The organism is Streptomyces hokutonensis (assembly GCF_000376565.1).
GTDB lineage: Bacteria > Actinomycetota > Actinomycetes > Streptomycetales > Streptomycetaceae > Streptomyces > Streptomyces hokutonensis.
On record NZ_BARG01000113.1, the window covers coordinates 1 to 40,962 of the forward strand.

At 71.8% G+C, this 40,962-nt stretch carries 17 protein-coding genes and 1 pseudogene; 12 read left to right on the forward strand and 6 right to left on the reverse strand.

The genetic code is table 11. The features are described from left to right. The 4 genes and pseudogenes from SSP08S_RS61415 to SSP08S_RS51065 form a co-directional block, all read right to left on the reverse strand. Window positions 1–124 (reverse strand): annotated as a pseudogene (locus SSP08S_RS61415) (sulfate adenylyltransferase subunit CysD); the annotation flags it as partial. A gap of 5 nt (window positions 125–129) precedes the next feature. Beyond that, a complete protein-coding gene (gene cysC, locus SSP08S_RS51055; RefSeq protein WP_019075392.1) occupies window positions 130–681 on the reverse strand; it encodes an adenylyl-sulfate kinase in 552 nt (183 codons plus the stop codon). 130 nt (window positions 682–811) lie between these two features. Next, window positions 812–1,636, reverse strand: a complete 825-nt coding sequence (locus tag SSP08S_RS51060) for a PaaX family transcriptional regulator (RefSeq protein ID WP_019075393.1) — start codon at window positions 1,634–1,636, stop codon at window positions 812–814. Between the two features lie 123 nt (window positions 1,637–1,759). Then, entirely contained in the window at window positions 1,760–1,954 is a 195-nt protein-coding gene (locus SSP08S_RS51065) for a DUF5999 family protein (RefSeq protein WP_019075394.1), read from the reverse strand. Window positions 1,955–2,207: 253 nt separating this feature from the next. Between SSP08S_RS51065 and SSP08S_RS51070 the strand changes: the two genes are divergently transcribed. Further along, complete coding sequence (locus tag SSP08S_RS51070) at window positions 2,208–2,639, forward strand: DUF6299 family protein (protein ID WP_019075395.1); 432 nt, start codon at window positions 2,208–2,210, stop codon at window positions 2,637–2,639. A 74-nt stretch (window positions 2,640–2,713) separates the two neighbouring features. Here SSP08S_RS51070 and SSP08S_RS51075 read toward each other — a convergent pair whose 3' ends face one another. Then, the gene (locus tag SSP08S_RS51075) at window positions 2,714–3,850 is read right to left on the reverse strand and encodes a hypothetical protein (protein ID WP_019075396.1); all 1,137 of its coding nucleotides are present in this window, start codon (window positions 3,848–3,850) and stop codon (window positions 2,714–2,716) included. Window positions 3,851–4,079: 229 nt separating this feature from the next. Between SSP08S_RS51075 and SSP08S_RS51080 the strand changes: the two genes are divergently transcribed. Both SSP08S_RS51080 and SSP08S_RS51085 read left to right on the forward strand, forming a co-directional pair. Further along, window positions 4,080–7,424: a right-handed parallel beta-helix repeat-containing protein gene (locus tag SSP08S_RS51080; RefSeq protein ID WP_019075397.1), complete on the forward strand. Its 3,345-nt coding sequence runs from the start codon at window positions 4,080–4,082 to the stop codon at window positions 7,422–7,424. Then, window positions 7,421–8,689 (forward strand): S8 family serine peptidase, encoded by a 1,269-nt coding sequence (locus tag SSP08S_RS51085; protein ID WP_019075398.1) that lies wholly within the window; start codon window positions 7,421–7,423, stop codon window positions 8,687–8,689. Before SSP08S_RS51080 ends, SSP08S_RS51085 begins: the two co-directional genes overlap by 4 nt. A gap of 309 nt (window positions 8,690–8,998) precedes the next feature. Here the strand turns inward: SSP08S_RS51085 and SSP08S_RS51090 are convergent, their stop codons facing one another. After that, window positions 8,999–12,940, reverse strand: coding sequence for a type VII secretion protein EccC (locus SSP08S_RS51090; RefSeq protein WP_019075399.1), 3,942 nt, complete (start codon window positions 12,938–12,940; stop codon window positions 8,999–9,001). Window positions 12,941–13,280: 340 nt separating this feature from the next. On the opposite strand from SSP08S_RS51090, the gene eccD reads away from it, so the two are divergent. The 9 genes from eccD to SSP08S_RS57730 form a co-directional block, all read left to right on the forward strand. After that, complete coding sequence (eccD, locus tag SSP08S_RS51095) at window positions 13,281–14,681, forward strand: type VII secretion integral membrane protein EccD (protein WP_019075400.1); 1,401 nt, start codon at window positions 13,281–13,283, stop codon at window positions 14,679–14,681. Window positions 14,682–14,740: 59 nt separating this feature from the next. Continuing rightward, entirely contained in the window at window positions 14,741–16,321 is a 1,581-nt protein-coding gene (gene eccB, locus SSP08S_RS51100; RefSeq protein WP_019075401.1) for a type VII secretion protein EccB, read from the forward strand. Between the two features lie 221 nt (window positions 16,322–16,542). Continuing rightward, the gene (locus SSP08S_RS51105; RefSeq protein ID WP_019075402.1) at window positions 16,543–16,881 is read left to right on the forward strand and encodes a hypothetical protein; all 339 of its coding nucleotides are present in this window, start codon (window positions 16,543–16,545) and stop codon (window positions 16,879–16,881) included. 47 nt (window positions 16,882–16,928) lie between these two features. Beyond that, complete coding sequence (locus SSP08S_RS51110) at window positions 16,929–17,252, forward strand: WXG100 family type VII secretion target (RefSeq protein WP_019075403.1); 324 nt, start codon at window positions 16,929–16,931, stop codon at window positions 17,250–17,252. Between the two features lie 121 nt (window positions 17,253–17,373). After that, a complete protein-coding gene (locus SSP08S_RS51115) occupies window positions 17,374–17,823 on the forward strand; it encodes a type VII secretion system-associated protein (RefSeq protein WP_019075404.1) in 450 nt (149 codons plus the stop codon). A gap of 99 nt (window positions 17,824–17,922) precedes the next feature. Continuing rightward, entirely contained in the window at window positions 17,923–21,042 is a 3,120-nt protein-coding gene (locus SSP08S_RS51120; protein ID WP_026179540.1) for an AAWKG family protein, read from the forward strand. Window positions 21,043–21,082: 40 nt separating this feature from the next. Then, on the forward strand, window positions 21,083–21,532 hold the full coding sequence (locus tag SSP08S_RS51125) for a YbaB/EbfC family nucleoid-associated protein (protein WP_019075405.1): 450 nt from the start codon (window positions 21,083–21,085) through the stop codon (window positions 21,530–21,532). A 7-nt stretch (window positions 21,533–21,539) separates the two neighbouring features. Beyond that, window positions 21,540–21,905 carry a hypothetical protein gene (locus SSP08S_RS51130; protein WP_019075406.1) on the forward strand — a complete coding sequence of 122 codons (366 nt, stop codon included), beginning with the start codon at window positions 21,540–21,542 and terminating at the stop codon, window positions 21,903–21,905. An 18-nt stretch (window positions 21,906–21,923) separates the two neighbouring features. Next, window positions 21,924–40,962 (forward strand): hypothetical protein (locus tag SSP08S_RS57730; protein WP_051106162.1); only part of this gene is annotated, 19,039 nt, incomplete at its 3' end.

Consider the following 40,962-nt stretch of genomic DNA (forward strand, 5'->3'; position numbering starts at 1 on the left):
GGTGCAGCATGACGATGGAGTCCTTGCCACCGGAGAACAGAATCACCGGCCGCTCGAACTCACCCGCCACCTCACGGAAGATGTGCACCGCCTCGGACTCGAGCGCGTCCAGGTGCGAGAGCGTGAAGGTCACAGCAGCCCCCGCTCGGCCAGCACCGCGTACACCGCGTCCGCGGACTCCTGTGGGCTCTGCGACTGCGTCGGCAGCGTGAGCGCCGGGTCCGTGGGCGGCTCGTACGGGTCGTCGACGCCGGTGAGGCCGGTCAGCGCGCCCGCGGCCTGGCGGGCGTAGAGGCCCTTGACGTCGCGCTCGCTGCACACCTCGACGGGGGTCGCGACATGGACCTCGATGTACGGTGTCCCGCTCGCCTCGTGGCGCTTGCGGACGGCCTCGCGGCTGTCGGCGTACGGGGCGATGACCGGGACGACGGAGAGCACGCCGTTGCGGGCGAGCACCTCGGAGACGAGGCCGATGCGCTGCACATTGGTGTTGCGGTCCTCGCGGGAGAAGCCGAGGCCGGCCGAGAGGAAGCGGCGTACCTCGTCACCGTCGAGGACCTCCACGCGACGCCCTTCGGCTCTCAGGCGGTCGCTCAGGTGCTGGGCGATCGTCGTCTTGCCCGCACTCGGCAGTCCGGTGAGCCAGACGGTGGCTCCCTGAGCCCTTGCCGTGGTGGTCATGCGCAACAGTCCTCTTTCTTACCCGACGAGCGACGTCGTCGAAGGTTAGGTAAGAACTCTGAGAGGACCCGCTAAGGAAGCTGAGGTTTAGCTGAGTGACCGGTGATGCGCAAGAGGCCACGGTGGTTCGTCATGAACTGTTCATGATGCCCGCGAACACCGCCCCCGCGTCCCGCAGCCGCGCGTGCAGCGCCCGGAACACCTCGGCCGAGCGGGTGCCCGGCCAGTCCCGGGGGAGCAGGGCGGCGGGGAGGCCGGGGTCGACGTAGGGGAGGTGGCGCCAGGAGTCCAGGGCGAGGAGGTAGTCGCGGTAGGCCTCCTCGGGCGGGGTGTCCGCGCGCCGCTCCCAGCCGGTCAGCACCGGCGCGTGGCGGTCGAGGAACGCCTCGTGCTGCTTGGCGATCGCGGTGAGGTCCCACCAGCGGGCCACGGCGTCGGCGGTCGCCGCGAAGCCGAGGTGCTCACCGCGGAAGAAGTCCACGTACGGGTCGAGTTGCAGCCGTCCGAGGATGTGCCGGGTCTCCTCGTAGAGACGGGCGGGCGCGATCCACACGCCCGGGGCGGCGGTGCCGAAGCCGAGGCCGGACAGCCGGGAGCGCAGGACGTGCCGCTTCTGGCGTTCGGACTCGGGGACGGAGAACACCGCGAGCACCCAGCCCTCGTCGTCCGAGGGGCCGGCCGCATAGACGCGCCGGTCGCCGTCGTCGAGCAACTGCCGTGCCTCGGGCGAGAGTTCGTAGCCGGCGGTGCCCTGGGCGGTGCGGGCGGGCACCAGGAGCCCGCGCCGTTTGAGCCGGGACACCGACGAGCGCACCGAAGGCGCGTCGACGCCGGCGGCGGCCAGGAGCCGGATCAGTTCCGCGACCGGAACCGGGCCGGGCACGAAGCGGCCGTACGCGCCGTAGAGCGTGACGATGAGAGACCGTGGAGCATGCTGGTCGGACACGTTGATCATCTTAGGTCGTCAGCATCACTGCTGGTCACCTGGGGTACGCAAGCTGAACCCGCACGGTTCGAAGATCACCGTGGGCAGCGCGTCCGGGAAGACGATCACGCGGGACCGGTCAGGTGGGAAGGGTCAGGCGGCGACGGCGAGTTGGTCGGCCGGTACCCGGTGCGGGGCGACGATCCGGCCGTCGGGGAGCAGCAGGCCGCTGTCGTCGAAGACGATCGCGCCGTCGCACAGCAGCGTCCAGCCCTGCTCGGGGTGGGCGGAGACGACGTGCGCGGTGTCGGTGTCGGTCACGGGGCACGAGGACTGGTGGGAACACATGGCGTACCTCCACGTCGGATGCGATCCGTTCCGGCGGCTCCTTCGCCGCCCGCATCGCATATACAGACCATCCCCCCGTCGCGAACTCATCGGAACAGCCCGCTGTGAAGCGTGACAACACGCGGACAACACTCGGACGGTTCCACGACGCTCGGTGCGGACTCGCCACCGAAGGAGTGACGATCACGGGAGTCGGGCCGCTCGACCGGTACGAGTGGAGGCCTCTGCTTCGGATACTTCAGGAGGTATTCCCATGTCCCTGCGTTCCGCCCTCGGTTCGGCGGCCGGTGCCGCGCTGCTGCTGGCCGCCGCCGCCCCCGCCGCGACCGCGTCCGCCGGCCCCTACGAGACGGTGACGGTCGACCCGACGGGCAGCATCGCCCCGGACGGCACCGTCACGCTCTCCGGCACCTACCGCTGTCTCGGCAACTCGGGCCCGGCCTTCGTCAGTTCCTCGGTCTCCCAGGGCGACTCCGCGGTCCGGCACGGGATCGGCGGCACCCGGGCGGTCTGCGACGGCATGGAGCACAGCTGGGAGAACTCGGGCAAGCCCTCGTCCGACCCGCTGAACCCCGGCCCGGCCCACGTCGAGGCCACGGTGATGGAACTGGCCCCCCAGGGCGGCCTGCCGCTGCCCCGCTTCCACGCGGTGCAGCAGCAGGACATCACCCTCACCGAGAGCTGAGCCCGCGAGGGCGGAGCTGCATGCCTCCGGCCCGCCACCCTCAACGGGGGCGGGCCGGACGGGAGTTCAGCCGGTCAGTGCTGGGTGTTGCTCGCCCAGATCGCCGTCGAACCGGAGTAGATCACCATGTTGCCGTCGCCCTGGAGCCTGAGGTAGGCGCCGTTGTGGCCGGCGGTCTGGCTGGCCCAGACGGGCTGGTTGGAGGAGGTGTAGACGACGAGGTTGCCGTCCGCCTGGAAGACCGCGTGGTAGTTCGAGCCGAAGGTCATGGTGGCCCAACGGGGCTTGTTGTTCTCGTCGTACAGCACGAAGTTGCCGTCGGTCTGCATGCGCAGCTGCGCCTTCTTGGCGTTGATCGACTGGCCCGCGCTCAGCACCCGGGTGGCGGTGACGAGGACGTCCGACGGATAGCTCGACTTCGTGGTGGTGCCCGACTTCGTACCGGACTTGGTCGTGGTGGACTTCTTCGTCGGCTTCGCCGCCGCGGTCGGCTTTTTCGTCTTCACGGTCGTCGGCTTGCTCACCGGCTGCGCGACGGTCGTCTTCCCCGGCGAGGTCTTGTGCGGGGTGGCGGTCTTCGGGGTCGCGTGCCGCGCGGGAGCGGACGGGCTGGACGAGGCGAACGCCCCGGCGCCCTGTGTCGCGCCGTCGCCGAGGATCGTGCCCGCCTGGTCGGCGACGACCCGGTCGTGGTTCTCCGGCGTCCTGTCCCGGCTCATCAGCAGCCCCGGTACGGCGATCAGCAGCGCGCCGAGCACCGCCGCACCGGCCAGCAGCGGGCGGCCCGGGCGGCCGACGGACGCTGCCGCCGTGTCGCCGGGGGTGGGGCCGTCCCCCTCGGGGACGCTCGCGGCCACCGCCATCGAGGGCGCCTCGGGCTCGGCGGCCTCCTTCCGCGCCGGTCCGGCGGAGGCGGCCTCCGGGCCGGCCGGCCCGTCGGGTTCCGCCGTCCCACGGCCGGCGGCGAGCGCCTCGGTCTCGGCGGCCGGGGTCGCGGGACCGCTCAGCTCCGCCGCGACGGATTCCGCGGAGACGGTCCCGGCCGAACCGGCGGCCCCTGCGCGGGACTTGGGTGTCGCACTCGCTGTGCTCGCCGCCGCGGATTCCTCGGTGGCCGAGGTCGACGCGGTGGCGGTCTCCCCGGCCGGGGTGGCCGCTGCCGAGGTCTCTGCCGCTGTCTTCCTCGCGGTCGGTCCGGTTCGGTCTGTCATCCGCCCTGTCCGCCCCAATCGCCCAGCAGTTCGTCGTACGTCTGTATGGACAATCCTTTCACGCGCATACACGCACGTGCGCCAACGGCGGTTCCTTTCCCGGGAGTTAACAATCGTCACGCACAAGCTGCGGTGCTGGTACGGCTGTTGCGGGACGGCACATAATTTGCCGTACGGCATGATGGGGTTGGCCGCAACCGACAGGTGCCGACACGAGGAGGTCAGCTGAGTGCGCCAGGTACTGACGGTCTGTCCGGAGGGCACCGGGGACGCCCGGACGATCGGAGAGGCCCTGGCCAGGGCGCGCGGAGGCGCGGTGCTGAGTGTGCGCCCGGGGACGTACGAGGAGAATCTCGTCGTCACCACCCGGGTGACCATCGTCGCCGAACAGGCGCGCGGCACCGTCCGGTTGGCACCGCGCAAGGGCATCGTGATCTCGCTGCGCGTGGACGCGGTGATGCTGACCGACCTGGTGGTCCAGGGCCATGACGAGGAACAGCCCGCCGTCGACGCCTCGCACGGGCAGGTCGCGATGCAGGGCTGCGATCTCTCCGGCGCCTCGTGGACGACCGTACTGGCCCGCAACTCCGGCTCGTTGGCGATGCGCGAGTGCCGGGTCTCCAACCGCACCGGCGCCGGGGTCGTCGTCACCTCGCCGACCGAGAGCTCGCTGGAGTCCTGCACCTTCGAACACCTCGGCACCAGCGGTGTGGTGATCGGCGAGCGCGGTCGGGCCACCCTGCGCGGCTGCACGATCCGGGACGCGCGCGGCAACGGCGTGCTCGCCAACGGCGACGCGCAGGGTTCCGTAGAGGACTGTGATCTCGCCTCAACCGACAAGCCGTCGCTGGCACTTGAGGAGCGCAGCGCGATCCGGGTGCTGCGGACCGTGGTCCGCGACACCTCCATCGGTGTGCATGTGACCAGCTCCGCCCGCTGCGAGCTGGAGGAGGTGCGGGTCACCGGCTCCAGCGGGCCCGGCATCATCGTCTCGCACGGCAGCGACCCGGTGCTGCGCCGCTGCCGCACCGCCCGCACCACGGGCAACGGCCTGCTGGTGACGGACCGTTCGCGCGGCACGTACGAGGACTGCTGGCTGACCGGCGCCCAGACGGCGGCGCTGCGGGTGGCCGGTGCCTCCTCGCCCACACTGACCTCGCTGACCGTCCGGGACGGCGAATCGGACGGCGTCCTCCTCGAAGAGGACGCGGCGGCCGAGCTGGAGCGCGTGGAGATCATCGACGTCAAGGGCGCCGGTGTGGTGATCCGCGGCAACGCCAACCCGCTGGTGCGGCGCGCCCGGATCACCGGTGCGGGCGGCTCCGGAGTCTCCGTGCGCGACGGCGGGCGCGGCCGAGTCGAGGACTGCACGGTCGAGGCGCCGGGCGGCGCGGGCGCGGAGGTCGCGGCGGGCGGCAACGTCTATCTCGCCGGATTCCGGGTCAACAACCCCGGCGGCGCCGGTCTGGAGATCGGCGGCGAGGGCACGGCCGCGCTCCGTGACGGCGAGCTGGTCTCGGCCGGCGGCTGCGGTGTACTCGTGGACACCGGCGGCGAGTTGACGGCGAACCGGGTGCGGACCGCCGCCTCCGCCGAGCACGGCTTCCTGGTCCGCGACGGCGGCCGGGCCTCCCTGAACGGCTGCGAGGCGGCCGGCAACGACCGCGACGGCATCCGCGTCGAGTCGGAGGCACCCGTCTCGGTCGTGGGCTGCACGGTCCGCGACAACAAGGGCGGCGGCCTAGTCCAGGCCAAGGCCGGCGGCCGGCTGGCCGTGGAGAACCTCACCAGCACCGGCAACGAGTCCCGCGACGCCTGGGGCTTCGGCGAGGCCGAGGGCACCGACCCGGCGGGCACCGTACCGGAGTCGGAGGGCCCCGGACGCCCCGACGGACCCATGGCCGCGCTGGAGGGCCTGATCGGCCTCGACAACGTCAAGGAACAGGTCCGCACCCTCGTCAACCTCACCCAGCTCGCCCGGCGCCGCGCCCAACTCGGCATGTCCGCACCGCCGATGAGCCGCCACCTGGTCTTCGCCGGCCCGCCCGGCACCGGCAAGACCACCGTGGCCCGCCTCTACGGCACGATCCTCGCCGAGCTGGGCGCCCTGCGCTCCGGGCACCTCGTCGAGGTCTCCCGCGCCGATCTGGTCGCCCAGGTCATCGGCGGTACGGCCATCAAGACCACCGAGGCCTTCGAACGGGCCCTGGGCGGCGTCCTGTTCGTCGACGAGGCGTACACCCTCACCTCCGACTCCCGTGGTTCCGGGGCCGACTTCGGGCGCGAGGCCGTAGACACGCTGCTGAAGCTGATGGAGGACCACCGCGAGGACGTGGTCGTCGTCGCGGCGGGCTACTCCGACGAGATGCGCAGCTTCCTCGGCTCCAACCCCGGTCTGGCGTCCCGCTTCTCACGGACCGTCGAGTTCGAGAACTACTCGGTGCCCGAGCTGGTGGAGATCATGGAGAGCATGTGCGTACGCCACCAGTACGCGCTCGCCGACGAGACCCGGCACGCGCTCGCGGTGCACTTCGAGCGAATACCGAAGGACGCAGGATTCGGCAACGGCCGTGCCGCACGGCAGGTGTTCGAGGAGATGGTGGACCGCCAGGCCGTACGGCTGTCCGCGCTCACCGACGTCACCGAGCAGGACCTCTCGCTGCTGCTGCCGCAGGACATCAGCGAGGAGGCGGCCCGCACCGCCGCCGACGGCCCGAACGCCGTCGACCCCGGCGACGACGCGCTCAGCAGGCTGGACGCGCTGGTCGGACTCCACGCCGTGAAGCGGGACGTCACCGACCTCGTCAACCTGGTCTCCACCGCCAAGCAGCGCGAGGCCGCCGGACTCCCGGTGCCCCGCCTCAGCCACCACCTCGTCTTCACCGGCCCGCCCGGCACCGGCAAGACCACGGTCGCCCGGCTCTACGGCGAACTCCTCGCGTCCCTGGGCGTGTTGCCGCGCGGCCAGCTCGTCGAGGTGTCCCGCGCCGATCTCGTCGGCCGATACGTGGGCCACACCGCACAGTTGACCCGCGAGGTCTTCGAACGGGCCCTGGGCGGTGTGCTGTTCGTCGACGAGGCCTACACGCTCACCCCGCGCGAGGCGTCCGGTTCGGACTTCGGCAGGGAAGCCGTCGACACCCTGCTGAAGCTGATGGAGGACCACCGGGACAAGGTGGTCGTCATCGTCGCGGGCTACACCCAGGAGATGGAGACGTTCCTCGCCTCCAACCCGGGCCTGTCCTCCCGGTTCTCGCGCCGGGTGGAGTTCGCCGACTACTCCTCCGACGAGCTGGTCACCATCGTCCGCGAGCACGCCGTACAGCTCGGGTACGAGTGCGCGGCCGGACTTGGACCGGTCCTGCGGCAGCACTTCGACGCGCTGCCCCGCGACCGGTCCTTCGGCAACGCGCGCACCGCCCGCCAGATCCTGGAGCGGATGATGACCCGACAGGCGGGCCGGCTCAGCAGACTGGCCGTCCCCAGCCTCGACGACCTGCGGCTGCTCCTCCCGGAGGACCTCGCGGACCCGGCGGCCACGTCTCCCTCCTCCAGCGGGGCGGCCCGGACGTGACGACGGCACACGGCAAGGTCTCCGCCGCCGCTCTGGCGCTGCTGCTGACCGCTTCCGCGAGCGCGCTCGGCGCCGGGTCGGCCGCGGCGGCCGGGAACACGGTCCAACTCCCTGTCCTCTCCACGCGGTTGGACGCCGACGCGGCGTGTGCGGCGGGCTCGTCGGTCCGCGCCACCGACCTGCCGTGGGAACAGGTCTCGCTGCAACTCACCCGGACCTGGCCGTTCGCCTCGGGCGCCGGGGTGACCGTCGGCGTGGTCGACACCGGGGTCTCGTCCTCCGCACCCACGCTCAAGGGCCGGGTCACGGCGGTCGGCGACGCCGGTACCGACTGCGTGGGACACGGCACCTTCGTGGCGGGGCTGATCGGCGCGGCCGTAGCGGACGGTGTGCGGTTCGCGGGGGTGGCGCAGCAGGCGCGCATCCTCGCGGTGCGCGGCAGCGACGCGCGCGGCGCGGTCACCGCGGAGCGGGTCGCGGACGGCATCCGGGCCGCCGTGGACGGCGGGGCGAAGGTGGTGACGGTGTCGGCGGCGCTCGCGGCCAACACCCCCGCGCTGCGCTCGGCTGTCGCACTGGCCGCGAAGAAGGACGTCCTGGTCATCGCCGCCGCCGTACCGGACGCCCCGACGACGGCGACCTCGGCGACGGACAGCCCGCCCGCCCGCGACTACTACCCGGCCGCCGACGACGGAGTGCTCTCCGTCCTCGACGTCGACGTGGACGGCAAGCGGCCGACCGGCGCGTACACGACCGACAGCGCAGCCATCGCCGCCCCTGGCGACGGGGTGGTCGGCATCGGCCCTGCGAAGAACGGCCACTACATCGGCTCCGGGGCGTCGTTGGCCGCCGGGTTCGTGGCCGGGGCGGCGGCGCTGGTGCGCTCCGTCCACCCGGACCTGACGGCCGCCCAGACCGCGAGCCTGCTGCGCAGCTCCGCGTACCCGGCCGACGTACCCCGCCTCGACCCGTACGCGGCGGTCACGTCGGTCCTGACGGGCGCTTCGGCACCGGCCGCCGCCCCCGCCTCCCCGGTACGGTTGCCGGCCGACAAGGCGGCCGGACCGCTCCGCCGCGCCCTGTGGCCCGCGTCGGCGGGACTCGCGGTGATCATCGCGGTGGTGTGGCTGGGGTTGATCCTGCCTCGGGGGCGGCGCTTGGGGTGGAAGCCGTCTGTCCGGACGGAGGGTGCAGAGAACACGGTTGCCGTGGAACCGGCGGAACCGGCGGTCCCGGCGGGCGCGGGCACGCCACTGGAAGGCTGAGTTCTTCGGCGGTGCCGGGCCGGTCAGTGGGCATCTGCGGGCCGGTGGGGGCTGGTCGCGCAGTTCCCCGCGCCCCTGGGGGGTGGGGCTCGGGCAGTTTTGAGGCGTGGGGAGGCCGAGCACCCGGCCCGATGTACACGCGCATGCCCAACGCCCCGCGCCGACTCAGCCGTAGACCCTGCGGCCCACGGGCACCCGTGCCGACTCGGATCCGTACGGCGGCCCCCCGAAACACCAACCGCCCCAACCCACTACGGCCCCCGGGACGAGTCGTCCCGCCCCAGGAGCCGTAGCACGGCGGCCAGTTGTCTACGCTTCCGCCGCCGCCCCCGCAGCAAGTGCCGTCTGGATCAGCGACGGCTTGCGGCGGACGATGTGGAGGGCTCGGCCCGGGGGGAGGACCCGGGGCTTGACGTTGCCGAAGACGTAGCCCTCGGACGGGGAGCAGGACATCAGGATGCCCGGGGTGTTGACCTCGTCCATGCGGCGCAGGAGCTGGTCGTTGAGGCCGCGGCCCGCGCCGGTCGCCGAGCGGGCGACCACCACGTGCAGGCCCAACTCGTGGCCCAGGGCGAGGTGTTCGAAGAGCGGGGCGAAGGGGTGGTCCATGACCGTGCCGCCGCCGATCATGTCGTAGTCGTCGACGAGGACGAACAGGCGGGGGCCCGTCCACCAGTCGGCCTGCCGCATGCGGGCCGGGGTGATCTCCTGGCCCGGGACGCGGGTGCGGAGGGCCTTCGCGGAGCCGCCGACGAGTTGTTTGAGGGCTTCCAGGGCCACCGCGTGGCCGAGGCGGTACTCCTCGGGGACGGCGTCGACCAGGCCGCGGCGGTAGTCGACGACCAGGATGCGGGCCTCGGCCGGGGTGTAGCGGGCGACGACGGAGTCCGCGACCAGCCGGAGCAGGTTGGTCTTGCCGCTCTCCGTGTCGCCGACGGCGACCAGGTGGGGGGTGCGGGAGAAGTCGTGCCAGACGGTGCCGAGGGTCTCCTCGTCCTGGCCGAGCGCCAGCTTGAGGCTCTGGCCGTCGCCGAGTTCGGGCTCGGCGAGTTCGGCCGCGGGCAGCCGGTGCGGGAGCATCCGGACCTGCGGGGCGCGCGGTCCGTGCCAGGCGCTCGCGATCCGGTCCACCAGGTCCGCGACGCCCTCGCTGAGCGTCTCCGGGTCGGTGGAACCGTCCCCGCGGGGCAGCGCGGACAGGAAGTGGAGTTTCGTCTCGACGGTCAGACCCCGGCCGGGGATCTGCGGCACCGCGCTCGCCTTGCGGATGTCCACGACGGAGTCCATCGTGTCGCCGAGCCGCAGCTCCAGCCGGGTCGCGGACTGGTCGCGGACCGGGGCGGTGAGCTCCAGCCAGCGGGCGGTCGCGACGATCAGGTGGATGCCGTAGTTGAGACCGCTGGTGGCGATCTGGTTGAACGTGGGGATGTACTGGTCGAAGTTCTGCCGGACCGCCGACCAGCCGTCGATCACCAGGAAGATGTCGCCGTGCGGTTCGTCGGGGAACTCCCCGGCCGCGCGGCGGCGCCGGTAGGTCGCCATCGAGTCGATGCCGTTGTCCAGGAAGAACTGCTCGCGCTGGGTGAGGACGGCGGTGACCTCGGCGACCGTACGGCTGATGCGCTCGGTGTCGAGGCGGGCCGCGACCCCGCCGACGTGCGGCAGACCGGTGAGCTGGGAGAGCGTGCCGCCGCCGAAGTCCAGGCAGTAGAACTGGACTTCGCGCGGGGTGTGGGTGAGCGCGAGCGCCATGATGAGGCTGCGCAGCACCGTCGACTTGCCGCTCTGCGATCCGCCTGCGACGGCGACATGGCCGCCCGCCCCGGCGAGGTCCACGACGAGCGGGTCACGGCGCTGGTCGAACGGCTTGTCGACCAGGCCGACCGGGACGCGGAGTTTCCCGGCGCCGTTCCAGCGGTGTGCGGTCAGTCCGCGGTCCGGGTCCTCGGCGAGACCGCCGAGCAGGGTGTCGAGCGGGGAGGCGGTGTCCAGCGGCGGCAGCCACACGCGGTGCGCGGGCGGCCCGGAGTCGCGCAGCCGGTCCAGGGCCACCGCGAGCAGGCTCTCGGTGCTCTCCTCCGCCTCGGGCTCCGGTGCCGCGATCGCGGCCGGTGCCGGAGCGCGCGGCACGATGTACCCGGTCGACCAGGGCACCACCTGCGTGGCGACCCGGGCCTGCGCGACGGCACCACCGCGCCTGCGGTACGGACCGGAGACGTAGGCGGCACGGAACCGGGTCAGGGCCTCGATGCCGCTCTTGAGATAGCCGCTGCCGGGCTGCGAGGGGAGTTCGTACGCGTCGGGGACACCGAGGACACCCCGGGACTCCATCGCGGAGAAGGTGCGCAGACCGATCCGGTACGACAGGTGCGACTCCAGCTGGTGCATACGGCCCTCGTCCAGGCGCTGCGAGGCCAGCAGCAGATGCACGCCCAGCGACCGGCCGAGGCGGCCGATCATCACGAACAGCTCCATGAACTCCCGGTGCGAGGCGAGGAGTTCGCTGAACTCGTCGACGACGACGAACAGGCTGGGCAGCGGGGCGAGATCGGCGCCGCCGGCCCGCGCCTTCTCGTACTCAAGGGCCGAGGTGTAGTTGCCCGCCGACCTCAACAGCTCCTGGCGGCGGATGAGTTCGCCGTGCAGGGCGTCCTGCATGCGCTCCACCAGTGCGGCCTCGTCGGCGAGGTTGGTGATGACGGCGGAGGTGTGCGGGAGCTCGTCGAGGCCGAGGAAGGTCGCGCCGCCCTTGAAGTCCACCAGGACGAAGTTGAGTGTTTCGGAGGAGTTCGTGAGCGCGAGACCGAGGACCAGGGTGCGCAGCAGCTCCGACTTGCCGGAACCGGTCGCGCCGATCAGCATGCCGTGCGGGCCCATGCCGCCCTGCGCGGACTCCTTGATGTCCAGCTCCACCGGCCGCCCGTCCGCGCCGACCGCGACCGGGACGCGCAGCCGGGCGGAGCCGGTGTGCCGTCGCCAGATCGTGTCGGGGTCCAGCCGGTGCAGGTCGGCGATGCCGAGCAGGGTCGTCAACTCGGTGTCGTTCGAGAGTGGTTCGACCGCGTCGGAGGAGAGACTCATCCGGTACGGCGCGATCAGCCGGGCCAGCGACTCGGCGGCCACCGGACCCACCCGGTCGGGGCGGCCCAGGACGGTGGTCTGCTCCTTGCGGCTGCGGTCGGTGCGCACCAGCGCGACGGCGTCCGGGGTCACGTCGAGGCGCAGCGTGGTGCGGCCGGGCCGCCAGGTGAGCGAGTCGGACAGGTCGAGGACGATCGCGTTGCGGTAGCCCGGCCCGTCGAAACGGTGGCCGGACGGGACGGCCGCGCCGTCCACCACGACCACCACCAGCGGCTCGTCACGGCCGGGCACCGCGTCCGGGTCGAACGCGGGCCGCTCGGAGAACTCGCTGCCGAGCTGGTCCTCCAGGTCGGCGAAGGCCGAGGCCACCATGCGCAACGGGCCCGCGCCGTCCGTCTCCTGGGGGTGGTGGTTGTGGGGCAGCCACTTCACCCACTCCCACTCCGCGCGCACCTCGTCGGCGGCGCAGACCGCGATCCACAGCTCCTCCGGCGGGTGGAACAGGGCCAGTTGGGCCAGCGCGGCGCGCACCATCCCGCGGCTCGCGTCGCGGTCGCCGCGGACCAACACCCTTGACCAGGACCGGAGATACAGCGCGATGGGCTGGCCGGGAACGGTGCTGTAGGCGCGGATGAAGCGGCGCAGCGCGTGCGCGCAGAGCGGTTCGAGGTCCTCAACGGGCTTGCTGGAGACGGGAGTCAGCCGCATGGCGAGCTGCTGGTCGCCGACCGCGATCCGCACCTCGCCGAAGTCGTCGTCCTTGACCCGGCGTTCCCACAGCCGCGTGGTGCGGACCATGGTGCGCAGCACCCGGGGCTCGGGATGCCGCCAGGCCAGCGCGAGCTGCTGCTCGACCACGGCCCGCTGCACGGTACGCCGGCTCTGCGCCAAGTAGCGCAGATAGTCCCGGCGTTCACCCCGCAGCCGCTGCTTGCGGTCGCCGGCCTTGCGCATCACCTGACCGACCATCATCGCGCCGGCGGCCATCACCATCATGCCGAGCGCGAGATACATGAAGATGCCGCTGGACTGACCGCCCGACCGCATGAACATCATCATCATCGAGACCGACATCATCGCCATCGGCAGATACGTCCACACCGCGGACGTGTCCGGGACGGTCTCCATGAGAGTCGGCGGCTCCTGGAGGACCAACTCGCCGGCGGGCATGTCGGGTCCGCGACGGCGGGCCGGACGACGGAACAGGACCACGCTCAACGCTTGGGGCTCCTAACGGACTTCGCGCACCGCGGCGGTACGTGGGGGGCGTGCACCGGATCGGACCTCGGCACTTCCACGGTGGAGGAATCTGTCAACACCGTTCGTGGGGGCTCCCGTTGACGCGCGTCGTAGGGAGTGTCAGTAGTGTGCACCCCGTCAACTCTGTACGTCCATGTCACCCCCCGCATCACCAGCGCTCCATTCCCCCACCCCGCCACCCAGCTCTCCCCCACCTCGCACGCCGCGCCGCGTGCCCCCGTTTCGATGTCCAGGAGACGTGAGCCCCGGTATGACCGACACTTCCGTGACCGGACTGTGCCATCTGACCGTGCGGGCCCCGGCCCGCACCATCGACCTCGCCGTGCCGTCCGACGTGCCGGTCGCCGACCTGCTGCCCACGGTGCTGCGGTACGCGGGGGAGGAGGCCGAGGAGACCGGTCTCGAGCACGACGGCTGGATACTCCAGCGCCTCGGCGGCCGGCCGCTCGACGAGGAGGCGACCCTCGCCTCCCTCGAACTGACCGACGGCGAGGCGCTCCATCTGCGGCCGCGCACCGAGGCGTTGCCGGAAGTCCGCCTCGACGACCTGGTCGACGGCATCGCCGCCGTCACCCGGGACCGGCTGCACGGCTGGAGCCCGGAGGCGGCGCGGCTGCTGCTGCGCGGCCTGGTCGCGGTGGCGGTACTGGCCGGACTGGTCCTGCTGGCCCTGCCGGGTACCCCGGCGTCGCTGCGCGCGGCCACCGCCGTGGCAACGGGCCTGCTGCTGCTGGCCGGGGCCGCGTCCGCGAGCCGGGCCGTGGACGACCCGGCGACCGGAGTGGTCCTCGGCCTGCTCGCCTCCCCTGCGCTGGCGCTCGCGGGCTGGCTGGTGCCGGGCGGTGAGCTGAGCGGTCCGCAGGCCCACCAGGTGCTGGGGGCACGGCTGTTGGGGGCGGCGGCGGCCTGGGCGGGCGGCGCGGTCCTGGCCCTCGCGGCCTCCGCGGCCCGTACACCCCTGTTCCTGGCGTCGGCGCTGGTGGCGTTCGCGACGGCGGTGGGCGGCGTGCTGATGACCGTGTTCGACGTACGCGTGGCGGCGGCGGCCGGGGTGATCGCCGCGCTGACGGTGCTGCTCGGGGGCCTGGTGCCCTCGCTGTCGTTCAAGTTCGCCGGGATGCGGATGCCCCCGCTGCCGACCAACCCGGATCAGTTGCAGGAGGGCATCGACCCCTACCGGGGCACCGACGTGACGGTCCGCACCGAGCTCGCCGGCGAGTGGATGACCGCGCTCTACGGCGCGACGGGCGTGCTCTCCTCGGCCTGCCTGGTCGCCCTGGCCCGCCGCCCGAGCCTGCCCGCGCTGCTGGTCGCGCTGGTCCTGTCGCTGCTGCTGCTCCTGCACGGCCGGGGCCTGGTCAACACGGCCCAGCGGCTGGTGCTCGTACTCCCGGGCGCGTGGGGCCTGTTGCTCCTCGCGTTCGGCTGGGGGCTGCGCCTGTCCGGCACCGAGCGGACCCTGCTGGTCGCCGGGCTCCTCGCGGTGGCGGCGGCGCTCACGGTCGCGGTGTGGACCGTGCCGGGCCGCCGCCTGGTCCCGTACTGGGGCCGCGCGGCGGAGATCCTGCACTCCCTGCTGGCGATCGCCCTGTTCCCGCTGACGCTGTGGCTGCTGGGCGTGTTCGGCACCCTCCGCGGCATTTTCGGCTGACCGCCCGCGAGGGCCGACCCGACCCGACCCGAACCTGAACGACCGAGCAGGAGGAAAGCGTGCGGTCGAAGCGCGACCAGGTGCAAGCGCACACGTTCATGATGGGCCGCCTGACCTCGGGCATGCTGCTGGCCGACCCGGACGCACCGGAGAGCCCGCTGGGCCGTACCAGCCGGGGCGCCCTGGTGGGGGTGATCGTCGGTGTGCTGTTCTGCGCCGGGGCGCTGGTGTTCGGGCTGCTCAAGCCGGGCGGCAACGACGCCTGGCGCAGCGGCGACACCCTGATCGTCAACAAGGACACCGGCGCCCGCTACCTGTACGCCGACGGCAGGCTGCGCCCGGTGCGCAACTACGCCTCGGCCGTGCTGATCGGCGGCTCCGACCTGAAGACCACCTCGGTCGGCTCGGCCTCGCTCGCGGGCACCCCGGTCGGCCGGCCGGTCGGCATCACCGGCGCCCCCGACTCCGTACCGTCGACAGGGGAGTTGGAGTCCTCGCCGTGGGAGGTCTGCTCCACGGGCACCGGCGCGGGGACCACCCTCGTGCCGGGCGCCCCGGTGGAGACGGCCGCCGTCGGCGCGAAGTCGGCGCTGGTGGTGAAGGGCCCGGACAAGCACACCTACCTGGTGTGGCAGGGCAGCCGGCTGGAGCTGGACGAGGACTCGGGCGCGGCGGAGTCCCTCGGCTACGCGCCCGTGACCCCCCGCCCGGTGTCGGCGGCCTTCCTGGACGCCCTGGTGACCGGCCCCGACCTGGCCACCCCGAAGGTCGACGGCCGCGGCACGGCGGGACCCGAACTCGGCGGCCGGGCCACCCGGATCGGCCAGGTCTTCCGCGTGGTCGCGGGCTCCGGAAACCAGGAGTATCTCCTCCAGAAGGACGGCCTGCATCCGGTGACCGACACCCAGTCCGCGCTGCTCCTCGGCGATCCGGACACCCGCAAGGAGGCCTACGACGGCGGGGCCCCGAACGTCGCCACGATCGACGTCTCCGACCTGCGGGCCCACCAGGCACCGGGAACGGCCGGGACGGACCCCTCCGTCGCCGGGCTGCCGGACAGTCCGCCCAGCGCGCTGGCGCTCGCGGCGGGGGAGTCGGTGTGCGCCCAGGTCGACCCGGCCGGCGGACAGGTGCGGGTGACCTCCGTACGGGTCGCCGAGACCGCGCTCTCCCCGGCGGCGCAGGCCGACCCGACGGCGCTGACCGCGGCCTGCGTGCCGGTGGACACGGTGGTGGCCAGGCCCGGACACGGCACGCTGGTCAGGGCGTTGGGCGCGGCCGGCGAGACGGTCGGCGACACCACGTTCCTGGTCGGCGACGACGGGGTGAAGTACCGCATCCCGGACTCCAACGCGCTCGCCGCCCTCGGCTACGACGGCGCGACCCCGGTACGGGTGCCGTCCACACTGCTGTCGATGCTGCCGACCGGGCCGGAGCTGAGCGCCCGGGCCGCCGCGTCGGATTCGGGCGGAGCCGCACAGTCACCGGGCGCGGCGGCTCAGTGCGGGACCGGCGGATCGGGCCCCGGCGGTGCCGGTTCGGATCCGGCCGAGATCGCCGGGCGCGTCCCGGCGGGCGGTGGGGCCGGAGCGCCGCAGTCGGGTGTGAGTTCCAACTCACTGTCCCCGGCGGCCAACTGACGAATTCTCGCCGATCGAGATCGTGTTCACGCCAAACCGGAACGGATCCAGAACCGGAATCCGCGGAGTCACGTGTTCCGGTCAAGTTGCCTAGCAGTAAAAGCATTTGACGGGAACCCGATGGCAACCTCAGATCTACCTCAGTTCGTTGCCGTCGCAACTTCCTTCAATCTAGGCTCAGTTGTACTCGTACTGTAGATCGACTGATGAAAGGTGGGACGATGGCTGGAGATGGCCAGCAGTCAAGCGAAGGCTCGACCCGGAACGGAATCCAGGCCCTGGAGAGCGCCTTCAGCGGCATCGTGAAGATCCGTCAGGACGTCGACAGCACCCGTTCCACCCTGGGCAGTGGCTACCAGGGCAGCGACGGCGGCCAGTACGGCCAGCTCCTCGCGCAGTGGGACGGCCAGTGCAACGTCATCCTCAAGAACCTCGAGGACGTCATCGACCGGCTGAACCAGAGCCTCGTGGAACACAACAAGACCCAGGGTTCCTCGAACGACTCCATCAACCAGGCGTACAGCGCGGCCCAGTCGGCCTTCGACCAGCTCGCCGGCTGACCTCGCGCCCACGTCCGACTCCCCCCATCGCGTAAGAGAGGCAAGCTGTGGCAGACAACCTGTCCGACGGTGTCATCTACGTCAGCTACAACCACATGTCGAACGCCGCGGACGACATGGTGGCGCAGACCAAGGCGATCGCCCAGACGCTGTCCAACCTCGAAGCCGAACTCGGCGAGCTGTCCAAGACCTGGTACGGCAACGACGCCGACACCTACCGCCAGAAGCAGGCGGCCTGGGACGGCGCGGTACAGAACATGGAGACGCTGCTGACCTCGCACTCGCAGCTCCTCAACGAGATCTCCAACAGCTACAAGTACAGCGAGAACTCCCTCAGCCAGATGTGGTCCGAGGTCACCATCGGCCGCTGAGCCGGCCGGCCCCCACCGCACCGGCCGGTCTCCTCGCGGTCGGTGCGGTCGTCCAGGCTCCTTCCCGTTCCGTCGCCGCGCCGTACGCCAGGGTCGGCGCGTTCCGCCCGCGGAGGCACCCATGGCAGATCTGACCCACCTCGACTCGACCGCGCTGAAGAACTTCAAGAACACCGACGTCGCCGACTTCATCACCGATCTGGTGAACATCCGCAAGGACAACGCGGGCGTCCGGTCCCTGAAGAACCTGATCGCCGAGACCGGCGCGGGCTCCGCCCAGGGACTCGCCAAGATCCTGCGCATCGGCCTGATGAACGGCGGCGACAGCTCGGACCCGGTCGGCGGGTCCACGCTCGTGGAGGCGCTCAAGACGCAGGCGACCGCGCTGGACAAGATCCTCACCGATCAGAAGACGCTCTTCGACGACATCGACGACGCGCTGGACGAGACGATCACCACTCTGCTGAAGACACAGGGCGACAGTCTCGACTCGATCGACGGCGAGAAGCTGCTGGACATCTTCGACACCGTCGACGGCGACATGAGCGGCAGCGACTCGAAGACCTCCTGAGGCCGGTGCGCGGCCCGCCGGCTCCTGCCGGGCACCGGGCCCCGCACCCGTGGAACCCCCCACCCAGTCCCCCTCCTCCTCCGCAGCGGAGTCCGCCCCATGGCCGAAAGCACCACGACCGGGACCGCCAACTACGACCCGGACGACTACTTCGCCCAGGCCGTCACCGACTTCACCGGCTACACGATCCCGGCCCGGTCCACGCTGTTCAACAAGCTGAGCAGCTCCGCCAACGACGACTTCGGCGACCTCAAGCTGTTCCGGATGGACATCCAGGGCATCAGCATGAGGTCGGTGACCGCGGCGGACTACTCGGCGATCGGCGGCTGGCAGGTCAACAAGGGCGAGGACTACGACCTGGCCTTCTACGACGCCGGCGGGGACGGCGCGCACGACAGCGTGAGCATGAAGAAGGCCCGGATCGTGATGATCGGCGTCACTGTCGACGGGAACGGCCGCGCCACGCTCTGGAGCGGCGGCGAGACCACCGGCGGCGGCGCGTTCGAGGGCTCGTACTCGCACGTCCAGTGGGACTCGGGGCCGATGGCCCAGTACATCTCGGGCAGCAAGCTGGTCCTCGACCACATCCTGGCGTCGCCGTACTCGACACAGGGATTCGAGTACAGCGGACTGTCGGTCATCGACGCCAACGCCGTCGACATGCTCTCCTTCGAGACCACCGGCCAGTCCTTCGACCGGGTGGTGCAGTTCTTCAAGGACCACTCGGACATCGTCGACAAGTGGATGACCTCGCTCGGCGAGGACCAGGCGGCCTGGAAGGGCAAGGCGGCCAGCCTCTTCTGGCATCTCCTCGACGAGCTGAAGACCAACTACAACGGCTACGTCTCCCAGTTGGGCGGCACCGACTACACGCCGACCAACACCACCCTCGGCGGTTACGTCCCGAAGTCGAAGCTGAGCGACGCGCTGGCCGCCGCGCAGACGGCGCTGAAGCAGGCGGTCACCGATCTGCAGACCGCGTGGAACGACTGGGCGTCGGACGGCCAGCACGACCCGCACTACCACGTGAAGAAGATCCTCGACGGGATCAGTCAGTGGGTCATCAACAACAACATCAACCACGTGCTGTCGTCGACGACGTCCACCTACAGCGAGTACGGAGGCGGCGACTACACCTCCTACTCCACCGACGCCAACTTCAAGCAGTCCGTCCCCGAGTACGGCGACCTCACCCAGCACACCACCTGGCAGAAGGTCGCCGACGCCGCCGTCAAGAGCTGGTCGGACCACGCGGACTCCAAGCTCAAGCAGCCGGCCATCGACGCGCTCAGCAATGTGAAGAACGCCTGGGCCGACGTGCAGGACGCCTTCGACCAAGAGGTCAAGAACAAGAACAACGAGACGCTCTCCGAGGTCCTCCAGAAGGAGGAGAACGAGATCGCCGAGGAGGAGGCGAAGGAGAACAACGACAAGCTCAACGACAACCTCAACAACCTTGGTAACAACCTCAACAACCTCGGCGACAACTTCAACAACCTCAACGACAACCTGAACGACAACCTCAACAACCTCGGGGACAACCTCAACAACCTCAACGACGGCCTGAACGACAACCTCAACAACCTCGGCGACGGCCTCAACAACCTCGGCACGAACCTCAACACCAACCTGAACGACAGCCTCAACAACATCGGTGACGGCCTGAATTCGAGCCTCAACAACCTGAACGACGATCTCGGCAACAGCCTGAACAACGTCGGCAGCGGGCTCGACGACCTCAACAACCTCAACAGCGACAGCCTGTTGAACAACGACGGTTCGGGCGGCAACAACCCGACCGACCTCGCCAACGCCGCGCTGAACACCCTCGGCCCCTCGCTCCTGAACAACGGCAGCGACACCACCAAGGACGGCTCGACCACGCTCAACTCCCCGACCGGGGGCACCACCCAGCTCAACGGCGACGGCAGCCTCACCACCACGTTCCCGGACGGCTCCACCCAGACCATCGACCCGTCGACCGGCCTGGTCACCACCACCAACCCGGACGGCACCACCTCGGTCTCCCAGCTCAACCCGGGCACCACCATCACCAACCCGGACGGCTCGACCACCACCCTGAACGACGACGGCACCCTCACCACGAAGTTCCCGGACGGCACCAGCCAGACCATCGACCCGACCACCGGTCAGGTCAGCACGCTCAACCCGGACGGCACCACCTCGCTGTCGCAGCTCAACCCGACCGCCGGCTCCTTCACCACCCCGGACGGCTCGCCGGCCCAGCTCAACGCCGACGGCTCGGTGACCACCCACTTCCCGGACGGCTCCACCGAGACCCTCAACCCGGACACCGGTCAGATCTCCGTCACCGACCCCTCCGGCAACGTCACCACCACGCACCTCAATCCGGGCGACTCCTTCGCCAACCCGGACGGCTCCACCACCACGCTCAACAACGACGGCACGCTCACCACGAAGTTCCCGGACGGCTCCGTCCAGACCCTCAACCCGGACACCGGCGCGCTCACCACCACCGACCCTTCGGGCCACACGACCACCACCGACATCGACGGCAGCGGCCTCCCCTCGTCCTCGATCGACACCAGCGGCCTCAACGGCAGCAACATCGACACGAGCGGCATCGACACGAGCGGCCTGAACAACGGCAGCAGCCTCGACACCAGCGGCCTGAACACCACCGGCCTCAACAGCGGCGGACTCGGCGGCGGCAGCCTCAACACGTCCGGCGGCGGCCTGGATTCGGGCCTCGACAGCGGCTACGACGACTACGACAGCACCCCCTACACCGGCGGCCCGCTCCGCTCCGACGCCCTCGACACCAGCACTCTCGCCGCCGCCTCCACCGGCGAGCAGAGCGCGTCGGGCGGCACCCCGCTCAACCCGATGGGGATGGGCGGCATGGGAGGCATGGGCGGCGGTATGGGAGGCGGTGGCGGCGGACAGGGCGGCAACACCGAGCGCACCCGGGCCGTCCTCACCGACCCGTCCAACGGCACCACCCGGCGCGGCCGGACCAACCGGGCGACCTCCGTGGACGAGGACGAGGACGTCGTGTACACCCGGCCCACCACGTCCAGCGCCCCCTACCCGGTGGGCGGCCCCGGCAGCAACGGCGCGGGCCAGAACGGCCGTTCCACCGAGAGCGGCGACCGGGCCCGGGACGCGTGGCTCACCGAGGACGAGGACGTCTGGGGCACGGACGAGGGCGGTTCGCCGGCGGTGATCGGCCGATGAACACGGGACGTTCTGTTCGGGACCGTGTGCGAGGTGCCCGATGAGCAGTGAGTCGATCGAGCAGCGGCTGGCGAAGGCGATGGCCGAACTGGAGGCCACCGAGGCCGCGGTGGCCCGCGCCGAGGGCGAACTCGCCCACGCCGAGAGCACGGTGCGCTCCGCGGACCGCGCGGTCGAGGTGACCGTCAGCGCACAGGGCGACCTGCGCGCGGTGACCTTCCTGGACGACAAGTACCGCACGATGCCCGCCGGTCAGCTCGCCGCGAGCGTGCTGGAGGCGGTGCAGGAGGCGCGGGCCCGGATGGCCCGCCATGTCATGGCCACCTTCGAGCCGTTCACCAAGGCCAACCCCGAGGCGCCCGAGATCACCGGCTTCGACGTGGACTGGAACAAGATCTTCGGGCCCGGAGTGCTGGAGGGCCCCAAGGGCGGCCGGCGGCGCGGAGCCGGCCGGCTCCGCGACGAGATCAGCGAAGACCCGGAGGACTGAGAAGACGATGTCGGAGAACGCCTACTCCGCCAGCCCGCCGGCGCTCATCGCCGGCACCCGGCAGATCGAGCAGATCAGCCGGCTGGCCAACGAGATGATCAGCGAGTTCATCACCGATGTGTCGTCCACCTCCGGCTGGCCCGGAGACAACGACAGCTACGCGAAGCAGATGCTGCCGCAGGAGAAGGAACAGCGGGAGGGCTCCATCAAGACCGGCTCGTCCCTCTCCGAGGCCATCGTCAGCATCGGCGACGGCACCCTCACCAACCTCAAGAGCGTGCTCGGCACCCAGAACGGCGTCCTGGACGCCATCCACGACTCCAGCACCAACTCGGGCGACACCAACACCGGTTCGCACAACGGAAAGCACTGACGCGGCGGACCGCTCCTGATGACCATCCACGCGTCGCCCCAGCTGAACAACCTCATGTTCGTGCTCATCGGCGAGAAGTTCCTCCAGGCCGACGAGGACATGGCCTACGCCAACGGCAAGCCGTACGAGCGGCTGGGCCGGCGTATGCGTGACCTCTCGGACCTGATCGAGCAGACCGCCGGTGGGGTCGGGCGCGCGCTGCCGCCGCAGGTCGGGAACAACTATGTGCGGGCGATGCACATGTTCCTCGACAGCGGCGGCGTCAACTACCTGCGGGACTTCGCCGACCAGCTCGACGGCATCGGGCAGTCCCGCACCAAGTCCTCCATGGACATCATGGAGTCCAAGTGGCAGATCATCGCCGAACTGGTGCGGCTGCTCATCGAGTTGCTGGTCATCGCGGTGCTGTCCGCCTTCACCGGCGGTTCCGCCTCCAGCCAGGCCGCGGTGGCGAAGGCCCGCAGCCGGGTCGCCATTCTGACGCTGCTCGAATGGCTGATGAAGAAGACGCACCTGATGCCCAGCATCACCGAGGCGATCGAGGAGGCGTTCACCACCTTCGCGGTACGGCTGGCGATGATGCTCGGTGCGCCCAAGGGCCGCCGCCCCAACAGCTTCGACTGGACGCAGATCCTCCAGGACGGCGCGTTCGGCGCCTTCGCCGGCCTGTTCCACGGTCTCCTCACCGACCTCGGCAAGGGTCTGAAGAACAACCTCAAGAACATCTTCGGCAGCCACAACCCGTTCAAGGACGTCACCGGCAACGGGAAGAAGTTCAACCAGAAGTTCGACAACCCCGACGTCAACACCAAGCCGAACCCGAAGCCGACCCCCACGCCGAACCCGAAGACCACGCCCACCCCGACCCCGCACATCACACCGACGCCGACCCCGACGCCCACACCGAAGCCGAAGTCCTTCGGCGACAAGCTGAAGCACGAATTCGGCGAGGACGCCGAGCACTTCCTCACCGAGGGCGGCGCGGAGACTCTCGCCGAACTCGCCATGGCGTCCATCTTCGGCTTCCCCGTCGACTCCCTCGACACCTTCCTCGGCAGCGGCCTCAGCTCGATCAGCGAACGCCACCTCGGCCAGGGCGCGAGCGCGGTGGGCGACAAGTTCAACTTCAACACCCCGGCACCGGTGAACACCCTGGGCACGGCGAACCTCCCGGACGAGTCCGACACCGACTCCGACACGGACACGGGCCCCTCGAAGACCAACTCGTCGTCGACCCCATCCACCGCCGACGACAACTCGCCGACGACATCGGGCCCCGGCCCCATCAACACGACGTCGAACAACGGCAGTTCGTCTACGGTCAACACCCCGCAGCGCACCTCCACAACCACCCCGCCGCCTCGCTCCACCGACCTCGACACGGACCTCCCCGACATCGACACCGACGTCCACTTCGACGAGGTGAAGGTCGACGGGGGAGACCTGCAGAGCAACATCCCGCACGGGAGCACGAGTTCGGGCGGTGGGGGCAGTTCGTCGTCGAGCACACCCACGAGGACACCGCAGCAGGTCGACACGGGCGATTCCGTTCCGCACACCACGGAGTCGGAAACTCCGGCGCCTGCGGTGGACGTTCCGGCGGCGAGCGGGCCCGGCACCGGCGTCGTACCGTCGAGCACGAGCACTACCGGGTCCGGCTCACCCTCGAACTCCAGCGGCAGCCCGCACACCACGAACACGGGAACTCCCGCGCCCGTACGGACAGTTCAGCAGGGCGACACCGACACCTCGGACACCTCAACTCCCGTGTCTTCGACGGACGTTCCGGTTGCGAGTGGACCCAGCACGAGTGTCGTGCCGCCGAGTACCAGCGCCGGTACGAACACGACCGGGTCCGGTGTGCCCACCCAGGGCGGTACCAACTCGGGTAGCCCGGCAGCCGGTTCCGGTACGTCCTCGAACTCCGGTGGGAATCCTCGTACGACGACACAAGGGCGCCCGGAGAGCACGACGTCCGACGACAACACCGTCACCACGGACACCACGCACGGCTCCGACGCCTCCCCGAGCTCCGATTCCGGCGTCGACAGCAACACCGGCACGGATACGAGCACCAACTCCGGCACCGATACCCCCACCACCACCGCTCCCACCCCCCTCCCGAGCAGCACCCACACCGGCACCGACCTCCCCTCGCCCGTCACCACCACCAGCAACAGCGCGCCCCCCACGACCAGTTCGGCCCCGGACAGTGATCCCGCGCCGGAGACCGTCCCCTCCAACACGCCGGCGCCGGCGCCCGTGCACACCTCCTCGGACGTCACGTCCGACCCGGTGCCGGACAACACGCTCACCCCCACCCCAGCCCCCACCCCGGAACCCGTCGTCCTCACTCCCTCCGTGACGCCCAACACCACCCCGGTGCCCGGGAGTTACGCGGACGCGCGGGCCGGGGCGACGCCGTCGGAGCGGAGTCACACCTGGGTCGACCCGGTGTCCCGGCCGGTCGGGGCGGACGGCACACGGACCCAGTACGTCGTGCGGGCCGGTTTCGCCGTGCGGCGTTTCGAGCACGGGGGTGAGCCGGTCACCGATCTCACCGTCACCTACCGGCTCACCGGCAACCCGGGCCTGGGGCCACAGGTCGACGGTGTCCAGCAGCGGCTGACGGACGGTGTGCAGCGGGTGTTCAACGCCCCGGGCCACCGGCTGGGGGACGGGAGCCTGCTGCGCGTCACCGTCGTACCGGCCGGTCCCGGTGAGACGGCGCACCTCGACGTCACGCTCACCGACCCGGCGGACGGCACCCCGACCACGCACCACTCCTGGCCGGCCGACATCTCCGACTCCGACCTGGCCCACGAGGTCGGACACCAGCTCGGTCTGCGCGACGAGAGCGGCTTCGACTCGGCCGCCCCGCACCGCGGCGGTACGGCCAGCCTCATGGGCGACCCCACGCTGTTCACGCCTGCGGCGTCGGACCCGGCGTACACATCGGGTGGGCTGAGGCCCCGTCACCTCGCCCTGATCGGCACCCTGGTCGGCGACCCCGCCGACGACCCCCGGGGGACTGGTCCCCGGGGACCGCTCAAGGGCGAGCCGGGCGCCGACCCGCCCGCCCCGGTCAAGCCCACCGCGGACACGACACCGACCCCGGTGGCCACCACCTCCACACTCCCGACGCACACCGATCCGACGGGGACGGATCCCACCGATACCGATACCGATACCGAAACCGCCCCCGCCCTCCCGCCGGTCCCGGAGATCACCCTCACCACCCCCGAGGGCGACACCACCACGCCCACCGAGGTGGTGGCCGGCGGTGGGCGCCGTACCTCCTACCTCGGTGGGTACGGGCAGCGGCACGACGGCCAGGTGGGTCTGGTCATGATGGAGCCCCTCTCGCCGGACCTGGTCGACGGGCTGCACCGCCAGGTGCTCACCGCGCTCGGCCGGCCCGCCCCGGGCCCGGACGACCCCGTGCACGCGCAGCTGCGGGACGTGCTCTCGGAGCAGCAGCTGACGCAGAACATGCCGTATCTGCGCAGTCTCGGCGGTCACCGGATCGTCCTGGACGTGGACGGCGTCGAGCGGGAGGTCGACGTACGGCTGACGCTCGGCGACCGGCGGCCGTCGGCGCGGCAGGGCGCGCTCGACACCAGTGATCCCGACAAGCATGTGGAGCGGCGCGGGCAGGGCACCCGGGAGATCGTCTCCGCGCAGCCGTCCGGCACGTTCTCGACGCTTCCGGTGCCGTGGACGCTGTCGGTGCCGGTCGGGGCGGCGGGCCCGGTCCGCGGGGTCGACATCGCGCTGTCCGCGACCATCACCCACAATCAGGCGGACGGTTCCGCCACCGTCACCCAGGTCGTGCAGACCACCAGCGCCCAGCGCAGCAACGAGCCCTCCCGGGCCTACGACTTCACCGACAACTGGCAGGTGCGCGTGGACGCGCCGCCCCCGGTCACGGACCCAACAGGCCCAGCGGATACGGCAGTTGTCGTCGCGCACCCCGATCCCGCGCAGAACTGGAGTGCGGCCCAGCAGCACGGAACGGTCACCGTCTGGTTCCCGCAGCACCTCGTAGACGCCGACCGGGATCACGGCCAGGCGCTGCCCGACCCCGCCGAACTCGGCCAACTGCCCGTCTACGGCGTGGACTCGGTGCTGAACCCGCGGCGGCTGTACGAGGGCGCGGCGGCGAACTTCCGCGCCGACCTGGACGAGTCCTCGTCGGCCCAACTCGCGGACTTCCTGAGCGAACCGATTCTGCGGGGCACGCTGCCGATGCAGGTCGAGGGCGGGCTGTACTCGCCGGTGCTCACCGACGCGCGCGGACGCGCGGTCGGCATCATGCGGCTGGACGCGCGGATCACCGGGAACACCCCGGTGGCCAAGAGCCTCGACAAGAAGATCAACCTCGAGAGCCATGTCGTCAACGTGGTCAAGAACGACCAGAACACGACGTTCAACAGCGGGCTGAGCCTCAGCGGCAGCGTCGGGCCGACCTTCACGGGCGACCGTCGCGCGGGACACCCGGACGCCTCCCACGACATCGGCGGCACCGTCAACGGCAAGGGCACCGCCTCCCTCGCCGCGCAGAACATGTTCGGCACCAGCAACTCCGCGGGCACCATGCACGCGGTGCGCACCAACCGCAGCCATCTGCTGACCGAGGCCGACGTCGCGTACACCCTCACCCTGATCCGCCCCGACGGCACCATCTCCGCCTACACGCCCGGGAGTTGGACACACGCGCTCGATCTGCGGGTGCTGGGCGCCGACGACGCGGGCGGCCACCCGCCGGCTGCGGACGAGGTCCGCGCGCTGCCGCACGAGCTGGCGACACTCGAGTCGATCGGGCAGTCCACCGCGCCGCTCGGCGTGGACGGTACGGAGACGCTGTTCGCGGACGCGGAGACCTGGCTGCGGGACAACGGCTTCCTGCCCCCGGCACCCCCGCCGGCGGGCACCGCACCGCGGCGGAGCCGGCTGCCCGACGAGAAGCTCGTGCAGGCCCAGTTGAACAATCTGCGGCGGCTGCGCGAGCTGAGCTCCCCGCTCGGGCTGCGCGCGGCGACGGACTCCATGGTGGACGGCGGCCACTCGCTGTTCCTTGAGATCCCCGCGATCACGGGGCGCCGCCGGGTACGGCTGGAACTGGGCGCCCACCACATCACGGGCGGCGACCCGGTGCATCGCAGGGTGCTGCCCGACATCCAGGTCATGGGCCTGGCGCAGGGCGGGGGCGGCGGCACCGCGCGGCTCGGCAACACCTACGGCGGCGGTCTCGGCGCCGGCGCCGGGATCACCGGGCCCACCCCGAACGGGGGCACCTGGACCCTGAGCGGCACCGGCGACTACCAGTACGTCCGCCAGGCCTCGCTCGGCAACACGGCCGGCACCACGCTCGGCCACGACCAGTTCTTCATCGCCACCGGGCAGGACACCCACGAGTTCGCGATACCGGCCCGCATCACGCTCGACCTGTACGAGGGCCCGGGCCAGGACCCGGTGACCCGGTTCGGCGAGGCGATGCCCGGGCCAGCAACCGCAGGTGATGTGGAGGCCGCCCGGGTGCCGGGCGTCGACGGCACGGTCCGGCTGGCCGTCCCGCACGCGCGGACCGTGGACGCCGCGGAGCCCGCGCCGGCCGGTGCGCCGTACACCGTCCGGCAGGTCGGGCCACAGGACACCCGGCGGCTGGCCATGACGGTCCCGGGCGACGACGGGCAGCCGGGCCCGCACCCGGACGTGGTACGCGTCCCGGACGACGCGCTGATCGACGTGGTGCGCGGTTCGGCGGCGCTGCAGGACGCCTTCCGCCGGATCGTCACCGGCGCCAACGCGAACGCGGGTGACGGCAACGGCGCCGATCCCGCCCCTCCGCCCGGGCGGGTCTCCCGGCTGGTCGGCGATGTCACCGGGTTCCTGAGCAGCTCACTCGTCGGCAGTCCGTTCGCCGACACCACCACGGTGAGCGCCGAGGCCCGGACCACCGCGCTCTCGCCCGGTGCGCTGGTCGGCCGGGGGCACCAGATCTTCGGCGGCACCTATGTGGTGGAGGGCCTGACGCTGCCCGGGCTCGGCGCCGACGGCCAGCTCGCGATCGAGATCGAGGCCGTCGCCCACACCCCCCGGCTGACGCAGAGCGTCAACCAGTACCTGGAGACCGGCATCTCCGCCGCCGACACGGCGCAGCAGCTCAAGGGCCTCAGCAAGACGCACCAGTTCGGCGTCGGCGGCTCGGCCACCCAGAACAACCCGCCGGCCCCCACCCCCGTGCCCGGGCAGCCCGCCGCCCCGGCCCCCACGCCGTCCCGCTTCAACCCGTCCGGCCGCTACCAGTACGACCGCAAGACCGACCGGCCCGACACCCTCACCAGCACCACCGCCACCAACCGGACACCCACCCAGTCGGGCCTCCAGCACCGGGTCACGGCCGACGTCACCTATGTGATCACCGTACGGTCCGGACACCGCAACGTGCTCGCCAACTCCCTCGGGTTCGGGCCCGGGGAGACCGTCCGGCTCGCCGTGGACGTGCCGCGCGGACTCCAGTTCCTGATGACGGAGAGTCAACTCCGGCGCGACGCACGGTGGATGGGCGCCGTCACCCCCCAGCCGCCCGCCCCGTCGACGATCGGTCGGACCAGCCCGTCACTGCCCGAGCGCTACGTCCGCGACGCCACCCTCGGCCTGGCCACGGTCAACTCGGTCACCGAACTCTCCGACCCGGGGACCGGCCCGACGGCGACCCGGCAAGCCGAGCAGCGCTCCCGGTTCCAGCACGACGTACGGCAGTTGGTGCACCGGTACGCCCCCGGCGTCACCACCCCCGGCCACGCCTCCTACCTGCCCGGTGTCGCCGCGCTGATCGCCGACAACACCGGTGTCGCCGGGAAGCGGGCGCTGATCGGGCGCGGCAACGGACAGGCCACCTACAGCTTCCGGCACCACCGGTTCGGCGGCTCGGCCCTCGTCGAGGTGACGTTCTCGGCCCGCCCCACGAGCACCGCCGTACAGCGCGGCGCACTGCGCGGCACCGCCGTGCCGGGCGACAAGTCCGGTATAGAACAGTGGGGTTCACACACGGCGGACGGCCGTTCGCTCTCCTCCTCGGTGGGCCGGCAGCACCGCCTCACCTTCAACCCGACGGCCCGCTTCACCCGCCCCGACACCGACGACCGCACGGACCGGCTCGGCCCTTCCATGAATGTGGCCAACTCGTCGAACAAGGTCGCCAAACAGGGGCGCACCGCCGAGGACCGGTACTGGCTGCGCACCGACAACGCCGCCGACTTCGACGACCTGGACTACGAGTTGGTCGCCACGGTCCGCTCCACACTGGTCGTCGACTGGCCGCCCAACGTCCTCGGCGCACTGGTGCAGCGCGGGGTGATCGCGTGGGACGACGCCGACGCGACGACCCGCTCCTGGCTGGGCCGCACCCTCGCCGGCGAGTTCGGCGGCCAGGTCCGGGTACCGGCCCGGGTGAGCCTGCGCTTCACCGGCAGCGAGACGGACAGCCGACCGCTGCCGGATCCCACGCCGCCCTCGCTGTCCCGCGTCGACCCCCGCCAACCGACCGACGGCACAACCGCGTTGCGGGAGACGGACCTCTTCCGGCCGACCGGCAACGTCCCGGTCTACGGCTTCGACGGCTGGAGCGAGCTGTACACCGCCCTCGACCAGGTGGCCCCCGCCACCGGCAGCGGCTGGCGCTCCCTGCCGGCCTCGACCTCCGACGAGAACGCGTCGATCCGGCTCGGCGAACTCATCCAGTCCGGCACCCTCTCGCTGGACACCCCCCGCCAGGTCGGCGGCATGCTGCCGACGATGCCGGGCGCCTACCCGCTCCACGACGCGCCGGACCAACGGCCCACGCTCACCGTCTCGTTGTACCGGCCGAGGGCGGTCTCCGACGGCGGCGACGTCACCATCGACCGCCTCCGGATCAGCTCGGAGAACAGCAGCACGGTCTCCGGCGGCGACACCACCGGCGGGCTGTCCCTGCCGTCCGTCTTCAGCGCCGACGACCCCGACCGCAACCTCCTCGGCGTGACCCCGCCGGTGCTCCAACGCCCCGTGGACGCAAGCGACTTCGGCAGTACGGTCTCCGGCGGGCGCCGCGACTGGCTCAAGACCGGCAGCACCAGCCTCCCCGCCGACGGCCGCGGCACCCGCAGCTACGAGGTCCGCGCCGACGTGCACATCGAGGTCTCAGGACCCGACGGCGTACGCCATGTCACCGGTACGGCCACGATCCGCGTCGAGGAGCGCGACGCCCTCGGCCACGGCATCACCGACCCCCGTCCGGTACCCCGTGTCTACGACCTCCCCGCCCTGCTCACCGCGGGCACCGACACCGCGCCCGAGGACTGGGCGACGACACCGCTGCGGACCGTACGGCCCACCCTGTCCGACGGCGTCGACCCCACGGACGACGGATACCAGCTCTGGGTGGCCACCGGCCCCGACCCGGACGGCTCCCGCCTCGCCCTGTCCCTCTACGGCGCCTCACGCCTGGCCCGGGCCAACGGCCGCCCGGTGGAACTGGTCACCCGGGGCCCCGAGGGGCTGCGCATCTGGTCCCTCGACCCGGACGGCACACTCACCCGCCCGTCGACGGCGGGGGACACGGCAACACCGGGTACGGACGGCACGGGTGACACCGCGCCGGGTTCCACCACCGGTGTCGTAGCCCTGGACCGGGCGTGGACGAGGTTCGAGACAGCCGCCGCCGCGTTCGACCTGGCGGAGACGCAGCACGCGGCGGCGCTGCTCGACGAGGGCCGGCAGCGAGGGCTGCGGCCCGGTGCCCAGGCCGCCCTGGACGAGGCCGCCACCGCGCTCACGGACGCGGCGGCCGAGGCCGACCGGACCGATACGGCCGCGACCACCGCCGAGCAGCAGGCGGACCGCGCCGAACAGAACCTCGACGACCTCACCACCCGTGTCGGGACCCTGGTCGGCGAGGTCTCCGCGGCCCACCGCAGGATCACCCCGCTCCGCGACGCGGTTGCCGCGGGCGAGCGCAACGAAGCACGTATCAGCGCCCAGGTCATGACCGCCCGACGCGGCCTGAACGAACTCACCGACCGCGCCGCCACCGCCGCGACACCGGGAACCGCCGACCCGGCGAACGCCGGACCCGGACCGGAGACGGCCGTAGGACCGCCGGTCGGGGACGACACCGCCCCCGCCCCCGCCGTAGACCCCCGTCTCGCGCGGCAGATCGACGAAGCCACCGCCGAGGTCGACAGGTTGAACGCCGATCTCACCGGGGTACGGGCCGGGCTGGAGCGGGACCAGGGCGCGCTCCGGGACGCCGAGGCCGGGCTGGAGCGCGACCAGGCGGCCCTGGGAGAGGCACGCGCGCAACTCCCGGGCGTCCGGACCACGGCCGACACCCTGCGCGCCGAAGCCGGCACGGCTCGCGCACGCGCGCGGGACGCGGCCCGGGTCCACGAGGACACCCGCGCGATCCACGAGCAGGCGGAGCAGGCGCTCCACGAGATCGACACGCGGATCGACAACGCCCTGCGGGATCGCGACGCCGCCGCGCTGGGCCGGACGAACGCGCAGACGGCTCTGACCCTGGAGGCCGGTTCGGTGCTGGCCGCCGGCCCCTCGGCGCTGCCCACCTCGCACTCGACGCTGGCCTCCGTCGCCCCACGTCGGCCGGGCTCGGGCCGCCCCCGTACGGCGGGCCCCTCCACCGGCAACACGCCACCCCGCGGCGCGCGGGACACCGCCACCCCCACCCCGGACGAGGCCAAGGCCAAGAGCGAAGCCAAGGGCAAGGGCAAGGGCAAGGGGAAGGGGAAGGGGAAGGCGCCCGCGCAGGAAACCTCCGGTGGCGACTCCACCGAGTCGGCGCAGGAGCACGGCGACCACACGTCGCCCGGCCCCCACCGCATCGCATCCCTGCCCCCGGCCTTCCAGACGCGGGCGGCCCGAGGCGTTCCGGTCGCCACGCGCGGCGACGGCCGGTGCATCCTCTACACGTTCATCGGCACCGACCCGCAGCGGGTCCGCGACGCGCTGCCCGGACTGCGCGACGAGGCCCCGGACACCTACGCCTGGCTCGGCCGGCCGAGCCAAGTCCGCGCCGGACTGGCCGAGTTCACCCACTGGGAGGCGGGGAACACCCCGATGCCCCAGGCCGGCCGGCATCTGATGCTCGCGGCGGACCGGCTGCGCAACCTCGCCGAAGCCCGACTGCTCCTCGCCCAAGGCGAGCGCCCGCTGCCGCACGAGGTGGTGGGCCAGGTACGGCAGACGCTCGTACAGTGGTTCCATGGGCGCACGGCGACCATGAGCCGGCCCGAACTCCTCGCCTCCCTGCGCGAGTACGGCATCGAAGGCGTGACGGAGCCGGAGCAACTGGACGATATCGCCACGCGCTACATCGAAGCGCGGACCGCGGACAACGCGCCCGGCCCGGCGGAGCCCGGCGTCCGGGACATGTTCACGTATCTCCGGGACACCGGTCGGCTGCCCACACCGGCCGAACTCTCCGACGCACAGCTCCGCACACTGCTCGGCCACGGCTACACCGAGAGCACCGTGCAGTTCACCGAGGCCGAACTGGCCCACGCGGTCGGTGCCGTCAGAAACTGGGCAGGGGCCTATGAGAGCGACGAGGGCGAGTTGTTCCTCCCGCTGCTCGCGGACACCCTGGACCTGGCCGTGGAAGTACTGCGGCCCGGCAAGTCGCCCACCACCAACACCGTCACCCGCATCGGACCGGCCACCGCCACCAGGGTCGTCGAGGTCCACTACACCGGCCTGAACCACTACAGCGCCACCGACGCCGACCCCCTCGTCGTCGACCCGACAGCCATCACCACGTCGAGCGCGCCCCGGGGTCCGGAGGACGCCAACAGCCTGCTGCCGGACGGCCGTTACCGTCCCGCGCCGACCCGTGACGCCGCTGACGACAGTCCCGCGTCGCATGTCCTCGAACCCGCGCCGAAGGACTCGTGGTTCGGGCTGCGTGCGCATGCCCGTCCCGCCGTGCACTCGACCGAGCGGTTTGATCCGCACGCGGACCAGTCCAGCCCGCCGCGTCCCGGTGTTCTCAGTGGTGCGACGACTCTGGTCCGTACGCGGATCCGTCGTATCCAGGCGCCGAACGGCACGTGGGTGCGGGACTACACGCTCAACCTTCCGGTCTCCACCAACGACCCTGCTCTCACTCAGCAGTTCAAGGACCGGATCAGTGGTCTTCTGGACACGCACCTCAACTCCGGCTTGGAGCTGCCCAGTTCAGGCGATCAGCTTCACGTCACTCTCAACCTGATCAGCGACCCGACCCACCCCGAGGCGATCACCCTCACCGACTCCACCGATCCTGCCCGCGCCGACCAACTCCACCTGGACTTGGGCCACTCGGACGCGGATCTTCTCCACGAGGCTCTGCACTACCTGGGTCTGCCGGACGAGCAGCGGGACAACGACTTCCTGTTGCGCAATCACCCCAACAGCACCGCGGTCCGCACCACCGGTCTCATGGCCGACACCGCTCATGGACCGGTCCACATCCCCGGCCGTTACCTGCGCATCATTGAGAACGTCACGGCGTCTGGTCCTCAACTCCACGACCACAGCGATCAGTTGACGGACGGCCCGACCCAGGACCCCGACTCCACCCCCATCCCCACCGACACCGCCCCCACCTGGCCAGCCTCCCAGGCTCCGACCGCTCCACCACCCCCGCGCACCCAACTCCCGTCCACCTACGTCAATTCCTACGGCGCGGTCCCGGACGGCGCGGTCGGGCTCGTCTACGCGGAGCCGTTCTCCGACGAGGTGATCGAGGGGCTGCACGGGCAGGTCTACGAGGCGCTCGGGCTGGACGTGGACAATCCTCCCGAGTCGGTGCGCGGGCAGGTGCGGGACGCCCTGAGCCGGGAGAGTCTCGCGCTTCAGCTGCCGTATCTGCGCTCGAACGGCGGTTACCGGATCACGGTCCGGGTCGACGGGAACGATCACACCGTCGACGTACAGCTGACGCTTTCCGAGGCCCGGAGGTCGTTGCGGCAGGGGCGTTTCGACACGCGGGACCCCGACAAGCATGTCGAGCGGCGTGGGTTCGGGACGCGGGAGAACTTCTCCAGTCAGCCGTCGGGGACGTATCGGACCTTCCAGGTGCCGTGGACCGGGTCATGGCCGATCACGGCGCCGACCGCCGTACGGGCCATCGACGGTTCGCTGACGGCGGCCATCACGCACAACCAGGCCAGCGACGCCACCACCGTCACGCAGGCCGTGCAGACGACGTCGGCCCAGCGGTCCAACGAGCCTTCCGATCCAGTGGAGTTCACCACTCACTGGCGGGTGCGCGTCGACGGCCCGGCGGTCACCGCGCCTGCCACCGCCCCGGCGGCGGACGGTTGGGGCGAGCCGGAGGCGCACGGTCCGACCACGATCTGGTTCCCCCGGCACCTCACGACTCCCGATCCGGCGGCGGGTTCGCTGCCCGCGCCGGCCGATGTCGCCGATCTGCCCCTGTACGGGGTCGACTCGGTGATCGATCCGCGTGCGTTGTACGAGCATGTCCACCAGACGTTCCACGCGGATCTCGACGAGACAGCCGCGGGGCAGGTGTCGGACTTCCTCTCGGAGCAGGTGCTGCGCGGGACGCTGCCCATGCAGGTGGACGGCGGCATCTACTCGCCCGTGATCACCGATGCCGGCGGCAACGCGGTCGGCATGCTGCACCTGGTCACCGTGCCCACCGTCGGCACGCCGTTGCGGGAGAGCACCCCGGGTCAGATCAACCTGGAGAGCCACCTGGTCAACACCGCGAAGGTCGACCTGTCCTCCAGGTACACCAGCGGGATCGGGGTCAGTGGCAGCGGCGCCGCCGCTCTCACCGGGGATCACAGCGAGGGTCACCCGGACGCGTCGAGCGTCATCGGCGGCAGTCTCGGTCTGCGCGGGCAGACACAGGCGACCGTCACCAACACGTACAGCGCGAGCAGTTCGGCCGGCACGATGCACGCCATCCGTACCAACCGGGGTCATCTGCTCACCCCCGCCGGCGTCGCCTATCACGTCACCCTGATCCGCCCGGACGGCACCGAGTCGGCGGCCCCGACGCTGACTCGGCCGCACGGCATGGACCTGCGCGTCCTGAACAAGGCGGACGCCACGGGCCGCCCGCCGGCCGCCGACGAGACGCGCCAACTCCCGGACGCGCTGGAGCGGTTGGACGGCATCGGACTGAGCACGGCCCCGCTCGACGTCACCGGCACGGACGGCCTGTTCGACGAGGCCGAGGCCTGGCTGCGCAGCCAGGGCTTCCTGCCGCCCGCCCCGACGGCCACCCGCCCCACCGGGATCGGCGCCCGGCTGCAGCAGGCCGTACGGGACCACGAGCCCGAGCACCAGATCCGGCTGCACGCCCAGCTCAACAACCTGCGCCGGTTGCGCGAGGCGCGTTCGCGTACGGGGCTGCGTGCCGCCACCGATGCGATGGTCGACGGCGGTCACGCCCTGCACTTCGAGGTGCCCAACAGCACGGACACCGGCGTCCGCCGGGTCCGGCTGCTCCTCACCGCGACCCGTGACACCGGCCAGGCCAGCAGCCACAACCTGATCCTGCCCGGCATCCAGGTCATGGGCCTGGCGCAGATGGCGGGCAGCGACGCCGAGCAGCGCGGTGAGTCCTACGGCGGTGCGCTCGGGCCGATGGCCAGTGTCAGCGGGCCGACGGGCACCTGGGGGTCGATCGGGTTCGGGGCCGACTACCAGTACGGTCGGCAGATCACGCACGGCGACACCGTGGGCGGCGCCACCGGGCACGACCAGTTCTTCATCGCCACCGGGCAGGACAGCCACGAGTTCGAGGTGCCGGTGCATCTGGCGCTCGACCTGTACGCGGACGACGGCGACCGGCCCACCGAGCGGTTCGGGGAGAACATCAACCGGGCGGCGGCTCCGGCACCGGCTCCGGCTTCAGCCTCGACTTCGGCACCGGCCGCCCCGGCGCCCGGGGTGACCGGCGCGCCTCCCGTCACCGGTACGGCCCCTGCCGCCCCCGCCCCTCCCGCACCTCCGGTCGTCCACCCCCCGACGGTCTCCGGTTCGCTGCGCCTCGCCGTGCCGCACGGCCGTACCCAGGCGCCCTCGGCCGCCCCCACCCCGCCCACCGCACCGGCCGACGGGGTGCCGCGCCCCACCAACCCGGTGGACATGGCCCGGCTCGACGGCACCGACGCGAACGGCGTTCCGCGCCCGGAGCTGGTGCGGATACCGGACGACGCGCTGATCGACACCGTGCGCGGTGCCGCCGCCATCGAGTCGGTCTTCCAGCGGGCCGCCGCCGAAATCCGCCGCCAGGCACAGCCGACGCCCCCCGCCACCACGGGCACCGGCACCGGCACCGGCCCGATCCTCCCGGTCACCGCCCCGGCGACGACCGGCACGGCCCCTACGACAACCACCGGTACGGCCCCGGCCCCCGCACCCGCCCGCCCCGCCCGCGACGGCATCTCCCCGCTCGCCGGGCACGGGTTGACGGATAGCACGACACGCGCCGCCGAGACCCGCCACGCGGCGATCACGCCGGGCAGTCTCGTCGCCCACGGGCACGAACTGTTCAAGAATTCCTACGTAGTTGAGGGCCTCAGCCTGCCGGGGACGCTCGCCGACGGCCAGTACACCCTGGAGATCCAGGCCGTCGCACACACGCCCCGCCTGCTGGACACCACCCGGCAGTACCTGGAGACGGGTGTCTCCGCCACCGACAGCGCGCAGCAGCTCAAGTCCCTCGGAAAGTCGCACCAGTTCGGCGGCAGCGGGGTGCTCACCCAGAACCCGCCGAGCCGGCCGGCGGGCCCCACGAACGCGGCCGGGCAGGGCAACACCGGTCCGGAGTCGGACGGTTCGGTCTCCACCAGCCAGACCGCGGGCAAGTCGTACAAGGGCCTCTTCAACCCCTCGGCACGGCTCGGCCATGTGTCCCGCACGGACACCGCCGACACCCTCTCCGCCAGCACGGGCGTCAACCGCACGCCCACCGAGAGCGGCGACCTGCACCGGGTGGTCGCGGACGTCACCTATGTGGTCACGGTCCGGGCCGGCTCCCGTACGCTCCTCAACGGCGTCGGCGAGCCCGAACCGGTCGGCCCCGTCACCCGTCTGGCCTCGACGGGCCCCGGCTCCCGCACCCCGCTCAACGGTCTGAACAACCCCGGCACGGTCGCCCCCGTCACGTTCGCGGTCGACGTCCCGAACGGCCTCCAGTTCCTCATGACCCAGGGCCAACTCGCCCGCGACGCACGGTGGATGGGCTCGGTCCAGGGCCTCGCCCCCGCACCCGCCCCAACCCTCACGGCGCCCCTCCCGGCGCCGTACACCCGCAACCGCGAACTGGGCCTCGGCGGAGTTCTCTCCGTCATCGAGTACGACCGCCCCACCGCGGCCCCCGTCCCGACGACCGGGCCGGCCGCCGGCCAGATCCCGCTGGGGCCGGTCAACCCGAGGGAGCGGCGCGGGCAGATCAGGCGTGAGCTGTTGGCGCTGGTGGAGGCGGAGGCGCCGGGCGCGGTCACTCCGGGACACCCCGGCTACCAGCAGGGTGTGCACGGCCGGGTGGCTCAACTCAGCTCGCCCGCCGGGCTGCGCTCACTGCCCGGGCGCGGCCCGGACGGCACCCCGCGCCGGGCCACCACCCGCTTCCACTTCCGCCACCACGGCTTCGGCGGCGAACGGCTGGTCGAGGTCACGGTCACGGCCGTGCCCCGGCGGACCCAGAACCTGGCCGCCGTCCTGGGTTCCTCGACCCCGGGCTCCGGCCTCGAACAGTGGCAGTCGCACACCGCCGCCGGCCGCACGACCACCCGCGCCTCGGTCCGCCAGACACAGCTTCCGGTCACCCTGACGACGCGTTACCTCCGCCCGAACCAGGGCCCGGACCCGAGCAAGACCGACCGCGCGGCCCCGGTGTTCACCCCGCAGTCGGCCACCAGCGTCTCCACCCGCCGGGCGACCACCGCCGACAACCGCTTCTGGCTGCGCACCGACAACGGCGCGGACTTCGACGGCCTGGAGTACGACTACGAGCTGTCCGTCCGCTCCGCGCTGGTCGCCGACTGGCCGCCGAACGTCATCGGCGGCCTGATCCAGAACGGTGTCATCGCCTGGGCGGACGCGGACGGCGACGTACGCCGCTGGACGCAGGCCCTGCTGGAGCGGGGCAACCCGCGCACCAGCACTGTCCGGACCCGGCTGACCCTGCGCTTCACCGGCACCGAGACCACCCCGCCCGGCGGCCCGGCACGGGTGAACCCCCCGTCCGCCGTCTCCGGCACCGACCCGCGCAACAGGGTGCGGCCGGCCGGCCTCCCCGCCCCCGGCCCGTATCTCGTGTCCGCGCAGATGTTCCACCCGGTGGGGCCGACCCCGGCGTTCCACTTCGACGGCTGGGCACACCTGGGGACGGCCCTCAACGACGTGGCGCCGCGCGGCGGACGCGGCTGGCACGCGCAGATCACCTCTGTCTCGGTGGAGGGACAGGCGGTCCGGCTGGGCCAGTTGATCCAGGCCGGGCAAGTCGCCCTGGACCGCCCCCGGTTGGCCGCCGACCTCACTCGCAAGATGCCGGGCACCGCGCCCTTCGAAGGCGCGCCCGACCAGCCCCCGACGATTGCGGTGACGCTCTACAACCCGCGCCGCTCCACGCACGCGGACGACGTCACCCTCGACCAGCTCCACAACACCACCGACACGGTGAGCACGGCCGCCGGCGCCGACCACTCCCTCGCCACCTCGTACACACAGCTCCTCACCGGCGACGACGACAACCACGAGATCGCCGGGATCAGCGTGCCGCTCGCCCAGCGACAGACCCAGCCCTCCACCTTCGGCGGCACCACCACCGGCTCCCGCCGCGACTGGCTCAAGTCCGGCAGCACCTCCGCGCCCGCCAACGGGGCGCGCGGCACGCGGAGTTACGTCGTCGACGCCGATGCCCATCTGCTGGTGAAGGGGCCGGAGGGCACCCGTCACGTCACCGGCACGGTCACCCTTCGCGTCGAGGAACGCGACCTCCTCGGCCACGGTCTGCTCACCTCGGCCGAGTTGCCGCCGAACCTCCACGACCTGCCCGCGCTGGTCCCCGACTGGGCCACCGCCGAGCCGCACACCCTGCCCGAACGTCTGCACTCGGCGATACCGGCCGGCAGCGACGGCGTCCAGCTCTGGGTGGCCCTCGGTGACGATCCGCAGGCCGAGCGTCTCGGTCAGGCCCTGTACGCGGCTTCGCGTGCCGCCGTGCTCGGCAACCGGCCGCTGGAGCTGATGACCCGGGACCAACAGGGCATCCGCCGCTGGGAGTTCACCCCCGACGGTGCCCTCATCACCGACGACCCGGACCTCACCACCGCGTGGACGGCCTTCGACGCCCAGGCCGACATCCTGCACACCGCCGCCGAGACCCTCGCCGACACCCCGCAGCTCCTGACCAGCCTCACCGTCGTCCTCCAGCAGGCCAACCGGGCGCACACCACCGCCGTAGCGGACCACCAGGAGGCGGAGCGCGCGGTCGCGGACGCGATCGTCGTCCACCAGCGGGCGTCGGAGAAGGCCGCCGCGTCGGAGAAGGCCGCGCGCACGGCCGAGGCGCTGGTCACGCGGATGAGGCGGGAGTACGCGGACGCCCAGCGGACCGTCGCCACCCTGCCGACGGCGATCCAGCAGCATGTACGGGACGAGGCCAGGGGGCGTCACGATCTCCAGACGGCCCTGACCGCGCTGACGCAGGCCGAGAACGCCGTACGGACGGAACGCGCCGCCGCCCAACAGGCCGCGAAGGGCGGGCAGTCGAGCGCCACCCCTACCCCCACCCCCGCTCCCGTCGCGCCCGGCGCACCGCGTTCCCACGCCCCGGCGGCCGATGTCGCCGACGACCCCCGCGTGCAGGCCGCGATCCCCGCGATCACCGCCGCCGACCGCGCGATTCAGCAGGCCGCCGCTCAACTCGTCACCGAGCGAGCGGAGTTGACCAAGGCACAGCGCATTGTCCAGGTCGGCCCGGCGCGGATCGCCGAGGAGCAGGAGAACCTCGAGGAGGCCGTGGAGGAGGCGGAGCAGGACGCGGCGGACGTGGTGCGTCAGGCCGACAACCTGCGGGACGCCAGGGAGCAGGAGGCCGACGCCCGGAAGGACGTGACCGACGCCGAGAACGACGTCGCGCGGAGCAACGGGCAGGTCGTCGCGGCCGTCACCGCGCAGTTGCAGGCCGCCGCCGACCAGACGGCGGCGACCGACGCACTCGCGGACCTGGCCGTCGACATCCAGGACAGCGCCCCGAACCCCGAACAGTCACCGCGCACCACCTTCGCCACCACCCCGCCCCGCTGGCCCGCCCCCGACGGCCGGACCGCCCCCCTCCCGGCCGGCGGCCAGACCCATACACCCGCGCCCGCCGCCACCACGGCCACGACCACATCCACACCCGCACCGACTCCGGCAAAGCAGCAGCCGAAGAAGAGCGGCGGACCGGTCAAGTCCGGTACCAGCGGCGGCAAGACCGGCAAGACCGGCAAGACCAGTAAGACCGGCAAGGCGGGCAAGACCGAGAAGACAGACAAGAACAAGAAGCCGGCGCCCGGCAAGCAGACGAGCACGAGCGCCGGCCTCGACAAGGCGAAGAGTCTCGACAAGAGCAAGGGCCACGACAAGGCGAAGGGGCCTGACAAGGGCAAGGGCAAAGCCAAGGCGGCCCCGCTCGACCAGTCGCCCCCGCCCCCGGGCACCACCGCGACCGGGACCGGAACCGGAACCGCGACCACCACCCCGGCCGCCAATCCGCTCTCCCCGTACGTCACCCCCGCCGGCCACGCCGTCCAGACCCCCGGCGACGGCAACTGCCTCCTCTACGCCGTCATCGGCAGCGCACCGGACCTGGTCCGCACCCACCTGCGGCGGGCCAACCCGGCCCTCGACGCGGGCACCGACAACTGGCTCGCCCGGCCCAACGCCGTACGCCAGACCCTCACGGCGGTGGCGCGGCACGCGCAGACCACCGACCAGGGCTCGGGTCATCTCCGGGCGGCGCGGCAAGGCCTCCAGAACCTGGTAC

Coding starts and splice junctions, on each gene's coding strand:
- cysC (WP_019075392.1), bottom strand. CDS start 681: ATGACCACCACGGCAAGGGCTCAGGGAGCCACCGTCTGGCTCACCGGA.
- SSP08S_RS51060 (WP_019075393.1), bottom strand. CDS start 1,636: ATGATCAACGTGTCCGACCAGCATGCTCCACGGTCTCTCATCGTCACG.
- SSP08S_RS51065 (WP_019075394.1), bottom strand. CDS start 1,954: ATGTGTTCCCACCAGTCCTCGTGCCCCGTGACCGACACCGACACCGCG.
- SSP08S_RS51070 (WP_019075395.1), top strand. CDS start 2,208: ATGTCCCTGCGTTCCGCCCTCGGTTCGGCGGCCGGTGCCGCGCTGCTG.
- SSP08S_RS51075 (WP_019075396.1), bottom strand. CDS start 3,850: ATGACAGACCGAACCGGACCGACCGCGAGGAAGACAGCGGCAGAGACC.
- SSP08S_RS51090 (WP_019075399.1), bottom strand. CDS start 12,940: ATGCCCGCCGGCGAGTTGGTCCTCCAGGAGCCGCCGACTCTCATGGAG.
- eccD (WP_019075400.1), top strand. CDS start 13,281: ATGACCGACACTTCCGTGACCGGACTGTGCCATCTGACCGTGCGGGCC.
- SSP08S_RS51105 (WP_019075402.1), top strand. CDS start 16,543: ATGGCTGGAGATGGCCAGCAGTCAAGCGAAGGCTCGACCCGGAACGGA.
- SSP08S_RS51115 (WP_019075404.1), top strand. CDS start 17,374: ATGGCAGATCTGACCCACCTCGACTCGACCGCGCTGAAGAACTTCAAG.
- SSP08S_RS51120 (WP_026179540.1), top strand. CDS start 17,923: ATGGCCGAAAGCACCACGACCGGGACCGCCAACTACGACCCGGACGAC.
- SSP08S_RS51125 (WP_019075405.1), top strand. CDS start 21,083: ATGAGCAGTGAGTCGATCGAGCAGCGGCTGGCGAAGGCGATGGCCGAA.
- SSP08S_RS51130 (WP_019075406.1), top strand. CDS start 21,540: ATGTCGGAGAACGCCTACTCCGCCAGCCCGCCGGCGCTCATCGCCGGC.